Origin of the sequence: Arthrobacter sp. 49Tsu3.1M3 (genome assembly GCF_900168135.1) — a bacterium.
In the GTDB taxonomy this organism is placed as follows: Bacteria; Actinomycetota; Actinomycetes; order Actinomycetales; family Micrococcaceae; genus Arthrobacter.
In genome coordinates this window covers 56,049-113,719 of record NZ_FUZD01000011.1, presented here as the reverse complement: position 1 = coordinate 113,719, position 57,671 = coordinate 56,049, and the positions used below count along the sequence as shown (strand labels likewise).

Genomic DNA, 57,671 nt, shown 5'->3' with positions numbered 1-57,671 from the left:
TCCGGGTTCATCAACAACGGGATTCCGGCGGGTGGCCTGTTCACCGGCGCGGAAGACCTTAAGACGGTGGCGGAAGCGGCGGTGTTCGGCGGGACACCGAACGTGGCGCATGACGCCTGCTACCACCAGGCCTGCGACACTATCGGCAACGTCAACACCACTGTGCTGGAGCAAATGGCCGACGCAATCGCCCACTCGACACTGACCTTCGCCATGACAACCTCGGCGATCAATGGCACGTCCAAGGGCAACGGGTCCGGCAACGTCGACCTCCAATTCAAGGCCAGCAAGCTGCTGAGATAGCGGCGTCGATGGCTAACCTGGCGCGAAACCGGCCGCTCCGCCGCTCCTGTGGCGGGGCGGTCCGGCGTCGGGGCCTGATGGCATGACTGGCAGGGGCCAGCCTTAGCCGAGCAGGCCGGGGACCAGCAGCAGGGCCGTCGGCACGGCCAGCAGCAGCACGCAGCAGGCCAGGACAGCGGCGCGCAGCGGTTCCGACAGCGGCGGCTGCGGCGAGAGCAGGCGGCTGACGCGCGACGCCGTCGTACCCGCCGAGCCACTGCCTCCGGTGGCGCCGGGCTGGCTGGGGTCGCCGTCGGCCCCGCCGGGCTCGCCGAATGCCAGGCGCACCGCAGGGGTGGCCGGGGACCCGCTGGCCACAATGGCAATCGCCCTGATCAGGGTCGCCTTGCTCTCCGTCTTGAGCGCGACGTCGTCGGCCAGCATCTCGATCAGGGAGTTGACCGACTCCTGCGCCAGCCTGGTGGTGGGCAGCCACGGCAGCGCCTGGCGCCACGCGGCGAAGGCCCACAGCAGGAGGTGGTGGCGCTGGCTCAGGTGGGCGTTCTCGTGAATCAGCACGGCACGCAATTCATCGGGCTCGAGGGCGGCCATGAGGCCGTCGGAGAGAACCGTCACGGACCGTGCGCCGCCGGGCAGGCAGTACGCCACGGGCGAGTCCACGTTCAGGACCATCGTCCCCGGGCCGTCGGAGGACGGTGAAGCCAGGAGGTCCAGCAGTTCGCGGTGGCGGCGGCGCTGGCGCTGGATCTTGTAGTAGGTCAGCAGCAGGGTAAATACCAGGTGCGCCGTCAACAGGGCCGCGGCCGAGAGCGCAAAGATGTGCCAGAAGCCCAGTTCCGTGGTGGGGGCGTTGTGGAAGACCATGCCAGCCAGCGCCCGCAGGCCCGAGAGCAGGTTGTCCCCGACCGGCTCGAGCCCGTAAACCAGCATGGCGCCGATCATGGACAGGCCACCGGCCAGGGCGATCGCCTGCCACAGCAGCATCGCCGTGAAGGGGGAGCGGGCCGGCCACTGGGCACGGGAAAGGAGGATAGGCACCGGCCACGCCAATGCTATCGCCAGGACCGCCAGAAAATATGAGGTCCAGAACATCGGGCGCTAGCTGCGGCCCAAAAGCTTGCGCAGGGTTTCTGCCTCGTTATCCGTGACGGAACCAATGAACCGGGCCAGGACGGCTTCGCGGTCAGGAGCGGAGCCGAGGACCTCGTGCATGAGTTCCGCGGTGTGGTCCGCCCGGCTCGAGACGGCCTGGTAGCGGTGCGGGCGGGTGCCGCGTTCGCGTTCCACCAGGCCCTTCCGCTCAAGGCGCGAGAGTACGGTCAGCACCGTGGTGACCGCGAGATCCTTGCCCACGTGTCCGGCGCTGCCGTCCTGGGGCTGGGTGCTTTGTGCGAGGAGGTCCCGCAAAGTGTTGGCCGTCGCAGCTTCTTGGCCTGCCCAGAGCAGGTCCATCACTGCCCGTTCCAGTTCACCGAGACTTGCCATTGCGTACATCCTTCTATGCCAAGCCGCGCCGGCGTCATGCTGGGAAACTGCTGGTGCCTGCCGGGGCGGTGTATGTGAATACTTCGTTTACAAATTTACCGCGTTTTGCGCATTCTTTCTACATGAAGTAGAACACGGCGGCCCGGCGTGTCGCGCCGGCGGCCGGGGTGGCGGGACAGGGACTTTCTTCCATTGCAGGCCGTGACGTGCCGTGGGAGTCTGAGTTACGGGGAAGCGCCGATGTGTTCTACACTCTGTAGAAGACTTATTTCTACGCCACGTAGAAGTTGCTCGGACCTAGCCAAAAGTAGGGACTGCCTTGGACGCCTTGGAAATCGCACGCTGGCAATTCGGAATCACCACGGTCTACCACTTCATGATGGTGCCGCTCACGATCGGCCTCGGCCTGGTGGTGGCTGTGATCCAGACGCTCTGGTACCGCACCGGCAAGCCGGAATATCTGCGCATGACCAAGTTCTGGGGCAAGCTCTTCCTGATCAACTTCATCATGGGCGTGGCCACCGGCATCGTGCAGGAGTTCCAGTTCGGCATGGCCTGGAGTGAGTACAGCCGCTTCGTCGGTGACGTCTTTGGCGCCCCGCTGGCCCTGGAAGCGCTGTTGGCGTTCTTCGTCGAGTCAACCTTCCTGGGCCTGTGGATCTTCGGCTGGAAACAGCTCAAGCCCGCCGTCCACCTGGCCTGCCTCTGGATCGCCGTCATTGGCTCCGTCTTCTCGGCCTACTTCATCATCGTGGCCAACAGTTGGATGCAGCACCCCGTCGGCGTCGAAATGGTCAACGGCCGGCCCGTCATGACCGACGCGTGGGCCGTCTTCACCAACAACACGGCCCTGGTAGCCGTGCCCCACACTCTCTTCGGCGCCCTCGCCGTCGCCGGTGGATTCCTGCTCGGCATCGCCTGGTACCACCTGTGGCGCCGCCGCCACGACGGCATCGACACCATCGGGGCCGATGGCAAGGTGAGTCCCGGCGAGGCCGCCGGCATCCTCGGCCGGGACCGCAGTGACCACACCGTGTGGATCCGCTCGCTGAGGATCGGCGCCGTCGTTGCCATGATTTCCTTCGCGGGCACCGCCGTCACCGGAGATCTGCAGGGCAAGCTCATGTTCGAGCAGCAGCCCATGAAGATGGCCGCCGCCGAGGCAGCCTGCCACGACGGCACCGGCTTCTCGGTCCTCAGCGTCGGCAACCTCGGCGCCAAGAACTGCGACGACATCGTGGCCGTGATCGAGGTTCCCGGCATCCTGTCCTTCCTGGCCAAGGGCGACTTCACCACGGAGGTCAAGGGCGTCAACAGCCTGCTGGGCGAGTACCAGGCCAAGTACGGCACCACCCTGCCGGACAACCCCATCTACGGGGACCGCGCCGGACAGCAAATCCAGTACGTGCCCGTCATGGAAGTCACCTACTGGGGCTTCCGGATGATGATCGGCTTCGGCGGCGTGGCCGCCCTCGCCGCCCTTCTGGCACTGTGGGCCACCCGCAAGGGCACCGTACCGGCCTCACGCGGCCTCATGCGCCTGGCCGTGTTCGGGATCCTGGCACCGTTTGGTGCCAACGCGGCGGGCTGGATCTTCACCGAGATGGGCCGCCAGCCGTTCGTCGTCGCCCCCAACCCGGACCCCAGCGGCATCGACCAGGTCTTCATGTTCACCGCCGCGGCCGTCTCACCGGGAGTCTCGGCCGGAGAGATCCTGACCTCCCTCGTGGTCCTGACCTCCATCTATGCTGTGCTGCTGGTGGTGGAGGTCAAGCTCCTGGTCAAGTACATCCGAGGCGGCGTGGCCTCGGCCATGCCGGAACTCGCCCACGCCCCCGTGGACGAAAACGAGGACAACACCCCCCGGGGCGGTCCCGGCAAACCCGACGACGACGTCCTGGCGTTCGCCTACTAGGCGCCCGCCCGGCAACCCGCCACCCAGCAACCCCACACGAAATATACGCAGAGGATTCTCAGCATGGAACTGCTACCCACCATCTGGTTCGTTGCCATCGCGGTGCTGTGGACGGGCTATCTCTTCCTCGAGGGCTTCGACCTCGGCGTCGGCATGCTGATGAAGGGATTCGCCCGGAACAACACGGAACGCCGCGTGCTGATCAACACGATCGGCCCGGTCTGGGACGGCAACGAAGTCTGGCTGCTGACCGCCGGCGGCGCCACCTTCGCGGCGTTCCCGCTCTGGTACGCCTCGCTGTTCTCCGCCCTGTACCTGCCACTCCTGCTGGTCCTCGTGGCGCTCATTTTCCGGGCGGTCGCCTTCGAATACCGCGGCAAGGTGGACAACCCCCGGTGGCGCGCCCGCTGGGACTGGGCCATCTCGGCAGGGTCGTTCGTCGCGGCCTTCGGCGTCGGCGCCGCACTGGCCCTGACCACCACGGGCCTGCCGCTGAACGCCAACGGCGACCGCGAGGGCGGCCCGTTTGCCTGGTTCAGCGGCTACGCCGTGCTCGGCGGGCTCGCCGTCGTCGGATTCTCCCTCCTGCACGGGCTCGGGTTCCTGGCGCTGAAGACCGACGGCGAGGTACGCCACCGGGCGCGGGCCTGGTTCGTCCGGCTGCTGCCCGTGCTGCTGCTGCCCATGGCCGGCTGGGCGGTGAGCCTCCAGCTCCTCAGCGGCGAGGCGTGGACCATCGCGGCCGTGGCCGCCGCCGTCGTCGCCGCGGTCCTGGCGTGGAATTTCGCCCGCAAGGGTGCTGAAGGCCGTGCCTTCATGTCGCTGGGTGCATTCCTCCTGCTCGGCAGCGCTTCCATCTTCGGTGCCGCCTTCCCCGTGGTCCTTCCGTCCACGCTGGATCCCGCGTTCAATCTCACCGTCTCCAACGCCTCGTCCTCGGACTACACCCTGGGCCTGATGAGCATTGTGGCCTGCATCGGGCTGCCGCTGGTCCTGGCGTACCAGGCCTGGACGTACTGGGTGTTCCGGCGCCGGGTGAGCGCGGCACACATCCCGGAGGCGCACAGCTTCCTTCCCGCGATCGCCGCCAAAGCGCTGGCACCGAAGGACTAACTTCCCTGATGAGACCGTTCCCCGCCGGCCCCTCGACCCGTTCCGCCCTCTACCTGCTGGGACTGCTTGCCGCCCTGAAAGCGCTCTCGCTCGTGCTTATGGCGCAGGCTGTGGCATCGATGCTCGCCGGGCTCGCCGCTCATGACCCCGCCTGGGCGGACCAGCTGGTCCTGGGCGCCGCGGGGGCCGTGCTGCGCTCACTGACAGTATGGGGCCAGTCCGTGGCCTCACGCCGGGCGGCGCTCGGAGTCAAGGAGGAGCTGCGCTCGCAACTGCTGGAGCAGGCGCTCAGGAACGGCACGCGGTCTGCCGGGCCCGCCGACGGCGGTCTCGCCGTGCTGGCCACCCGGGGGCTGGATGCCCTGGATAACTACTACACCCAGTTCCTGCCCGCGCTGGTGAACTGCGCGGCCATTCCGCTGCTGCTGGGGGCCCGCATCCTGTTCGCCGACTGGGTCAGTGCGGTGGTGATCGTGCTGACGGTGCCGCTGGTGCCGCTGTTCATGATCCTGATCGGGCGGTACACCGAGGAACGTGTCCGGGACGCCCAGTCCGCACTGGCCCGGCTCTCCGGGCACATGCTCGAGCTCGCCAAAGGCCTGCCGGTCCTCGTCGGCCTGGGCCGGGCCTCCTCCCAGCGCCGGGCGCTGGAGGACATGTCCGAGGAGTATCGTTCCCGGACCATGGGGACTTTGCGCACTGCTTTCCTCTCCGCCCTGGCCCTGGAGCTCATCTCGACGATTTCCGTGGCGGTCGTCGCCGTGTTCATCGGCGTACGCCTGGTCCACGGCGACATGGCGCTTGAGGCAGGGCTGCTTGCGCTCATCCTCGCTCCCGACTGCTACCTGCCGCTCCGGGAGCTCGGCACGGCACACCACGCCAGCGACGACGGCCGGGCAGCGCTCGCCGAAACCACCGCGGTCCTCGCGGATCCCGGCGCCGCGCCCCTTGATCCGGCGCCGGCCTCCGGTCCTGCTGCCGGTCTGCCCGCCGTCACCGTGGACGGACTGACCGTCCGCTTCGGCGGTCGCACGGACGCCGCCGTCGGACCGTTGAGCTTCGCCGCCGCAGCCGGCCAGATCACGGCACTCGACGGGGCCAGCGGCGCCGGCAAGAGCACCGTGCTCGGAGTCCTCGCCGGGACCATCGGAACCGGCGCGGGGACCGCCGTCTCCGGACGCCTCGGAGGATTCACGACGGCGGAGGTCGCCTGGGTGCCACAGCATCCCGTCATGTTGGCTTCCACGGTGCTGGCCGAGATCCGACTGTATCTCGGCGTTCCCGCCGATGAAGCCGCCGCGGCGGCCGGCACTGAGGCGGGCGCGGAAGCCGATGCGGCAGCGCAGCGGTGCCTGGCAGCCGTGGGCGCGGGGCACCTGGCCGCCAAGCACCCGGCCGAGCTGAGTCCGGGGGAGCTGAGGCGGGTTGCTCTGGCCCGCGGGCTGGCGAGGATCGAGGCCGGCGCCAGCGTACTCCTCCTGGATGAACCCACCGCCCATCTGGACCGGGGATCGGCCACACTGGTCAATCGGGCCCTCGCCGGGCTCCGGGGACAGGTCACCGTGCTGCTCGTTGCGCACGACCGGCACACCCGGGACCTTGCCGACACTCTCGTCGCGGTTACGCCGGGCGCCGGCGGCCACCACGCCGGCGAACCTCCGGCCCTCGTCCCGCCACTGCCGGCATCCGCCGGGGGAGACCCGGGCGTGCAGGCGGCGCCCACCCGGGCGCCGCTCCGTGCGGCTGCCGCGGCTGCCGCGGCGCCGGGCCACAGTCAGAGGCTGGGCCACGACCCGGCTCCGGCCCCGGGCCGCCCCGAAACCGGCGCCGCACCTGCCGCGGCCGCCGGTTCAGTCAGCTCAAAAGACGCCGACGCCGGCTCCGGCGCAGCCGGCCCGTCCGGTTCGGTCCCGGCCCAGCTGCGTCGCCTGCTGGACCCGGTCAAGGGCCGGTTCTCCGCCGCCGGAGCCGTGGGCACGCTGGCGGCGCTGTTCGCCGTCGCCCTCGCGGGGCTTTCCGGCTGGCTAATCATCCGGGCCAGTGAACAGCCGCCCATCCTGTACCTGCTCACCGCGATCGTCGGCGTAAGGTTTTTCGGCGTCGGCCGGGCGTGCCTGCGGTACTCCGAGCGGTTGCTGCTGCACGATGCCGTGTTCGCCGCCTTGACCCGGCTGCGGGGCCGGCTCTGGGAGTCGCTGAGCCGCCGCGCGCTGTCGCTGCGCCGGCTCCTGCAAGGCGGCAACGTACTCGGCACTGTGGTGGACGACGTCGACACGGTCCGCGAGCTCCTGCCCCGCGTCGTGCTGCCGCCCGTGACCGCCGTCGCTGTCGCCGCGGCCGCAGTGGCCGGGATCGGGCTGCTGCTTCCCGCGGCGCTGCCTGCCGTGGGCGCGGCAGCGCTGCTGAGCATTGTCGGCGCCCCCGCCCTGGCGTTGGCCGCCGACCGTATGTCTGCCGGCACCGAACAAAACCTCCGTTCCGGTGTGCTCCGCCACGTTGCCGCTGCCCTGGACGCCCGCGCAGAACTGCACGCGAACGGCGTCAGCGCCCCCGTGCTCGATGCGATTGGCCGGGCGGACCGGGCCGCGACGGCAGCCTCACAGCGCTCGGCCTGGGCGGAGGGTCTCGGCCAGGCCCTGACCGTCCTGGCCTGCGCCGGGGCTGCCCTGGCCAGCGCCGTGCTGGCCGCACCGCTCGCCCTGAGCGGCGCGGTCGAACCGGAGACTGTTGCCGTCGTCGTCCTCGTGCAGCTGGCACTGGTGGACCCTTACGCAGCCATCACCACGGCCGTACGGCAGTATCCCGCGCTGCGCGCCGTGATGCGGCGGATCAGCGCGGCAGGAGTCCTGGAGGCGGGGGCGAACAATGACCCGGACGGCGAGGCCGCTGCGGGCGGACTGGTGTCCGTGGCTTCGCGGTCCGGCGGCCGGCCAGGGATTGAACTCGTGGACCTCGCTGCCGCGTGGCCTGGTGGCGGGAATGTCTTCAGCGGACTCACGGCCGAGGCCGGACCCGGGCGCTGGCTGGCCGTCACCGGCGCCTCCGGCTCCGGCAAGTCGACCCTGCTGGCCACGATCCTGGGGTTCCTGCCGGCAGCCGGCGGCCACCTGTACCTGAGCGGACGCGCCGCCTGGTGCCCGCAGGAGGCGCACCTGTTCGACTCGACCGTCCGCGGCAACCTTCTTCTGGCGCGGCCGGAGCCAGCTCCTGCCAGTACGGACAGTGCGCAGCGTGGACCCGGCGGCGGCGCGATGGCCAACGGGGACGAGCAGATGCGGGCTTCCCTCGACGCCGTCGGACTCGGCCCGATGCTGGCCCGGCTTGAGGAAGGCCTGGACACCCGGATCGGACCGGGCGGGGCCTTCCTCAGCGGTGGAGAGCGTACGCGCCTGGCCGTTGCGCGCACGCTCATGACAGGGGCCGACGTCATCCTGCTCGATGAACCGACGGCGCACCTCGATGCGGAGTCAGGCAGGCTCATGCTCGCCGAATTGCGCGACGGGCTGCGCGACCGGACCGTTGTCCTGGTCACCCACAACCCGGACGATATCGACGCCGCGGACACCAGACTGGACCTGGACGCCGCAGCCGTGGCTGCCGCCGCGGGCGAGGGTCCGGCGACGGCGGCCGTGCTGGCGCGGGGGTAGCCGGCCTATTAGCCTGTTGCCATGAACCGCAACGGCGAGCTCCACCCCCGGCCCGCACTCGACTCCCGGCTGTCCTGGCGGCCGGCGGAGCGCCGCGACCTCGACGCGTGGGCCGGGCTGATTGCCCGCACGGCCGCCGTCGAGCAACCCGTCTGGTTTGAGCGCCAGGCGGACCTGGAACAGATCCTGGAGTCGAAAAATAACCCGGCAACGGCAAACACCATCATCGGCTTCGATCCGGAGGGCGTTGCCCGGGCCTACGGCCGGATCACCAAGAACCGCGACGGCGACAAGGCGAACGGCTCCGGCTGCGTAGACCCTGAGTGGCAGGGGAACGGGATCGGCACCGCGCTGCTGGGCTGGATGGAACAGCGGACCAGGGACCGCTTTGCCGAGGACGCACGGCCGGCCGCGGGCGCCGATGCGGGCGGCGCCGGGGCCGTGGTCCCGCGCCCGAGACTGCGGCTGTATACCGAGCAGCAGCACCAGCACCAGGCCGCCTTGTTCGCCAGTTCCGGCTACGGCATTGTCCGCTACTACAACGAGATGCACCGGCCACTGAACCAGGCTGTGCCTGAATCCTCCTTGGACCCAGGACTGGAGCTCCTCACATTTGCGCCGGAGTGGCACGAACCGGTGCGGCTGGCGCATAACGCGGCATTCCAGGACCACTGGGGCAGCGAGCCCCGCGACCAGGAGGGTTGGGGCTTTGTGGTGAATGATCCGCAGGCCCGGCCGGACCTCAGCGGCGTCGTGCTGGACCGTTCTACCGGCACCGTGGCCGGGTACCAGCTGGCCACCCACGACGCCGAGGCCGCCCTGACCCGCGGCTTCCGCGAGGGCTACACGGAGCTCCTCGGCGTCCGGCGCGAGTATCGTGGCCGGGGCATCGCGCAGGTGCTCTTGGCCGATGCCATGCGCCGCTTCGCGGCCGCGGGCATGGACGTGGCGTCGCTGGATGTCGACTCGGAGAACCCGACCGGGGCCCTCGCGCTCTACATCAAGATGGGCTACGTGGCCGTCAACCGGAGCATGGCGTGGGACAAGGAGCTTCAGCCGGCAGCGCCGTAGGGGTCGTCATAGGAAACCGCAGACCCTGCGCCTGCCCGCCGGCCGTCCGCGCGACTGCCGCCCCCGCGCCGGTTCTTCGCGTTAGCCGTCCACGTCATGGAGGTGGTGGACGACGTCGTGCAGAAAATACTGCGCGAAGGTCAGGACAGTGAACACTGAGCCGTTGCTCCGGGTCCCCTTGCGGTCCCAATCCTCCTCACGGACTCGCGCGAAGGACGCGGCAATCTGCTCGCCCTCGGTAGTCAGCTCGACGCCGACCTGGGCTGGGTCGGCGTTGGCGTAGTCCTGCTCGATTGCCGTCTTGTCCTGGTCCCAGTCGTCGAACCGGGCATCGTCCTCGGACAGCATGAGGGACAGACGGTGATCGAAAAGTGTGAAGACGTCCCGGACGTGGCAGCCATACTCGAGGACGGACCACGTGGCCTCGTTGGGGCGTTCCGTCGCGTCCGGCCGTCGGAGAGCTGCACGCCACCGCGGGAGCATGCTGATGACGTTCCCCGGCACCGTAGCCGGGGTCGCGGCGGAGGCATCGAAACCGCACTCGGGGCAGGGCCGCGACAGGACCCAAGTCCAGTCCTTGGAATCCGGAATGATAGGCATGCCAGCAGTGTAAGGGCATTTGTTCCGGCAGGCATCCCGACCCGTCGCTGCGGCCGGCGCGGCGCCCAGGTGCGGGGCCAAAGCAGCACCGCCGTCCGCCGATGCTCTGACGACGTCGGCCCGGGGCCGCCCAGTTGACGGCCCCGGTCCGAGGACGGACCGGGGCCGGGACGCTGCTAGAGGCTGGCCAGCAGGTCCTTCATCTCCTGGATTTCAGCTTCCTGGGCGGTCACGATCGACTTACTCAGCTGGATGGCGTCGGGGTTCTTGCCTTGGCTGCTTTCAGCCTTGGCCATCATCACCGCGCCCTCGTGGTGGGCAATCATCTGGGCCAGGAACAACTTGGCCGCGTCGGTGCCCTGGGCGGCGTCGAGCTTCTTCAGGTCGTCATCGCCCATCATGCCGTCGCCCATGCCATGGCCGGATGCCATCTGGGTGGGTTCGTTCCAGGTCTTGAGCCAGCCTGTCATCATCTCGATTTCCGGTGCCTGTGCGGCCTTGATCTTTGTGGCGAGTGCGGTGATCCGCGCGTCCATGCCCTGTTCCCTGAGCATCATGTCGCTCATTTCCACGGCCTGGGCGTGGTGCGGGATCATCCCCTGGGTGAACATGGTGTCTGCCGCGTTGTGGTCCGCGGTTGCGGGGGCTGAGCTGGACGCCATGCCCACGCCGCCGCTGCCCATTCCAGGCATGGCGCTGGTGGGTGTGCTTCCGGAGGTGCCAGCGCAGCCGGCCACGGCGATGGCGGCGGAAATGCCGAAGGCAGAAATTGTGGCAGAAATGGTCAGGGTTTTCTCCATGGGGTTAAGACCTTCGATCATCAAATTGGTGTGGTGGCACGCCTGCGGATGACACGCCCGCGCCGCCGGAGGACGGGATGGAGCGTGTCGGGTAAGGAGGGACGCCGGGCACGACACGGCGCGACCCGTCTTACGTCCGGCTGATGGACAGATCGCCCGGCGAAGGACTTGCGGGGAGATAGAAGTAGGCCCTGACGGCGGCGTCGCCGTGCGACTCCGGGTTGTGCATTGAGGCCGGTGCCATGCCAGGCGGGGGCGCGGCCAGGGAGGTCACGGCAGCCGACGGCACACAGGCCGAGTGCATCGATGCGGGATCGGTGCAGCTCGATTGACACATGCACGACGCCGACGGCTCAGCAGCTTTGGTGTTGCCCGCCTGCTCAGGACCCGATGTGGCCGTAGCAGCCGTAGCCATGGAGTCATGGCCCATAGTGCCGACGTGCGGGGCATAGGCAGCCGGATGAGATGCGAGGCCGGTCTCCGGCCGGGAGGACGACCCCGCGGCTTCCGCGGAGGATGTCACCGCCGTCATGGCATGGGCGCCATGCATTCCGGTCATGATGTGCATCCCGAGGAATCCGGCCACGATGGCCAGCACGCCCACCAGCAGGAATCCGCGGCGAAGGGCGGGTGCGGCATAGTTCATGAAAGCTGCGGCCACGGCATTCTCCCTCCGGATAACGGTGGCGGACGTTAGACAGGATAAGGCTACAGGCTGGGCGTTGGCCGGGCCGTCGTCGGGCTTGCCGCCAGCGGCTAGCGGACGTCGATGACGCCCATCATTCCTTGGTCCTCGTGGTCCAGGATGTGGCAGTGGTACACGGAGCGGCCGGTGAAATCCTTGAAGTGGATCCGGACCAGCACCTGTCCGTTGGCGGGTATGTTGACGACGTCCCGCCAGACGGGCGGTCCCGGGGTCTGCCCCTGGTCCTCGATGATCTGCATCGGCCAGACGTGTAGATGGAAGGGATGGTCCATCGGGCTGGGATTGATCAGTGTCCACTCCTCCACCGTCTGCGCGGCCACGGTGGTGTCCGTCCGGCGTGGGTTGAATTCACGGCCGTTGATGGTGAAACTCATCATCCCCATCCCCATGCCGCCGACGGCGAGGGTCAGCTGCCGGTGAGCGGCAACGGCCGCGGTCCTCAGGTCCGCCGCTGCGGGCCAGGACGGCACCGCCGGAGGAAGAGCGGTCGGGGCGCCGGACACCGAGAGGGTCGCCAGCACGAGATCCCCTGTGCCCTGGGCGCCGTTGGGGACCGGCCCAGCCGGTCCCATCATGGCGGCCATGCGGCCGCGATTGTAGTAGGCGGCGCTGAGGGTGGCGTCGCCCGCGACAGCTGTGACCAGGACATCTGCTCGGTTGCCCGGCGCCAGCAGTACGTCGTCCGCGTTCCGGGGTGTGGGGAAGCGGCCGGAATCCATGCCGAGGAGCTGCATCTGCTGCCCGTCCAGGCGCAGCTGCAGGTAGCGGGCCACGCAGGTATTCACGATGCGCCATCGCTCACGGTCTCCCGGCCTGGCGGAAAGTTTCGGGTTGCTTTGTCCGTTGACCAGGACAAGTTCACCTTCCCGGCCGAGCATCCGCTCCATGGGTGAGGCGTCGGTGACGGTTCCTGATCCGTCCAGGGTGATGTCAGAGACGACGATCACCCGCTCGCGGCTGACATTCACGGGCTGTGCGTCCTCGACGATGATGGCACCGAACAGGCCGGCGAAAATCTGATCGGCGACCATGCCGTGATGGTGGGGGTGGTACCAGTACACGCCGGGCGGGTGGTCCGCCGGGAGCCGGTACTCGTAGCTGTACGAGTGCCCGGGCTCGACAACGTTGAACACGTTGTCTCCGTTGCCCTGGGGTGAGACGTGGAGTCCGTGGACATGCAGGTTTGTCGGGACGGCCATGCTGTTGACCAGCTCGACGGCGAGCACGTCCCCACCCCTCAAGCGCAGGGTTGGGCCGGGGACTCCGCCGTTGAAGCCAAGCGCCGATGCCTGCTGGCCGCCGAGCTGCACCGGGCCCGCGGACGCTTCGAGCCTTACCTGCAACCGTCCGTTGCTACTGCGCAGCTGCTTCGGCTCGGTGAAGTCTCCGCCGGCGACGGTCGCGAACCGGGAACTGACCGTCCACCAGAGCCCGGCTCCGCCGGCGGCAATGACTGCCGTGCCGAGCCCGCCCAGCAGGAGCGCGTTCCGGCGGCTCATTGGGAGCACTATTGGTCCTCGCCGAGAACCTTTAGCTGCTCGCGGTATTGCTCCGCCGTCAGTTCACCCCGGGCAAAGCGTTCATCGAGGATCTGCCGGGCCCGGCTCCTGCCGGGGTTGGGCCCCTGCGGTCCCTGCATCCCGCTGTGACTGCCGCCTCCGGCAAACATGCGTACGGCGACCAGTACGAGCAGCGCTATGCCGATGAGCAGGAGGATGCCCCACATCCACATCCAGCCCATATTCATGCCGTAGCCCCACATCAAGACCGGCGTCCTTTCGCCTCGGACCATTGCTATTCCGATTCTTTGGCCGGCCTCGGCTGACCGGTAGAGTCCGAAGGCCTCCCCGCCCGGGCGCCCTCGACGCCGTCCGGCGGCAGCCTCCGCTGTCTTGGTGTGACTCTGCCCTGCGTGGCGACGGACGTCCCTTCCCAGGATTAGCGGGACGAGGCCACGGAGGGCCGGTGGGCGGCCCAGGCGGCGTAGCTGCCGTCGAGTTCAACGATGTCGTACCCGGCGCGGCGAAGGGCGCTCGCCGCGACGGAGTTGCGGACGCCGCTCTGGCAGGAGGTCACGATAGTGCCTCCGGCCGGGAGTTCGTCGAGGTGCCACATGACGCGGCCGCCGCTGAGCTGGTGGGATCCGGGGATATATCCGGCCATGTGCTCGGTCCGGTTGCGGACGTCCAGCACCATGGCGGCGTCAAAGTCGGCCAGATCGGCAGGCTGGATCAGGCGCGGGGTAGACGTGGGCAGGCCTTCGAAGCTGGTGAGGTAGCCGGCGATGTTGTCGATGCCGACGCGGACCAGGTGATCCCACATCTCTTGGGCCTGCTCCTGCCCGGCGGCCAGCAGAACCAACGGGTTCTTATCGGTTTCCGGGTTCACGACCCAGGCACCGTAGCTGGCCACGGACTTGCCGGCGGGAATGTTCAGGGAGCCGGTGACGGTGCCCTCGTGGACCTCGGTGTTGGAGCGGGTGTCTATGAAGGTTGCCTTGTCCGCAGCCAGATCCTTGGCAACGGCGGCGATGTCCAGTTCCTGCAGCGGGGCACGTTTCGTCAGGATTGCCGGGCCGATACGGTTTTCGCGCTTCATCCGCCCGAAGTAGGCGTGGGCGTCCGGCTGGCCGTTGAGAAGTTCATTGACGAACCCCTGCTCGTCGTTCGCGGCGAGGTAGGGGCCCCACCAGGCGTAGAGCCGTTCATAACCGACGGTGGTGGAGGGGATGGCGCCCAGGGCCTTGCCGCAGGCGCTGCCGGCGCCGTGGGCCGGGTGGACCTGGACGTAGTCGGGCAGGGTCAGGAATTTGTCCCGCAGGCTGGCGAAGAGCTGCCTGGCACCCTCAAACCGGGTGTCCACGCCGCCGGCCGCTTCGTCCAGCAGGTCCGGGCGCCCCAGGTCACCGGAGAAGACGAAGTCGCCGGAGAGCAGGTAGCCGGGCTGGTCGCTGAAGGCGCCGTCTGTCACCAGGAAGGACAGGTGCTCCGGGGTGTGGCCCGGGGTATGCAGGGCCTGGATGGTGATGTTGCCCAGGGCGATTTTGTCGCCGTCGTGGAGCCGTTCGCCGTCGAATTCGTACTGCCAGTCCTGGCCGCCTTCGCCGGAGACATAGATCGTGGCGCCGGTCGCCGCGGCAAGCTCGCGGGTGCCGGAGAGGTAGTCCGCGTGAATGTGGGTTTCGGTGACGGCGACAATTTTCATGCCGTTCTTCCGGGCCAGATCCTGGTAGACCGCGATGTCCCGGCGGCCGTCCACAACAACAGCCTCGCCCTTGGCCTGGCAGCCAATCAGGTAGCTGGCCTGGGCGAGGTCTTCATCGTAAATGCGCTCGATAAGCATTGGTGCTCTCCTTCGTGGGGGAAGTTGGTATCTGATCCGGCGTGCCGGCTGTGCCAGGTTTTCGGTACGGAGTGAGGGGCGCCGCTGGAGCCTCTCCAGCGCGAGGATTGGAGTGTTGGCGGGTTGGCGGGTTGGCGGGTTGGCGGGTTGGCGGGTTGGCGGGTTGGAGGGTTGGCGGGTTGGCGGGTTGGAGGGTTGGAGGGTTGGCGGGTTGGAGGGTTGGCGGGTCAGGCGGTGACGGTGCTTGCTGTGACCCATGCCGCTACGGCAAAGATGAGCATCGCGAACGAGATCCGGATGTGCTTGTCCTGCAGCCGGCGGGCAAACCGGGCAGCAAGGAGGGATCCCAGGATGGCCGGGACGGCGAAGCCCAGGACCGTGGGCCACTCGATCGTGAAACCTGCGGCGTGGGCCCCGAAGCCCGCCGTCGAATTGATCACAATGATGGCCAGGGAGGAACCGACTGCCTGTTTCATGCGCAGCCCCAGGAACAGTGTGAGAGCCGGGGTGATCAGGAACCCTCCGCCCACACCCAGCAGCCCTGTGAGGAACCCGACCAGGAGGCCAACCCCCACAGCCTTTGGGGCGCATGTGCGGAAAGCCCGGGTGGGCCCGATGCTGCAGGAACCGTCGGTTTGCTTGGTCCGCGCGAGCATCCGGATCCCCGCGATCACCATGATGACAGCGAAGGCGAGCATGAGAATGTTCGGATCAAGCAGGCGGCCCAGGGCGGTTCCGGCCCAAGCGGCAGGGATGCCCGCGGCACCGACAATCAGGACCACTGGCCAGTTGATGCCCTCACGGAGCCTGGGCAGCAGTGCCGCCAGGGACGAGATGCCCACCACGAGCAGGGAGGTGGGAATGGCCTCCGCGGGGCTCATGCCCACGCCGTAGACCAGGGCGGGAACGGCGATGATCGACCCGCCGCCACCCACCACACCGAGAACGATGCCGACGACGAGCCCCAGAGACAGGGCCGCGATCATGCTGCCGGAGTCTGCTCAGCCGGGATGACCGGCAGGTTCATGATGGCGGTTTCGCGCGTGGGCTCCGTGGCGGACTTGTTCCACGGCATGGCTGAGAGGGCCCGGCCCATGGCGCAGGTGTTGGTCGCCGCGGAGAAAGTCAGGCCGGCGCCGATGACGCCGGCAAGCGTCCGGATCCTGGGTGAGATGAACTTGCCGCCAGCCAGGCCGAGGACCACGAGCGACCCGGCGGCGAGGCGGACCTGCCGCTCCAGGTCCCAGCGGTCCTTGCCCTTGACCACGTCACCCCCGGCCGCCGCGAAGCCGGGGACGCCGCCGGTCAGGACGTAGGCCGTAGTGATGCCGGAAGCTCCGAGGCGCTGCCGCGCCTGTTCAGCGCGGGCCCCTGACTGGCAAACGAGGACGACGCGGCTACCCAGACGGGCGGCGAGCTCATCGGTGTGTTCGGACAGCAGCGGCAACGGCACGTCGTACGACCCGCGGATGTGCACGGACTCGAACTCAGCGGCCGAGCGGACGTCAATGATCATGAGGTCCTGATGCTCGGTGACCCAGCTGCGCAAGGTCTCCGGAGTGAGAGCGGAAATAGCGGTGGAAGGGGAAATCATGGCGGGCCTCTCGAAAGGGGTCGTGGGTGAATACCCCACCGAGTATTGCAGATACCCATGGGGGTATGCAAAGTACCCGGAGGGGTATATTGTTTTGGCAAGCCCCTATGCCGTTGGAGACCCCATGCAGCTCGATCCGCAATGCATCGTCCGCGAAGACACCACCATGGACCGGAAGGAGCTCGAAAAGCTCTTCCTCTCCCTGGCCTAACCAGCGGGGGACATAAGCGGGGGACATCAGGGCACCGTGTCGGGGCAGTTCCCCACCAACGCCCCGCCGCGCATGGCCTGAAAGTGCGGACCAAAGAGTGGACGAAAGCGCGGATTCGGGCGCCGGCCGTGCCCCCCGCCGGCCCCGGAAATCAGCGCCGCGGTTTCTCAGGTACGTGAGGGATGTGGAGGAGTATCATTCCTTCCGGGGGGCGGGCCTGGAAAGAGAATAGCCATGCTCAAGGACAAGCAAGTCGGCGCAGTGCTACCGGCAGCGGACATCGCCCGTGCGCGGGATTTCTACCGCGACAAGCTCGGGCTCGAACCCGAGAACGCGGATGCCGAGGACAACCTGCAGTACAAGTGCGGTGGAGGTACCGGGTTCCTGCTGTACCAGACGCCCAATGCCGGCACGGCCAAGAACACGCAGATCGGCTGGGTGGTCGATGACCTTCCGGGCGCCGTTGCGGAACTGCGGGCCAAGGGAGTCGTCTTCGAAGAATACGACTTCCCGGGCCTAAAAACGGAGGACGGCATCGCCACCACTCCGGACGGAAGCTCGGCCGCGTGGTTCCTGGACACGGAGGGCAACATCCTGAGCCTCAACCACATGGCCTAGCGCCAGCCACAGGATGCGGGCAAAGCTCCCGGGACTGAGGTCGCCGGAGCATGGCCCGGTCACGAGCCCGGCCGGAGCGCGACAGCGCAGCCGGCCGGGTTTCGTGCGTCCCCGGTCCTACATGTCGTTGCCGGCTTCCGGGTCCTCTGACCACGCCATGCTGGGTCCAATGGCGTCGATCGCCTGGGACAGCGGAATGCCGGAGCCGTCGCGGCGGCCGTGCTCGCCGGGGAGTGAGCGCGCCACACCTGCCAGGGAGGACGCCTTGGCCGGACCGTGCCCCGCCCAGCCGAGCAGCAGCGTGTCTTCGCCCTTGAGGAAACGGTGTGCCCGCACCCCGGCAGTCGCCCGGCCCTTGACCGGGTACTCGGCCAGGGCGGTGACCTTCGCGGCCCCGGGGGCCGTGCCCGGCAGCGCGCCTTCAGTTCCCGCGATGGTCACGACGACGGCGGCGGCATCGGCGGGGCTGGCGGTCCCGAAGAACATCACCCGGTCCCCGGCGGCCAGCTTGATCCCGGCCATGCCGCCGGCGGTCCGGCCCTGCGGGCGCACGGCGGAGGCGTTGAAGCGCAGCAGCTGGGCCTGGCGCGTGATGAAGACGAGGTCGTCGTCGTCGGACCCGGCGGGGGCAACGCCCACCACGGTGTCCTTATCCTTGAGCGCGATCGCTTCCCAGTCTTCGCGGTTCAGCGGATAGTCCGGCTGCACACGTTTGACCACGCCCTGGGCGGTGCCGATTGCCAGAACCTGGTCCAGCGGCGCGAAGGCCACCAGCGATTCCCCCTTGAGCAGCGTGATGAAATCCTTGGCCGCCACCCCGCCGGCCATGTTCGGGGTCCCCGAGGTTGGCGGCAGCACCGGCATGTCCATGACCTGCAGGCGCAGCATGCGGCCCTGCGAGGTCACGGCGGCGATCTCGCCGCGGGCGGTGGTTTTGACCACGGAGGAGAAAACGTCATGCCGGGTCCGCGGTCCGGCCTCGGCCAGGCTGTCCTGGTTGGCGGTGCGGGCAATCTGCCCGGACACGGTGAGGATGGCCCAGCAGGGATCGTCCGCGATCTCAAGGGCCAGCGGTGCGGCCTTGCCCTTGGCCCCGGCGGCTGCGCCCAGTGCCGCGGCGACGGTGGGGGAGACGGCCTCGGATTCCAGCAGGACGGTCCGGCGCGGTGTGCCGTATTTCTCCGCGATCTCGCCGAGTTCGTCGGACACCAGGGCACGGAGCAGCACGGGGGAGCCCAGGATCGCCTCAAGCTCCGCGATCTCCCGGCGGAGCTCCTCCTGCTCCTTCTCCAGCTCGACCCGCGAATATTTGGTCAGCTGCCGCAGCCGCAGTTCCAGGATGTAGTTGGCCTGGATCTCGGAGAGATCGTAAATGGACATCAGCCGGGTGCGGGCCTCGGCCACCTCGTCGGAGGACCGGATGATCTGGATGACCTCGTCAATGTCCACGATCGCGACCAGAAGGCCCTCGACCAGGTGCAGGCGGTCCTTTTTCTTGCCCAGCCGGAAGGCGGTGCGGCGCCGGACCACATTGATCCGGTGGTCCACGTAGACCGAGAGCAGCTGGAGCAGCCCGAGGGTCTGCGGCTGGCCGTCGACGAGGGTCACGTTGTTGATGCCGAAGGAGTCTTCCATCGGGGTGTAGCGGTAGAGCTGCTGGAGCACGGCAGTGGGATTGAAGCCGTTCTTGAGCTCAATGACCAGGCGCAGGCCGTGCTTGCGGTCGGTGAGGTCCACGACGTCGCTGATGCCTGTGAGCTTCTTGCCGTTGACGGCATCCTTGATCTTCTCGATCACCTTCTCCGGGCCCACCATGTAGGGCAGTTCGGTGACCACCAGGCCGGTGCGGCGAGCCGAGAGCTGCTCGATGTCCACTTTTGCCCGGGTCTTGAAGGAGCCGCGGCCGGTGGCATAGGCGTCGCGGATGCCGTCCAGGCCCACGATCCGGCCGCCGGTGGGCAGGTCCGGGCCGGGGACGAACCGCATGATGTCATCGAGCGTGGCGTCCGGGTTGTCGATCAGGTGCCGGGCCGCGGCGATGACCTCCACCAGGTTGTGCGGGGCCATATTGGTGGCCATGCCGACGGCGATGCCCGTCGCGCCGTTGACCAGCAGGTTGGGAAACGCGGCCGGCAGCACGTCCGGCTGGGTCAGCTGGTTGTCGTAGTTGGGAACGAAGTCGACAACGTCCTCGTCGAGGTGGTCGGTGAGGGTCAGGGCCGCGGCCGCCAGCCGGGCTTCCGTGTAGCGGGGGGCCGCCGGGCCGTCGTCGAGCGAGCCAAAGTTGCCGTGTCCGTCGATCAGCGGCAGCCGCAGGGAAAAGTCCTGGGCCATGCGCACCATGGCGTCGTAGATCGCGGCGTCACCGTGCGGGTGCAGCTTGCCCATGACCTCGCCCACCACGCGGGCGCTCTTGACGTGGCCGCGGTCCGGGCGCAGCCCCATGTCGGACATCATGTAGAGGATCCGCCGCTGGACGGGCTTCAGGCCGTCGCGGGCGTCGGGAAGGGCCCGCGAATAGATCACCGAATAGGCATATTCGAGGAATGAGCCTTCCATCTCGGACGTGACATCGATATCGACGATGTTCTCTACGAAATCCTGGCTGGGTTCCCCTGCCGGGGGCGTGATTTGGCGGCGTGCCATAAGGCTGGTGGATCCTTCTGAGGGGTGCTGAACGGGGACTGCGTAAGTTTATGACTAGGCTAAGCCTATGGTGGATCAGCCGGCGGACGGCGTATATCCGGAATATTGGGAAGCCGATGTTGTCCTGCGCGACGGCGGCACGGCGCATGTGCGCCCCATCCACCCCTCCGATGCAGATGCGGTCCAGGCCTTCCACGTGGGCCAGTCCCAGAAGTCCATCTACATGCGCTTCTTCGCCTTCAAGTCCAAGCTTTCCAGCAAGGAACTCAAGCGTTTCACCGAGGTGGACTACAAGGACCGGGTGGCCCTGGTGATCACCATCGGCGGCGAAATCCTGGGCATCGGCCGGTACGACCGGCTCGATGACCCGGCCGAGGCCGAGGTGGCCTTCAACATCGCCGACGCCCACCAGGGCCGCGGCATCGGCTCGATCCTGCTCGAACACCTCGCCGCCGCCGCCCGCGAGAACGGGATCCGCAAGTTCAGCGCCGAGGTGCTCCCGGAGAACCGCAAGATGCTCATGGTCTTCTCCGACGCCGGCTACGACGTCAAACGCCACTTCGACGACGGCGTGGTCAGCCTCGAGTTCAACATCGACCCCACCGACAAATCCCGCGCCGTGATGGAATCCCGCGAGCACCGCGCCGAGGCCCGCAGCATCCAGGAACTGCTCGCCCCGGCGTCGGTGGCCGTGATCGGGGCCAGCCGCAAATGGGGCACCGTGGGCTACCAGCTGCTCGAGCACGTGATCGAAGGCGGCTTCAGCGGCCCGGTCTATGCGATCAACCCGGAGGCCCTGGAACTGGCCGGCATGCTCTCCTTCGCCCGGCTCTCCGAGGTTCCCGGCCCGGTCACGCTCGCCGTCATCGCGGTCCCGTACGACGAGGTCCCCAAGGTGGTCCAGGAATGCGCGGCCGCCGGGGTCAAGGGAATCGTGGTGGCCACCGCGGGGTACGCGGACGACGGCGAACGCGGCCTGGCGCGCCAGCGCGAACTGGTCCGGCAGGCCCGCGCCAACGGCATGCGCGTGATCGGCCCGGCGTCCCTGGGCATCGTCAACACCAACCCGGCCGTGTCCCTCAACGCCTCGATGGCACCGGCCCTGGCCCGCCGCGGCGGCCTGGGGCTGTTCAGCCAGTCGGCCGCGATCGGCGTCTCCCTCTACGCGGCCTCCAGCCGGCGCCGGGTTGGCATCTCGACCTTCCTCTCGGCGGGCAACCGCGCCGACGTCTCCGGCAACGACATGATGCAGTACTGGGAAGACGACGCCGACACCACGGCGGTGGGCCTGTACCTGGAATCGATCGGCAACCCGCGCAAGTTCTCCCGTCTGGCCCGCCGCCTCGCCCGCACCAAACCGGTGATTGTGGCCAAGTCCGACGCCATGGGCCTGAACCTGCCGCCCGGGCATGCCGTCCGGACCACCCAGGCTCCCTCGGAAGCGCTGGACGCCATGATGCGGCAGGCCGGGGTGATCCGGGTCGAGACCATCGAAGAGCTCATGGACGTCGCCCAGATCGTCTCGAGCCAGCCGCTGCCCGGGGGGCCCGGCATCGCCGTCTTCAGCAACTCGCGCGCCCTTGGCAAGGTGGTCGCGGACAGTGCCGCCCGCCAGGGGCTCGGTGTGGAACGGATCGTGACCGACGTCGACCTCGACGCGGGCATGTCACGGGCGCTGCCGGCCCTGCGCCGGAGCCTGCAGGACACCCTGACCGCGGACACGGTGTACGCCGCGGTGTTCGCGCTGCTGCCGGCGCACGGTCTCACCGTCGAAAAGATCGCCGGGGTGCTGGCCGAATGCTCCGCGGCGGCCGGCAAGCCGGTGGTTGCCGCCTTTAGCGGAATCCTCGATCCCTCCATCTATGTGGAGGGCATGGTCGGCGCCGAGCCTGAACAGCCACACCAACCCGCTCCCGCCCCGCCGGTCCCGTGCTACTCCAACCCGGGTGCGGCGGTGGCGGCCCTTGCCGCCGTCGTGCGCTACGCCCAATGGCTGGACCGGGACCAGGGCCTGTTCGTGGAACCCGAAGGGTGCCACCCGGAGGCCGCCCGGGCGGACCTGGAGCTGCTGTTGCGCGATGTGGGCGGCGAGCAACTCGTCAGGCTGGACCAAGGCACGGCCGCCCGGCTGCTGGGCCACTACGGCATCCGGCTGGTCCCGTCCGTCGGGTTCGAGACGGCGGAGGAGGCCGTGGCCGCGGCCGGGCAGCTCGGCTGGCCCGTGGCCTTGAAGACCACGGACCCGGCGCTGCGGCACCGGCTGGACCTCGGCGGCGTGCGGCTGGACATCCAGGACGCCGATTCGCTGCGGCGCAACGTGCTGGAGATGCGCAAGTCGCTCGAGCGGTACGGCTCGCCGTCCCTGGAGGTGCAAACCATGGTGCCCGTGGGGCAGGCCTGCACTTTCCGCGCCATCGAAGACCCGCTGCTGGGGCCCGTGATCTCCTTCGGCCTTGCCGGAGACGCCGTAAACCTGCTCGATGACTGGGCCCACCGCGTGCCGCCGCTCTCCGGCTCCGACGTCCACGACTTCATCCGGTCGCCCCGGGCGTCGCGGAAGCTTTTCGGTTACCAGGGCCTGCCCGCCGTCGACGTCGCGGCGCTCGAGGACCTCGCCGCCCGCCTCACCAGGCTGAAGGACAACCACCCGGAGATCGCGCTGGTGCATTTCAATCCTGTCCTCGCCGGGCCCGATGGTGCCTCGATCCTGGCCGCCGATGTCAGGATCGCGAACGCCGCCCAGCGGACCGACAGTGCGCGCCGGGCGATGCGCAGTTAGGGTCCAACCTCCCGGGCTGCGGCCCGCGTCCAGAGCCCGGCAGTTAGCAAGTCCCCAGCTGATCTGTGAAAATGGAGACTATGAGCACCCAGCCTCCAGCACCCAAGCCCCTGGCGACCGCCCCCGCACGCCAGACCGCGCACCACCACGGCCTCCATGACCACAGTGCGCAGGGCCAGAGCCTGGAGGGGGCTCTCCAGCAGGCCGGATTTTACCCCCGGCTCGTGGCCGGCGTCGTCGCCGACGCCCTGGATGGCCGCGATTGCGTGGCCCACCTCGTACATCTTGAGACCCACTTCGACCGGGCCGAGGTCCGCCGCCACATCACCGTCCTGGTGCTGACCGACGACATGTTGGTCATCACCCATGTCGACGACCAGCAGCTCGACGAGGCCGGCGAGCAGACCGTCGCCCAGGTGTCCACCGAGTCCGTTCCCGTCACCCAGATCCGCTCCGTGGTCCTGAGCTATGTTTACGCCCAGCCGCAGGACTACAAGCCTTCCGACCCTGTCCGCGAGCTGACGCTGTCCATTGCATGGTCCGGCGGCCAGCGCCTCGACATGGGTCCGGCCAGCTGCGGGGACCCGCAGTGCGAGGCCGATCACGGCTACAGCGGCACCATCGCCCAGGAAGACATCGTCCTGCGCATCAGCGCCGAAGCGGACGGCCTGCAGGCCGTACAGGACGCCAAGCTCTTCGCCCGCGCGCTCCGTGCCGTAAACACCGGCTCCGCGGCGCCGGTCCCGCACAACGGGCCCGGGCTGCCGCCCCGACCGCGGATGGGCGTGTTCGGAAACCGCCTCAGCCGCGGCCACCAGCGCTGACATGGCCCATTTCCGTCAGCCTGAGCCCGCCGAAGATCAGCTGCCAGTCCCTGTATTGGCTCCTTCCCTGGCCGCCGCCGGCGCCGCCGCAGCCTCCCTGGCCGCCGCTACTGGTCCGTCCCCGCTCCCGCCCGCCCCGGCATTCGGACACCGTTCCATCGCCGAGGTGCTCACCAGTGCCGCCGCCAGCCTGGGTGTCCCGGGGTTTGAGAACAAACTGAACCTTCCGGCCGCCAAACGCGTGTGTGTGGTGCTGGCCGACGGGCTGGGCCGGAACCTGTTGAAGCAGAAGAGCGCCCACACCCCGTTCCTGCGTGCAGTCCAGCAGGCCGGCCAGGGCCAGGTGCCCGTGTCGCTGGACTCGGCGTTCCCGTCCACCACCGCGGCATCCCTCGCCAGCTTTGGCACCGGGCTGTCGGCGGGCCAGCACGGCATGGTGGGCTATGACGTTCTGGATCCGGATCAGGACCGGGTAGTGAACATGCTGGGAAACTGGGACGCCGGTGTGGATCCGCGGACGTGGCAGCCGTTCCCCACCGTTTTCGAACGGGCCGCGGAACACGTCGATGTCACGACGGTCAGCCTGCCGCAGTTCAGCACCTCGGCCATGACCGAGGCCGCGCTCCGCGGGGGCCGCTTCCTCACCGGAACCACATCGCACGCCCGGACTGAAGCGGCCGCCGATGCCATGGCCGGCGCCGGTCCCTCGCTGATGTACTTCTATGTCAATGAGCTCGACAAGGCCGGGCACCGCCACGGCTGCCAGTCAGCCCAGTGGGAGCACCAGCTGGAAGAACTCGATGCCACGGTGCGGCGGCTCAACGCCACCCTGCCGGCCGGCACCACAGTGCTGCTGACGGCGGACCACGGAATGGTGGATGTGGCCGAATCGCAGCGGATCGACTACTCCGCGGAGCCGGCGCTGCTCGCCGGGGTGCGGCACACCGCGGGGGAGCCGCGCATGGTCCACCTCTACCTCGAAAATGGAACGGACGACGCCGCCCGCGGCCGCCTGCTGGCCAACTGGCGGTCCCGTTTCGGCGACAGAATATGGGCCTTCACCCGAGAGGAAGCGATCGCGGGCGGCCTGTTCGGCGACGTGCGGGCCGAGGCCGCCCTGCGGATCGGCGACGTCATGATCGCGGCCCGGGACGCGCTGGCGCTTTACGATACGCGCAGGGTCAGGCCCACTGCCCTGGAGGTCGTGGGCCAGCACGGGTCCCTGACGAAAGCCGAGCGGGAAGTCCCGCTGCTCTACTTCCAGGCCGACGGTAAAAAAGCGCCCCGCGGCTGACGGCTCCGCCGGAAACCGCTGCCTGAAATTGCGGGCCCGGCTCTTATTGGTCGTTGCGGGTTCCGAAGACGATTTCGTCCCAGCTCGGAACACTGGAGCGCTTCGGCTTGGCCGGCTGGCGCTCGGGCTGGTCCGTTCCGGCCTCGTTCCGAGCAGCGGCGTGGGACTCGCGGTGCTGCCGCCGGGACGTTGTTCCGCCGCCGATCAATTCATCCAGGCCAGGGCTCGCCGTCGGTCCGCTCTTAGGGGCCGGGCGCAGTTGTGAGGCCGCGATGGTGACTTCCCGGGTCTCGGTGCTGACGCCGTCGTGCAGTTTCAGGGCATCGTCCTCCTCCGGGAGGCGCGGTGCGAGGCTCAGCCGGGAGAGCATCGACGGCCTGCCGTCGCGCCGTCGCGTGAAGGGGTCGGTTTCCGACTGGGCGGCCGCCTCCACGGCCGGAACGTCCGGCAGGCCGGGGTTGATGACGGCAGGATCGGTCTCGGCCGAGGCGGGATCGCCATCAGATTCGAGGACGGTGTCCGGCTCCGCCGCTGCCGGAAGCCCGGTGGCCTCCGGGACCTCTGATGGACGGGGGTGGGCCGCGGGGACGCCTGTGGTCAGGAGCGTGGCAAGGGCGTCGTCCGCGTCCTCGTCCACGCCGATCCGCTGGCCGCGGCGGGAACGCAGCATGTCCAGCAGCCCGTCGGCGTCTTGTTCCTGGTGGATCCTGTCCTGCTGGAGCAGCATCTGGTGAATGATGCTGTGCTGGCCGGTCGCCGTGCGGGCCGCGGCCTCGGCATCGGTTTCAAAGTCGAAGGGTCGGTCGGAGACGGCCGTAAGGCGCCGGGTGGGCAAGGGGCCTTCGAGCGGCTCAAGTTCGCTCAGTTGCTGGGCCCAGCGGTTGGCGTTTTGCAGGGTCTTCCGGGCGGGATGGAAGGTCCACAGGGCCGGCGGTTCCTCGCCGATTCCGGCCGGGCCGCCGGGTTTGGGCTCGAAGCGGGCCACCACGTTCCAGCTGCCGTCGGGACGTCGCCAGGAGTCCCACTCAAGTGTGGAGGGCTCGACGCCGTAGGCCCTGAGCCGGTGCTCGACCATGTCGCTGAGGGACGCCGGGTTTTCACCAAACACCGACCGGTAGGCGTCGTGGCCCGGGGCTGGGGAGGCGACCTCCACCTTGCGGGCCTGCTGCGCGATGTACTCGCGTTCGGCCAGGACCGGGCCCTCATAGCGCTGGACTTTCTCCAGCGGAATTCCGGACAGCTCCGCCACTTCGGCGGCGGTGGCCCCGTTGCGAATCCTGGTCTGGATGTCGCGCGGTGACATGGCAATAGGGGGTGCGGCCGCGCTGGACGCGGTCTTCGCCGACGTCCGGCTGGCTGCCACCCGAAGTGCTTCATCGATCGGCAGCTGGAACATCTCGCCGCCGGTGCCACTCAACAGGAGATGCTCTCCGTCGTCGTGGACGCCTACAAGCCGTAGATCCTGCATACAAATCCTCCACCCTGGCATTACTAACAATCGAAACTCTGCCACCAGCAGGACGCATTTCGGGTTAGGACGGCAGGCGCGCCGTGATTTTCCGCTACTTTCCGCGACTTTCCGCCGGTTTTTGCCGGTCTGCGGGAGAGATCGGGGACAGGAGACCAGTGGGCTCTGGCATTCGGGAGGCGCTTAAGCAAAAATGACCCGACACCGGGCACAAAAACCGCATGTCCGGCGTTACAACGGTGAACCGTTCCCGGAGCCCAGGGTTACCATCCCGGCGGGCCACCCGGTACGGCGAATCAATCGAACGAATGCGGAGTGTGAGCAACAAATAATGGCGACTGATTACGATGCGCCGCGTAAGACCGAAGAAGACCTCAGCGAAGATTCGATTGAGGCTCTGAAGGCGCGGCGTACGGAAAAGCCTTCCGCCGTGGTGGATGAAGATGAGTCCGACCTCGCCGAAGGCTACGAACTTCCCGGCGCAGACCTGTCCGGGGAGGAACTGCTGGTCCGGGTCCTGCCCGCCCAGGCAGACGAATTCACGTGTGCCTCCTGCTTCCTCGTCCGCCACCGTTCGCAGATTGCCCGCGAAAAGGACGGCCTCAAGTACTGCAAGGATTGCGAGGGCTAGGCACGCGGCACCCCGACCAGGAACCCTTACCCCCGCACGCATTCCATGACCGGGCAGCGGGCGCCGTGAGGTGCCCGCTGGAAGTTGGGAAGAGTAGTGCAGCAGGCGGTGGGAACTAGGCGTTGAGCGCGGCGATCAGTTGCTCCGGGTGGCGGGTTGACGCCAGCCAGTACGGGGTGCGGTCCGAGGGGTCTTCGATCTCGATCCGGACCACCGGATCCACCCAGCCGCGGATACAGAGGAACGCCAGCCCATTGAGCCGGGTGCCCCGTTCCGCCGTCGCCTCCTTGCCCCGGAACGCAGTGGCCTTGCCCAGGAACCCGCGTTCAATCGTTGCCCTGCCCACCCTCAGGGTGGTCCTCGTGACAGTGATCGACGGCGTGGACAGGACCAGCAGCACGGAGATGATGATGAAGAGGACAATCGCTGCGGTAATCCCGGCCCAGATGCTGATGGGCGCCAGCATGAGGATCCCGGCGCTGGAGAACCCCGCCGCGACCAGCCAGATCCAGAAGTTCGGCCAAAGCTTCTCGGAGTAAAGGGCGGTGGAGTCGCTCGGGGCGCTCTTCGGGGCAGGCGCGGCTGCGCTGGATTCGGGCATAAGCACAGCTTTTCATCTTTCCCGGGCTATTTCACCTCGGCCCCGCCCGGCTCCAGCCCGGATCCACCCCGCATCCACCCGCGGGGCGCCGTGCGCGGGCAGGCCAGCGGCGGCTAGGACGATGTTCCTCGCGGGCGTTAGAGTGAGGGACTGTGACTGAAGAAAACACCGCCGTCGCCAGTGCCGCACCGACGGCCAGCGACGCAGCCTATGGAACGCCCACCTTGACGGTACAGCTGAAGATGCTCGACGACGGGCTCGAGCCGCCGTCGTACGCGCACCCGGGCGACGCGGGCGCTGACCTCCGCGCCCGCGAGGACGTCGTCCTCGCCCCGGGGGAGCGCCGCCTCGTCCCGACAGGCGTCTCGATTGCGCTCCCGGATGGATTCGTTGCGCTGATCCACCCCCGGTCCGGCCTCGCCACCAAGCACGGTCTCACGGTAGTGAACGCCCCGGGGACCGTGGACGCCGGCTACCGCGGCGAAATCGCGGTGACTCTGCTCAATACGGACCGGGACAAGGCGATCGAGCTCCGCCGCGGCGATAGAATTGCACAAATGGTCATTCAGCGCGTGGAGTACGCCAGGTTCCTCCCGGTCGAGGAGCTCGACGGCTCCGTCCGCGGCGGGGGAGGCTTCGGCTCCACCGGCGGTTTCGGCGGACCGGCCTGAGCGCAGGTCCCGGCAACACCACGGGAGCCAACTGCGTTTAAGCAGTGCCGCAGGCACTGCAGCACATGCAGGCAATGATGCACGGAATAAGGAGCCGGCCGCGGGGTAGCGGGCGGCCACGCGGACAGGCGCCAGGACGGCGCCGGGCGGCGGTACAGGATCACAACTGAAGGAGACACCCCATGGTTTTTGGGCGCGGCAGGAAAGCCAAACAGGAGCAGCCGACCGGGGCCGATACGGACCAGAACGCTGTGGCCACGGAAGCTGCTGGTGACGCCGCCGCAGCACCGGCCGGGAACGTTGCCGAAACCGCCGGCCGGGCCGCGACGGGCCCCTTCGACGTCTCGGAAATCGACGACCAGGACGGGTACGTGGACCTCGGTGCGCTGCTGATCGCACCCCGCGAGGGACTCCAGCTCCGCTTGGAGGTCGAAGAGGCGAGCCAGCGCGTCGTCGCCGTCACCATGGACCTGGAGGGCTCGAGCCTTCAGCTGCAGGCCTTCGCCGCCCCACGCTCCGAGGGCCTGTGGGATGAAATCCGTGAGCAGATCGGGCAGTCGGTCGGCAGCCAGGGCGGCCAAGTCGAGGAGGTCGAGGGCAGCTTCGGCACCGAACTCGTGGCGAAACTTCCCGCCGGCGGCGCGGACGGCAGCCAGGGGTACCGAGTGGCCCGCTTCATCGGCGTCGATGGCCCGCGCTGGTTCCTCCGCGGAGTCTTCGGCGGCGAGGCAGCCCTTGACCGCGACGCGGCGGCCGGACTGGAGGGGCTCTTCCGGAAGATCGTCGTGGTCCGCGGCGAGAACCCCATGCCGCCGCGTGACCTGCTGCAGCTGCGCCTGCCCAAGGACACCGCCGCTGCACCGTCGCCGCAGGCGGCCCCCGAATTCGAACAGCCCGAACGCGGACCGGAGATAACCCAGATTGGCTGATGCCGCCGGCAAAAAATCCACCGCCGCCATGTCCGTCCGGGACTTGCCGGACCGCGGGCGGGTGCTGTGCCACGGCTTCATCGAGTCCGTCACGTACGTCCCCGCCAACCAGGTGGCTTCCTTCATTGCGATCCTGATCGATCACGACGTACCCGCGCCCGTCAGCCGTTTCCCCGGTTTTGGCGCCAAAGCCGGCTCCGGTGCCGGGGCAGCCAGCAGCCTGCCGGCCAACGGGGTGTCGACACACCGGGTGCGCCCCGGCGCTCAGCGCCAGCGGCCGGCCGGTCCCAAGGAGCGGCTGCGTGTTGTATGGCTGGGCCGGCGCCGGATCCCGGGCGTCGACGCCGGAACGGAGCTCCGGCTCGAGGGCATGGTCACCATCCGCGACGGTCTGCCCACGATCTTCAACCCCCGCTACGAAATACTTTCCCGCCAGGAGGAGCAATGACCTTGCCCGAAAACCCCGAGCGGGCCCGCCCGGAACGGCCTCAACAAAACACCGACCAGCAGGTGCCGGCGGAATCCGCGGACGGCGGCCGGGACATTTCCGCACCCGTGACCTCCGAGCCGACAACCGCCCAGCCCACAGCCGCCCAGCCCGCAACCGCGGCGCCAACTGTCGCCCAGCTTGCCGGGGACTACGCGGCCAAGGCCGGCCTGCACCGGTCGAGCAACGGCAACATCGACGTGCTGAAAAGCGCCGGCGGTATCCAGGGCATCGCCGAGAGCATCCTGCCGGGCCTGGTCTTCCTGATTGCCTTCACCATCGACCGGGAAAACCTGGCGATGGCCGTCACCGCCTCCCTGGCGGTGGCCGCCGTCTTCACCGTGGCACGGCTGGTCCAGCGCAAACCACTGACGCAGGCGCTGGCCGGCTTCATCGGCGTCGGCCTCTCCGCCTGGCTGGCCACCTCGACCGGCAAAGCAGAGAACTTCTACGTCCTGGGGTTCTTCACGAACGTCGGCTACATCCTGGCCATGTCAATCTCCGTGGCCGTGCGCTGGCCGATCGCAGGCCTGCTCTTCGGCTTGATCCGCAATGAGGGCGTGGAATGGCGCAAGGACCCGAAACGGATCAGGGCGTACAGCATCGGCACGTGGGTGATCGTTGCCGTGCTGGTCCTGCGGCTCGTGGTGCAGGTTCCGCTCTACTTCATGGGCGAGCAGGGCCTCGCCGCCCTCGCCACCACCAGGCTGATCATGGGCGCCCCGCTGTACATCCTCGGCATCTGGATTGCCTGGCTGATCACCCGGCCGGCCCCGGTGCAAGCCGCGGCCCCAGAGGCCAACTGACCCGATGCGCAATCAGCAGTGGCCGTTCCCAAGCTTCGGGAACGGCCACTGCTGGTAATGCATCTTTAGGACGACAACCGATCAGCCGTCGAAGCCGTCGTCCCCGGACGGCTGGGTGCCATGGCCGTGCTGGTCCGAGGTCACCGGGTGCTGGTCCTCCAGCGGGGATTCGGGTGCCAGCAGGGCGCGGAGGTCGTCCTCGGCCGCGATCGTGGTGACAAAGAACAGTTCGTCGCCGCCGTCGATCACGTCGTCACGGCTCGGCGTGATGGGCGCCTGGTCCCGCAGGATCGCGACGAGGGTGGCGTCCTCGGGCCACTGGACATCGCCCACGGTCAGCCCGATCACATGCGAGTCGTGCGGGACCGTGAACTCCACCAGCGAGGACACCCCGGTCTGCAGAGTCAGCAGCCGCACCAGGTCACCGATCTCCACCGCCTCCTCCACCAGGGCGGTCATCAGCTGCGGGGTGTTGACCGCGACGTCGACGCCCCAGGAGTCGTCGAACATCCAGTCGTTCTTGGGGTTGTTGACCCGGCCGACGGTACGCCCGACGCCGAATTCCGTCTTGGCCAGCAGCGAGACCACCAGGTTGACCTTGTCGTCACCGGTGGCGGAGACCACGACGTCGGCGTCCTCGAGTTTGGCGTCCTGCAGCGTGCTCAGCTCGCAGGCATCACCGACCAGCCAGTGGGCTCCGCGCAGCCCGCTCCGGCCAATGACTTCCGGCTTCTCGTCGATCAGCAGGATTTCGTGCTTGTGGGCCAGCAACTCGCGGGCGATCGAGGACCCGACGCTTCCGGCACCGACGATGACGACTTTCACTCAGGACTCCTTGGCGGGGGATTTGGCGAGAATGTGGCCGATCTCGGAGCTCCGGTCCACGTTCAGCATGGCGTGGACAGTGTCGCCGTCTTGATAGGACGTGGCGGCAGCGGGCAGCATGCCCTCGCCGAACCGGGTCAGATACGCGATCCGGATGCCGGCCGCCTTCTCGATCGAGGAGATCGGGTGCCCGATCCAGTCGGGGTTGAGGTCAACCTCCGCGAGCACCAGCCGGCCCGAGGGCTCCCGGAAGTCACCGGCGATGTGCTGTTCGGGCAGGATGCGGCGCAGCACCTGGTCGGCGCTCCAGCGGACCGCGGCGACCGTGGGAATGCCGAGGCGCTGGTAGATTTCGGCGCGGCCCGGGTCATAGATCCTGGCCACCACATGGGGAACGTGGAAGGTCTCCCGCGCCACCCGGGTGGCGAGGATGTTGGAGTTGTCGCCGCTGGAAACAGCCGCGAAGGCATAGGCTTCCTCGACGCCGGCGCGCTTCATCGTCTCGCGGTCAAACCCGACCCCCGTGACCTTCCGTCCGGAAAATCCTGTGCGGAGCCGCCGGAAAGCGCGGTCATCCTGGTCGATGATGGCCACCGAATGCCCGGCGTCCTCGAGCGTGTGTGCCAGGGTTGCCCCGACACGGCCACAACCCATGATCACGAAGTGCGCCACATGGGCCTCCTCTTGGTTCTGCGTCTGATACTGCGTAAAACTCTACCGGCCAGCCGGTCCCGGAAGGCCACGGGCACGGGGTGCCGGCCGGCGCCCTTGCGCACACCGGCTTCGCCGTCATGACATCGCGTCCGAATCAGACTAGCTTTGTGTGGTGCTGACAATTTTCAATGCCGTGAAGCGGGTGCTGGTAGGCAAGCCCTTCCGGAACGACCGTCTGGCCCACACGCTCTTGCCGAAGCGGATCGCGCTGCCCATTTTCGCCTCGGATGCACTGTCCTCAGTGGCCTATGCCCCTGACGAAATCCTCCTGACCCTGGCCATCGCCGGCGTGAGCGCCGTCGCCATTGCCCCGTGGGTGGGCCTCGCCGTCATGGTGGTGCTCCTGACCGTGGTGGCCTCCTACCGCCAGAACGTCCACGCCTACCCCTCCGGCGGCGGCGACTACGAGATCGCCAACGTCAACCTCGGCAAATTTGCCGGCCTCACCGTCGCCTCGGCGCTGCTGGTGGACTACGTGCTGACCGTGGCCGTGTCCATGTCCTCGGCCGCGACCTACCTGACCACCGCCGTGCCCTCGCTGCACGGGCAGCAGGCGGCGATTGCCACGATCGGCGTCGTCATCCTGGCCCTCGTGAACTTGCGCGGCATCAGGGAGGCCGGCAGTGTCTTCGCCGTCCCGACCTACATCTTCATGGCCTCCATCCTGGGCATGACCGCCGTCGGGATCTACCAGGCCGTGACAGGCCAGCTGGGGCAGGCACCCTCGGCGGCGTTCGAGATTGTGCCGGAGCCGGGCTTCGACGAAGGACTTGTCGGCCTGGCCGGCGCGTTCCTGCTGCTGCGTGCCTTCTCCTCCGGCGCCGCGGCCCTGACCGGCGTCGAGGCCATCAGCAATGGTGTGCCCAACTTCCAGAAGCCCAAGAGCAAGAACGCGGCCACCACGCTGCTGCTGCTCGGCGTGATTGCCTCCGCGATGCTCGCGGGCATCATCTACCTGGCCAACGCCACCAAGGTGCACATCGTGCTGGATCCGGCGACGGAATTCCTCCTGAACGGCAAACCGCTGGAAGAGGGCTACATCCAGAACCCGGCCATCAGCCAGATCGCGCAGACAGTTTTCGGCGAGGGCTCAATCCCGTTCTACATCGTCGTGGCCGCCACCGGCGTCATCCTCGTGTTCGCCTCCAACACGGCATTCAACGGTTTTCCGGTGCTCGGCTCGATCCTGGCGCAGGACGGCTACCTGCCGCGCCAGCTGCGGACCCGTGGTGACCGGCTGGCCTTCAGCAACGGCGTCCTGGCCCTGGCCGCCGGCGCCCTGGTGCTGATCATCGCCTTCAACGCCGACGTCACAAAGCTCATCCAGCTCTACATCGTGGGTGTCTTCATCTCCTTCACGATGAGCCAGCTGGGCATGATCCGGCACTGGGGCCGGGAGCTGAAGCTGTCCAAGGACCCCTCCGTGCGGTTGCGCCTGATTAAGTCCCGGACCATCAACACGGTGGGCTTTTGCATGACCGCCCTGGTGCTGATCATCGTCCTCATTACCAAGTTCTCGCAGGGCGCCTGGATCGCGCTGCTGGCCATGTTCGTGCTGTTCCTGATCATGTGGAGCATCCGGGCGCACTATGACAACGTCGCCAAGGAACTCGCCGTCGACGAGGACTCCTCGCCGCGTGCCCTGCCCACCCGCGTGCACGCCGTGCTGCTCGTCTCGCACGTGCGCAAACCGGTTCTGCGCGCCCTCGCCTACGCCCGGGCCTCACGCCCGTCGCGGCTGGATGCCATCACGGTGGACATCAGCCCGGAGGAGACCGAGGCGACTGTCGCGGACTGGGAGAAGCTCGAAATCCCGGTGCCGCTGACCGTGCTCGCCAGCCCGTTCCGCGAAACGGTGACCCCCATCATGGAGTACATCAAGAGCATGCGCCGGGATTCACCACGCGACCTGATCGTGGTGTACATCCCGGAGTATGTCGTGGGCAAATGGTGGGAGCAGCTGGTCCACAACCAGACCGCGCTGCGCATCAAGACCCGGCTGCACTTCGAGCCCGGCGTCATGGTGGCCAGTGTGCCGTGGCAGTTGAAATCGTCCGAAGAAGCCAAGAACCTGCAGGATATCCAATGACCCCCGACACCCGGACGCACACCCACACCGATCTCGTCGTCGACGTCGGCCCCGTCGCCCACGGCGGGCACTGCGTGGCCCGGTACGAGGGACGCGTCATCTTCGTCCGGCACGGGATTCCCGGCGAAAAGGTCCGCATCCGGCTGACCGACGACGGCCCGGCCGCGAAATTCTGGCGCGCCGATGTGGTGGAGGTCCTGGAGGCCTCCCCGGACCGGGTGCCGCACTTCTGGGACCTCGCCGATTCCGCGCGCTCCTGGTCGCACCGGCACCCGCCCGTCGGCGGCGCCGAACTCGGCCACATCTCCCTGGCGCGCCAGCGCAGCCTCAAGGCTGACGTCCTGGCCGAGCAGCTCAAGCGGCTGGCCGGCGTCGACCTTCCGCCCGCGGGGCAGATCTCCGTCGAAGCCGTCGGTGCGGCGGCGGGGGCCGGCGCAGGCGCGCCGGAGGGCGACAGTGCGGGGGAGTCCGCCGCGTCCGGCCTGGGCTGGCGGACGCGCGCCGGCTTTGCCGTGACGGCGGCCGGCAAGCTCGGCATGCACGCCCACCGCTCCGATGCCATCCTGCCCGTGCGCGAGATGCCGCTGGCCGTGGACGGGATCAACGCGCTCCGGCTCTGGGACATCGACCTGCAGGGCATCGACCGGGTCGAGGTTGCCGCCCCGGCGAACGGCTCCCGGCCGCTGGTGCTGCTGGTGCCAGCCCCGGGCACCCGGTCCAAGCGGCTCAGCGGCATCCTGGCCCAGCTGCCCGACGACGTCTCGGTCGCCAGCCTGGACCCGGCCACCGGCGAGGTGCTGCAGTTGCGCGGCCGCACCTACGTCCAGGAATCTGCCGCGGGCCACGAGTACCGGGTTACCGGCGACGGCTTCTGGCAGATCCACCGGGATGCCCCGGAGACGCTCGTCGGCGCAGTCACCGGCTTCCTGCACGACGGCGGCTACCTCGCGCCGGGCTCGGTGGTGGCGGACCTGTACGCCGGGGCCGGGCTGTTCACAGCACCGCTGGCCGATGCCGTGGGCGTGACCGGATCCGTGCTCTCGGTCGAGGGAGCGCCTGGAACCAGCCGCGATGCACGCAAGAACCTGCACGACGCCGCCCAGGTCGAGATCGTCCAGGGCCGTGTGGAGCGGGTGCTGCGGCAGAAACCCCGCAACTTCGACGCCCTGATCCTGGATCCGCCGCGCGCAGGTGCCGGCAAAGCGGTCGTCAAGCAGCTGATCGACGCCGGTCCCCGGGCCGTCGCGTACGTCTCCTGCGATCCGGCCTCGTTCGCCCGCGACCTCGGCTACTTCCGGCAGGGCGGCTGGGGGTTGTCCGGGCTGCGTGCCTTCGACCTGTACCCGCACACGCACCACATGGAGACTGTGGCGTTGCTGACTCCCCAACCGTGATGCCACTAGGATGGGCGTAGTAGTCCGTCGTCGCGCTCCATCACTGGCGTTGAATTAACCACTGGCGTTGATTTAGCGGCCGTTCCCTGCGTTCTTACCTGCATTGCGTACCTTGATGTACTGATGCCTGTATTAGTTAGGGCGACCTAACTAGCAAGGGTCCAGTGGCGCGACAAAGATGAAACTGTTGCGAGAGGAGTCCTGCGATGAGCATTGTGGACAGCTTCGGTTCAAAAGGCAAACTTAATGTAGCCGGAACCGAATATGAAATTTTCCGGTTGAACTCCGTCGAAGGTGCAGAAAACCTTCCGTTCAGCCTCAAGGTATTGCTTGAAAACCTGTTGAGGACCGAGGACGGTGCCAACATCACGGCCGACCACGTCCGTGCGCTGGCAGGCTGGGATCCCAGCGCCGAGCCCGACACCGAGATCCAGTTCACGCCGGCGCGCGTGATCATGCAGGACTTCACCGGCGTGCCGTGCGTCGTTGACCTCGCCACCATGCGTGAGGCCGTCAAGGAGCTCGGCGGGGACCCGAAGCGCGTGAACCCGCTGGCACCCGCCGAAATGGTCATTGACCACTCGGTCCAGATTGACGCCTTCGGCAACTCCGGCGCACTGGAGCGCAATATGGAGATCGAATACCAGCGCAACGGTGAGCGTTACCAGTTCCTGCGCTGGGGCCAGACTGCCTTTGACGACTTCAAGGTCGTCCCCCCGGGCACCGGCATTGTGCACCAGGTCAACATCGAGTACCTGGCCCGCACCGTCATGACCCGTGAAGTCGACGGCGTTGTCCGCGCTTACCCGGACACCTGCGTCGGCACCGACTCGCACACCACCATGGTCAACGGCCTGGGTGTGCTGGGCTGGGGCGTTGGCGGCATCGAGGCCGAGGCTGCCATGCTCGGCCAGCCCGTGTCCATGCTCATCCCGCGCGTCGTGGGCTTCAAGCTCACCGGCTCCATCCCGGCCGGCGCCACCGCCACCGACGTCGTCCTGACCATCACCGAGCAGCTGCGCAAGCACGGTGTGGTCGGCAAGTTCGTCGAGTTCTACGGTGAAGGCGTCGCGGCTGTGCCGCTGGCCAACCGTGCAACGATCGGCAACATGAGCCCGGAGTTCGGTTCCACCGCCGCGATGTTCCCGATCGACGACGTCACCCTCGACTACCTGCGCCTCACCGGCCGGTCCGACGAGAACGTCGCCCTCGTGGAGTCGTACGCGAAGGAACAGGGCCTCTGGCACGACCCCTCCCGCGAGATCAAGTTCTCCGAGTACCTCGAGCTGGACCTGTCCACGGTTGTTCCGTCGATCTCCGGCCCGAAGCGCCCGCAGGACCGCATCATCCTCACGGAGTCCAAGGCCCAGTTCCGCGAGGACCTGCGCAACTACGTGAAGGAAGACCTGGCCGACGGAAGCCTGGACGAAGCGATCGACGAAAGCTTCCCGGCTTCGGACTCGCCCTCGTTCACCGCCTCTTCGTCGCACCTGAGCGACGTGGCCCCGCACGCGCACGGCCCGAAGTCCAACGGCCGCCCGTCCAACAAGGTCAGCGTCAAGACCGCGGACGGACGCGAGTTCGAGCTCGACCACGGCGCGGTCTCGATCGCCTCGATCACCTCCTGCACCAACACGTCCAACCCGTCCGTGATGCTGGCCGCCGCATTGTTGGCCCGCAACGCCGTCGACAAGGGCCTGACGTCCAAGCCGTGGGTCAAGACCTCCGTGGCCCCCGGTTCCAAGGTGGTCACCGACTATTACAACAAGTCGGGCCTGACCCCGTACCTGGAGAAGCTCGGCTTCTACATCGTGGGCTACGGCTGCGCCACCTGCATCGGCAACTCCGGTCCGCTCGACGCCGAGATCTCCGAGGCCATCCAGGCCAACGACCTCTCCGTCACCGCGGTGCTCTCCGGCAACCGTAACTTCGAAGGCCGGATCAACCCGGACGTGAAGATGAACTACCTGGCCTCCCCGCCGCTGGTCATCGCCTACGCCCTGGCCGGTTCCATGGACTTCGACTTCGACAACGACGCCCTGGGCCAGGACGAGGCCGGCAACGACGTCTTCCTGAAGGACATTTGGCCGAACCCGGTCGAGGTCCAGGAAGTCATCGATTCCTCGATCGACAAGGAAATGTTCGCCCGCGGCTACGAAGGCGTCTTTGAAGGCGACGATCGCTGGAAGGCGCTCGACACCCCCGCCGGCGACACCTTCGCCTGGGACGAGAAGTCCACGTACGTCCGTAAGCCCCCGTACTTCGAGGGCATGAAGGCCCAGCCGGAGCCGGTCCAGGACATCACCGGTGCGCGCGTGCTGCTCAAGCTGGGCGACTCCGTCACCACGGACCACATCTCCCCGGCCGGTTCTTTCAAGTCGGACACCCCGGCCGGCCAGTACCTGCTGGCCAACGGTGTGGAACGCAAGGACTTCAACTCCTACGGCTCGCGCCGTGGCAACCACGAGGTCATGATCCGCGGCACGTTCGCGAACATCCGCATCAAGAACCAACTCCTGGACGGCGTGGAGGGCGGCTTCACCCGCGACTTCACCCAGGCCGACGGCCCGCAGGCCTACGTCTACGACGCCGCGCAGAACTACCAGGCAGCCGGCACCGCGCTGGTGGTCCTGGCAGGCAAGGAGTACGGCTCCGGTTCGTCCCGTGACTGGGCTGCCAAGGGCACCGCGCTGCTGGGCGTCAAGGCTGTCGTGGCCGAGAGCTACGAGCGCATCCACCGCTCGAACCTGATCGGCATGGGTGTCCTCCCGCTGCAGTACCCGGCCGGCCAGAACGCCGCCAGCCTGGGCCTGACCGGTACAGAAACCTACGCAGTTGAGGGCGTCACCGCCCTGAACGACGGCACCACGCCGAAGACACTCAAGGTCACGGCCACCGCTGAAGATGGTTCCGTTACGTCCTTCGACGCCGTGCTGCGCATCGATACCCCGGGCGAGGCGGACTACTACCGCAACGGCGGTATCCTGCAGTACGTCCTGCGCCAGATCTCCGCGCACTAGCGGAGCTGCCGGGCACGTTCCGGTAACGCATGCAAAGGCCCCGGCCGGTCAGTGACCGGCCGGGGCTTTTGCGTTCCCGGCTTCGGCCGTGATGCTGGATCTGGATCTGGATCTGGATCTGGAGCGGGGAGCGGGGAACGGGGGTGCGGAGAGCGTGCAGGGCGCCGGTGCCGGCCTCCGGCGCGGCGGCCCGCCCGGAGGCGTTAGAGTTAAAAGGCATGTCTACCACCCGAAGGAGGGGCCGTTGGGAATCTTGGACACCATCCGGAATCCGCAGGACCTGAGTAAGTTGTCCGGGGCGCAGCTGGATCAGCTGGCAGCCGAGGTCAGGGATTTCCTGATCGGCAACGTCTCCCGGACGGGAGGTCACCTGGGCCCGAACCTCGGCGTCGTCGAGCTCACCATCGCGGTGCACCGGATCTTCGATTCCCCCCGCGACAGCATTGTCTTCGACACCGGGCACCAGTCCTACGTGCACAAGCTCCTCACCGGACGGCAGGATTTCAGCACGCTTCGCCAGCAGGGCGGCATGTCCGGCTACCCGGACCGCGGCGAATCCGAACACGACATCGTCGAAAGCTCGCACGCGTCCTCCTCGCTGTCCTGGGCCGACGGCATCTCGCGCGCCCGGCAGCTGACCGGCGACGGCGACCGCTTCGTCGTCGCGGTGGTGGGCGACGGCGCCCTGACCGGCGGCATGGCCTGGGAGGCCATCAACAACATCGCGGCGGACAAGAAGCGCCGTGTCGTGATTGTGGTCAACGACAACGGCCGCTCCTACGCCCCGACGGTCGGCGGCTTCGCCGACTACCTCGCGTCCCTGCGCCCCACCATCGATTCCCTCCGGGCCGCCCCCTCCTATGAAGGCACGCTCGAGTGGTGGAAGCGCAAACTGCAGAAGGGCGGCCCCGCGGGGCAGTTCACCTACAAGAGCCTGCATGCGATGAAGAAGGGCATCAAGGACTGGTGGGCCCCGCAGGGCATGTTCGAGGATCTCGGCATGAAGTACATCGGTCCCGTCGACGGCCACGACCTCCAGGCCATGGAAAACGCCCTCTCCACCGCCAAGAACTATGCCGGCCCCGTGATCGTGCACGCCATGACGGAAAAGGGCCACGGCTACGCCCCGGCCCGCGCCCATGAAGCGGACCAGTTCCATGCCGTGGGGATCATCGATCCGGAGACAGGAGCACCCACCGAGGCCGGCGGCGCGAAGTCCTGGACCGCGGTGTTCGCCGACGAGATCGCCGACATCGCCGACGAGCGCCAGGACATCGTCGGGATTACCGGTGCCATGCTGATTCCGGTCGGGCTGCACAAGTTCGCCGCCCGGCACCCGGAGCGCGTGTTCGACGTCGGCATCGCCGAGCAGCACGCCCTCACCTCGGCTGCCGGCATGGCGTTCGGGGGACTGCACCCGGTGGTCGCTGTCTACGCGACGTTCCTGAACCGTGCCTTCGACCAGCTGCTGATGGATGTCGCCCTGCACAAAGCCGGCGTCACGATCGTGCTGGACCGGGCCGGCGTCACCGGGCCCGACGGCGCCAGCCATCACGGCATGTGGGACATGGCCATGGTCCAGATCGTCCCCGGACTGCACCTCGCCGCGCCGCGCGACGCCACCCGGCTGCGGGAGGAACTGCGCGAGGCTGTGGCCATCGAAGACGCCCCGAGCGTGCTCCGCTACTCCAAGGGCAACGTCGGCCCCGCAGTCGATGCGGTCGAACGCCTGGAGGACGGCGTGGACGTGCTGGCCCGCCGGCCCGCTGGCGCGAGCGAGAACGACGTCCTGATCGTCAGCGTGGGCGCCATGTCAGAACTCGCGCTGGACGTCTCCAGCCGGCTCGGTGCCCAGGGCATCAGCTCCACGGTGGTGGATCCGCGCTGGGTCCTCCCGGTCAGGCAGTCCATCATCGATCTCGCCGCGCGCCACCGCCTGGTCATTTGCATCGAGGACGGGGTGCGGGCCGGCGGCGTCGGCTCCCGGATCCGCCAGGAGATGCGTGCCGCGGGCGTGGACACCGCCCTCAACGAGGTCGGCCTGCCGGTCGAGTTCCTCGATCACGGCACGCGCAGCCAGGTGCTCGAACGCGTGGGAATGACCGCCCAGCAGATCACGCACGACGTCGTCGCCCAGGTCCTGGGCACCAAGGTGCCGTTTGCGCGCCCCCTGCCCGGCCAGGAACACCCCAGCACCGGCAGCATCCCGCTGCTGTAGCCAGCACATCCGTTGAGCACTACCCGTGGCGCCACTGAATCCGGCGCCGGACGGTCCAGGAAGGAACTGGCATATGAGTGGAATTATCAGAGTTTACAAACGTGACGAAGAGGGCACCCTGCACTTTAGGGAGGCCTGGTTTGATGAGGACTACAGCCAGTTCGTAATGAACCACGGCGTCGTCGGACACCAGAGCAAGACGGACGAGACCGACGTCGCGGATGCCGAAGCCGCGGAGCGCCTCATGGACGCCTTCGCGGCACAGTGCGCCGAGGACGGCTACGCCGAAATTCCGGCGGAAGAACAGTCCTGGGTAGTGGCCCAGTACGCGCTGAAGACCAAAGAGGGGACCAGCCGCGACCGGTATCTCGAGGAAAAAGCCAAAGACGCCCTGATCAGCCATCTGGCCTGGCGGGGCCTGGGGATCGTGGACCGCAGCGAATTTTCCGACGCCCGGCTCAACATCTTCTGCCTCACCCCGGACGTGAATAAGACGGTCAACGCCATTAAAGTCTGCATCCGCGGCGAAGACCTCGACTTCACCAAACTGAGCATTGGCGCCGCGCCGTTTGGCGAGGATACTTTCAAGCTCAAGCACTCGCCGAAGCCGGCAAACAGCTTCACGCTTTAGGCAGCACGGGCAAGGAGCCGGGCACGGCTCACACCAGTTTGGGGGCACGGACTGAAAGGCAACGCAATGACGCGCAAACCCTCGAAACCAGGCTGCACCCCGCTGCCCGCGGGACTCGCGGCGCCGGCGCGAAAGTCGCTCGCGCACGCGGGGGTCGAGACCCTCGAACACCTCGTGCAGCTTGGCCGGCGGCGGCTTGCCGGGATGCCGGGCGTCTGCCCCCGCACCCTCGCGCAGCTCCAGGACGCCATGGACGAGCACGGGCTGAAGCTGCCGGCAGGGTAGCGGGTCCCGCTCCTCCGCCGCCCGCGGCTGCCTGGCCGGGACACCCGCCGGGGCGATATAGGCTAAAACCATGACTGAATACCGCCGTGTTGGAAATTCCGGACTGTCCGTCTCCGTCGTGGGACTTGGCTGCAACAACCTGGGCCGGTCCGGGACCGTGACTGAATCGCAGGAAGGCACCGACGCCGTCGTGCACGCGGCGCTCGACGCCGGGATCACCTTCTTTGACGTCGCGGACACCTACGGCCGCGAGCCCGGCCTCAGCGAGTCCATGCTCGGCAAGGCCCTCGGTTCCCGCCGCGACGACGCGGTCATCGGCACGAAGTTCGGCATGGACATGCGCGGCGCCAACGGCGAGGACTTCGGCGCGCGCGGATCCCGCCGCTACATCATCAAGGCGGCGGAGGCCTCGCTGCGCCGGCTCGGCACGGACTGGATCGACCTCTACCAGTTCCACACCCCGGACCCGCTTACGCCCATCGACGAGACGCTCTCGGCCCTCGACGACCTCGTCACCAGCGGCAAGGTCCGCTACATCGGCCACTCCAACCGGGCCGGCTGGCAGATCGCCGAGGCGGAGTACGTGGCGCGCGCCCGCGGGGGAACCCGCTTCATATCGAGCCAGAACCACTACAACCTGCTGGACCGGCGCGCCGAACTCGAGGTAACCCCGGCGGCCGAGGCCTACGGCCTGGGCGTCCTGCCGTACTTCCCGCTCGCCAACGGCCTGCTGACCGGCAAATACTCAGCCGGCCGGGCCCCCGAGGGAAGCCGGCTCAGCCACACCCGCACCAACCTGGTCCACGACGCCGACTGGGAACAGCTGGGTGCCTTCGGCAAGTTCGCCGCCGACCGCGGGCTCAACGAAGTCCAGGTGGCCTTCTCCTGGCTGGCCGCCCAGCCGTCCGTCAGCAGCGTCATCGCCGGCGCCACCACGCCGGAGCAGGTGCGCCAGAACGCCGCCGCCGTGGCCTGGAAACCCAGCCATGCCGACCTCGCCGAGCTGGACGACCTCTTCCCGCGCACGCCCAAGGTGGCGCTGTTCTGAACGATGCTGCAAGCGCCGGTGCGGCCGAACCTGCCGTGACGCATTCGATCCTCATGGACGTCGACACCGGCATCGACGACGCCCTGGCCCTGGTCTACCTGCTGTCCCGGCCCGAAGTCCACGTGCAGGCGATCACGTGCACGGCCGGGAACGTCGGGGCCCGGCAGGTGGCGCTGAACAATCTGGCCCTGCTGGAGCTGTGCGGCCGCGAGGGCATCGAGGTGGCCATCGGCGCCGAGGTCCCGCTGGAAATCCCGCTGGTCACCACCGAGGAGACCCACGGGCCGCAGGGCATCGGCTACGCCGAGCTGCCGCCGCCCCGCCAGCAGATCTCGGCGCGGCACGCCGTCGACGTCTGGGTGGAGGAGGTGCGGGCGCACCCGGGGGAGCTCACCGGCCTGATCACCGGTCCGCTGACCAACTTCGCCCTCGCCCTGCGCCGGGAACCGGACCTTCCCCGGTTACTCAAGGGACTTGTGATCATGGGCGGCAGCTTCTACTACCAGGGCAACACGACCCCGACGGCCGAATGGAACACCTCGGTGGATCCGCATGCCGCCAAGGAGGTGTTTGCCGCCTATCGGGGCCTGCCCGAGGACAAACTGCCCGTCCTGTGTGCCCTGGAAATGACCGAGCGGATCGAGATGCACCCCGAGCACCTGCGCCGCCTCGGCGAGGCCGCCGGTGCGCCGGAGCCCGAACTCGTCCTCCCGGAGCAGCCCGAAGGCCAACGCAGCCAGTCCCGGAACCCCCTCGTCGCGTGCCTGTCCGACGCACTGCGGTTCTACATGGAATTTCACCGGCTCTATGACCAAGGTTATGTAGCACACGTGCACGACGCCTTCGCGGCCTGCGCCGCCGCGGGACGCACACCGTTTGCCACCCGGCTGGCCACGGTCGACGTCGAAACGGATTCGCCACTGCTGATCGGCACCACGGTGGCCGATTTCCGCAGGGTGTGGGGGTTGGCGCCGAACGCCAGGATCGTCTCCGACAACAACCCCGGACACTGCTTCGACGAACTGATTTCCTCGGTCGGCGCCCTTGCCCGGGCCGTGGGACGCCGACCGCCGACGGGCTGAAACCGGACATCGTTGCTGGATCAATGGGGGAGTGCCCGGACGGGTCTGCAGATCGCTAGAATGGCCCCCGCTCGCTAGGATGGTAGCTGCGCCGAGGTGACATGAGGCGGAACTTGTTGCACCCAGCCAAAGGAACACCCCTCATGTCACAGCCAGCCCTCACCATCATTGCCCCTGGACAGGCGGCCGTCCGCAGGCGCCGCCTGCTCGAAATCTCCGGCGCCGCCGCGATCGCCGCCACCTACGTCTTCCTGGTGCTGACCCAGCCCGCTGACATTGCCAACGGCCCGGCCAGCGTCTCGGCCCTCGTTGCCCTCGGCGGCTTCCTGCTCGGCGCCGTGCTGCTGATTGTGGCCGTCCTGCCGGCGCTGCCCACCTCCACCGTGGTCCTCATCCCGGTGGCGCTGGTCCTGAACGTGGTCCTCGGACAGCTGATGGGCAGCACGGGCCTGCCGTTCTACATCGACGCGATCGGCACCGTCCTGATCGCCGTCCTCGCCGGACCCGCAGCGGGTGCCGCGACGGGCGCGCTGAGCAGCATTGTCTGGTCCTTCTTCAACCCCACCGTCCTGCCGTTCGCCGCCGGTGCCGCCCTCATCGGATTCCTCGCCGGCATGGCCGCCCGCGGCGGCCTGTTCCGCCGCTTCTACCTCGCCCCCGTTGCCGGCTTCGTCACCGGCATGCTGGCCGGCGTCGTTTCCGCCCCGATCGCCGCGTTCGTCTTTGGCGGCACGTCAGGGCTGGGTACCGGGGCGATCGTCAGCGCCTTCCGCGCCATGGGGGACACCCTCCTGGCCGCCATCACCAAGCAGGCCCTGATTTCCGACCCCATGGACAAGGCGATCGTCTTCACCATCGCGGCGCTGCTCGCCTATGCCCTGCCCCGCCGGACCACCTTCCAGTTCCCCTTCGTGCGGCGCTACCGGGTGCTCGCCGGCAAGGCCCCGGCAGCCCCGGACGCCTGAGCCTGCGGCGGCCGGGACACCCAGACACTGCGACACTGACACCGCGATCATGACACCGCGTCTGCACCCCTTCACCGGGCTGACCCTCGCCGTATGCGCCGCCGTGGTCACGACGGCGGCCGCGTCTTGGCCGCTGTCTGTCGCCGTGGCCGTCGCCGCGGTGGTCCTTGCCGCGCGCCATGGCATTGCGGGGCGTGTCCTGACCGCTGGAGCGGTGATCCTGACGCCCCTGTGCCTGTCCCTGCTGGTGCTGCACGGCCTCTTCTTCCCTGAGGGCCAGACCGTGCTGGCCCAGTGGGGCCCGGCGAGGGTCACGGCCGAGGGTCTGGGCTTCGCGCTGGAGCTGGGAACCCGGACCACGGCCTGCGTGCTGGTACTCCTGCTCTTTTCCTTCACCGTGAGCGTCCCCGACCTCGTCTCCGCCCTCGCCGGGCGCAGGATCCCACCGCAGTTCGGCTTCGTCCTGGCCTCCACGCTCACCCTCCTGCCCGCCGTCGCGGGCCGCCTGGACCGGATCCGGCAGGCCCAGGAATCCCGCGGGATGGTGGTCGGACGTGGCCTGCTGTCCCGCCTCGGCACCCTCCGTCTGCAGATGGTGCCGCTGGTCCTGGCCCTGATCGACGACGCCGGAAGCCGCGCCCAGGCGCTCGACGCCCGCGGTTTCGGCGGCCCGGGACCCCGGACCAGCTACCGCCAAGTCGCCGACCCGGCCGCCCAGCGGCTCACCCGGGCAGCCGCACTGGTATTCGCGGCGGCCGCTGTCGCCGGGCGGATTGTGGCCTCCTGGCCTGCCGGGGTGGCGTCATGACGGCCACCACACGCACGGCGCTGCAGATCCGGATCGAGGCGTTCACGTTCCACGGCGATGACACCCCGGTCCTGAGGGACGCCGCGCTCTCGGTCACGCCGGGTTCCCTGACCGCCGTCCTGGGCGGGTCCGGGAGCGGAAAATCCACGCTGGGCAAACTGTTGGCCGGCTGGCTCCGGGCCGGTCACGCCGGACAACTCCGCGGCAGCCTGGAGCTCGACGGCACCGTGCTGGAATTCTGCGGCGTGGCCGACGACCCGCGGATCAACCCCGCGGAGTGGTCCCGCCGCGTGGCCTTCGTTCCGCAAGACGCCGCGGCGATGCTCTCCTCGGTGCGCGCCACGGTCGCGGAGGAGCTGGCCTTCGGCCTGGAAAACCGCGCGACGGCCCGGGAAGACATGCTCCGCGCGGTGGAGCGCACCGCCGCCCGCACTGGACTCTCTCACCTGCTGGACCGGGACCCGGCCACGCTCTCCGGAGGGGAGCTGCGCCGGCTCGCCGTGGGCTGCGCCGTCATCACGGAACCGGACGTGCTCATCCTGGACGAGCCGCTGGCATCGCTGGACGCTGCCGGAGCCGCACAAGTCGAGGACCTGGTCCGCAGCCTCCGCGCCGCCGGGACCGGCGTCGTCCTCCTGAGCCAGGCGGCGGACCGGCTCGCCGGGGAAGCCACGCACTGGACCATTCTTGACGCTCGGACGGCGCACGACGGCAGGAGGGGCACCGCTGCCGGGACGGTCACCGCTGCCGGGACGCCGGCGCAGCTGACCGGTTCGGCCGAACTGGAGCGCGCCGGAGTGATTGGCGGATGCGGGCCCGGCGTTGCCGCCGGCGCCCGCCGTTCCGGGCCGGTGCCTGCCGCGGCGCCCGGTCCCGGGCCGGCATCGCTGGAACTGCGCGGGGTTGGGTTCGGCTACGCCCGGGACCCGCGGCGGCACGGCGCCGGCGCGCAGGACCGGGTCCTGCGGGACGTGGACTTCGCCGTGCGCCCGGGCGAGATCATCGCCGTGACCGGGCCCAACGGCGCCGGCAAGTCGACACTGCTGCGCCACTTCAATGGACTGCTCCGGCCCTCGGCCGGGGACGTGCTGGTCTGCGGGCGCAGCATTGCCGGAGTACCGGTGGGAAAGGTCGCGGCCTCCATAGGCCTGTTGTTCCAGCACCCCCGGGACCAGCTCTTCGAACGGACCGTCCTGCGGGAGGCCGCGTTCGGACTCCGGCAACTGTCCGGGAAGGCCGGCGCCGAGGGCAAGGCCCGGGCCGCACTGGCCGCGGTGGGCCTGTCCGGTACGGAGGAGGCACACCCGGCCGAGCTGTCAGCCTCCCGGCAGCGGCTCCTCGCCCTGGCCACGGTCCTGGCCCGCGAACCGGCGGTGTTGGCCCTGGACGAACCGACCGTCGGGCTGGACAGACACGGCCTCGAGTCCCTGCAGCGCGCCGTCGAACGCGCCGCCGCGCGGGGCGCCGCCGTCGTCATGGTCACCCACGACCTGGACTATGCACGGAGCACCGCGCACCGCGTCCTGGAACTCAGCGGCGGGAGCCTGCGGCAAATCTGACAGTGGCCGCGGGGCAGGCACGGATTCCAACGCGCAATGTGTGACGCGCAATGCACATTGCCTGGAGTTTCCGCATCAGAGCAGGCTAGTCATTAGCAGCACCATGGCGCCGCCGGGATGCCCGGCCCCTCTCACGAAAGCAGCGCCGCCGCCCGGACCACAGTCCGGGCGGCGGCGCCAACAAAAGCGGGAGCGGTGATCCCGGGCGTTAGGCCGGTTCTGACGCCACGCCCGGGGCCAGGAACTTCTTGCCGTTGACCCGCTCCGAGGCGCCCACCCGGTCCAGATACGGGGTGATGCCGCCCAGGAACATCGGCCAGCCCGCGCCCAGGATCATGCAGAGGTCAATGTCCTCGGGACCGGACACAACGCCTTCCTCGAGCATCAGTCCGATTTCCTCCGCCAGGGCGTCCTGCGTCCGGCGCAGCACCTCCTCGCCGGTGGACGGGGTGCTGCCAAAGGACATCAGCGCCAGCGTTTCGGCCGGAATGAACGGCTTGCCGTCCGGACCCGGCACCGGTGTCCCGTTCTGCGCGGCCCAAATGGACGTCACACCGTTGTCGATCAGCGCCTGCAGGTTCGCCGAGACCCCGAAGCGGTCCCCGAACGCCGTGTGCAGCGATTCCTGGACGTGCTGCGCCACGGGCAGGCCCACCATGGCGCCGAGCACAAACGGCGTCATGGGCAGGCCCATCGGCCGCAGCGCGTTATCGGCCACGTCGGCGGGCGTGCCCTCGTCGAAGGCCGCGGTGACTTCACCCATGAGGCGCAGCAGGACGCGGTTGACCACAAACGCGGCGGCATCCTTGACCAGCACCGCCGACTTCTTGAGCCCTTTGGCGAGCTCGAACGCGGTGGCCAGCACGGCGTCGTCGGTCTTCGGTGCCCGCACGATCTCCAGCAGCGGCATCACGGCCACCGGGTTGAAGAAGTGGAAGCCGACCAAACGCTCCGGGTGCTCGAGGTCCGCCGCCATCGCCGTGACGGACAGCGAGGACGTGTTGGTCGCGAGGATGCACTCTTCCGAGACGATCGCCTCGACCTCCTTGAAGACCTGCTTCTTCACGTTGAGTTCCTCGAAGACGGCCTCAATGACGAAGTCGGCGTCGGCGAAGGCCTCCTTCGAAACTGATCCCGTGACGAGCGCACGGGTGCGGTTGGCGGCGTCGGGGCTGAGCCGGCCCTTCGCCAGCAGCTTGTCCACCTCGGCGTGGACGTAGCCCACGCCCTTGTCCACCCGGGCCTGGTCGATGTCCGTGAGCACCACGGGCACCTTGAGCTGGCGGGCGAAGAGCAGGGCGAGCTGGCTCGCCATCAGCCCGGCACCGACGACGCCGATCTTCGTCACCGGGCGCGCGAGTTTGCGGTCCGGGGCGCCGGCGGGACGCTTGGAGCGGCGCTGCACGAGGTCCAGGAAGGCGTACACGGTGGAGCGGAACTCGTCGGTCTGCATGAGGTCAGCGAGCGTCTCGCATTCGAGCTCAGCGGACTGCGCCTGGGTCAGGGTGCGGTTGGCCTCCATGACGTCCAGGACCTTGGCGGGCGCGGGGGATGCGTTGGAAGTCTTGGCCTCCACGAAGGCCCGGCCCTTGGCGACGGCGGCCGCCCAGCGGGCGGCGACCTCCGGTGCGGACGGGTCCACGGCGTTCACCCGCTCCGGCGCCGCGGCGCCGGCAATGACTTTCGCGGCCCACGCCAGGGACTGTTCCACAAAGTCGGCCGGCTCGAACATCGCGTCCGCCATGCCCAGCTGGTAGGCCTGCGGCCCGGTGAGCGTGCGGTTGTTGCTCAGCGGATTTTCGATCATGACCTTGAGGGCATTCTCGGGTCCGATCAGCCGCGGCAGGATGTAGACCCCGCCCCAGCCAGGAATGAGTCCGATAAACGCCTCGGGAAGGGCCAGGGCGCCGGCGCCGGTGGACACCGTGCGGTAGGTGGACTGCAGCGCGATCTCCAGGCCGCCGCCCAGAGCCATGCCGTTGATGAATGCGAAGCTGGGGACGCCAAGGTTCGCCAGGGTCGCGTAGACGTCGTGGCCGAGCTGTGCCATCCACAGGCCCTCTTCGCGTCCGCTGACGGACTTGACCGTGGAGAGGTCGGCGCCGGCCACGAGGAAGTACGGCTTGCCGGAGACGCCGACGCCGGCAATCTCGCCCCGGGCGGCGCGTTCCTTCAGCCCTTCCAGGACCGTGCCGAGCTCGATCAGCGTGTTGGGTCCGAGGGTGGTGGGTTTGGAGTGGTCCAGGCCGTTGTCCAGCGTGACCAGCGCGAGGGTGCCGGGGCTCTTGCCGTTGACGGCGGGGAGCTGGATGTCCTGGACGTAGGAGTGGGTGACCGTCTCGTTCGGGAAGAGTTCGGCAAGCTTGCGGAAATCAGCGGCGCTCATGCTGTGGCTCCAGTCTCGGTGGTCGTGGTCTCTGCGTGCTGTGCTTCGGTGCCGTAATCCGGGTGATGCGGGTTCTCCCAGATTACGGTGGCGCCCATGCCCAGGCCGATGCACATCGTGGTCATGCCGAAGCGGACCGAGGGGTCCTCCTCGAACTGCCGGGCCAGCTGGTTCATCAGCCGGACCCCGGAGGACGCCAGCGGGTGCCCGACGGCGATGGCGCCGCCATAGCGGTTGACGCGGGGGTCGTCGTCGGCGATCCCGAAATGGTCCAGGAAGCTCAGGACCTGGACGGCGAAGGCCTCATTGATTTCGAAGAGGCCGATGTCCCCGATGCCGAGTCCGGCGTTCTTGAGCGCCTTCTCGGTGGCCGGGACCGGGCCGATCCCCATGACCTCGGGATCCACGCCGGCGAAGGCATAGCTCATCAGGCGCATCCTGACCGGCAGCCCGAGTTCCTCGGCGGCTTCGGCGGAGGCCAGCAGGGCTGCGGTGGCGCCGTCGTTCAGGCCCGCGGCGTTGCCGGCGGTGACCCGGCCGTGGGCGCGGAACGGCGTCTTGAGCGTGGCCAGGTCCCCGAGCGAGGTTCCGGGGCGCGGGGGTTCGTCCACGGTGTTGACCGTCCAGCCCTGGCCCGGCTTCATCGTGGCGACGGGTACGAGGTCGGGCTGGATCTGGCCGCCGGCGTAGGCTGCGGCGAGCTTTTCCTGCGAGGCGACGGCGTAGGCGTCGGTGCGGTCCTTGGTGATGGCCGGGAAACGGTCGTGCAGGTTCTCGGCCGTGTTGCCCATGTTCAGCGCGGCGGGGTCCACGATCCGTTCGGACATGAAGCGCGGGTTGGGGTCGGCGCCGGCGCCCATCGGGTGGTTGCCCATGTGTTCCACGCCGCCGGCGATCACGACGTCGTACGCGCCGAAGCCGATGCCGCTCGCCGTCGTGGTGACGGCGGTCATGGCGCCGGCGCACATGCGGTCGATCGCGAAGCCGGGCACGGTGCGGGGGAGTCCGGCCAGCAGGGCGGCGGTGCGGCCGATGGTCAGGCCCTGGTCGCCCGTCTGGGTGGTGGCGGCGATCGCGACCTCGTCGATCCGGTCCGCCGGAAGCGAGGGGTTGCGGCGCATCAGTTCGCGGATGCACTTGACCACGAGGTCGTCGGCGCGGGTGCCGGCGTAGATGCCCTTGTCGCCGGCGCGGCCGAACGGGGTGCGGACGCCGTCGACAAAGACGACGTCGCGCACGGTCCTGTTTCTTCCGGTGCTCGGGTTTGCGCTGCTGGGTTTTCCGCTGGTGCGGGCTTGGCTCACGGCGTACTCCTCATTGAGACATGGTGCCGGAACCGTGCCGGTGGCAGGGGTTGCCACAGGCAGGAAGGTTCCGAACGACATCATGCATCATGTTACTCGCCAGTAACATAGCTGGCAAGGAGGAGATCAGCGGCCCCGCAAGGACCTGCTAGACCGTGGAACCCGACGGCGCCTCTGCGGCGGCCTTGGGCTCCTTCGCGGGCAGCGGCTCGGGGTGCAGGAAGGCCTCGGCAATGAGCGGAGCCGTGATTTCGATCTGCCACTGGCGCGCCCCGAGGTTCGCCAGTTCCTCGGCCACGCCTTCCTCGCTGCATTCTGCCGGTGGACGCCAGGCGACCCGCCGAAGATAGTCCGGGGTCAGCAGGTTTTCCACCGGCAGGTTCAGTTCCTCGGCCCTGGCATGGAGTTTCGGGCGGGCGGTGGCGAGCCTGGCGGCAGCCTCCGGGTCCCGGTCCGCCCAGACGCGCGGGGGCGGGGGAGCGTTGGTGGGCAGGTGCAGCGGCGGCAGGTCCTCCAGGGCCCGGGCCACGCCAATGCAGCGCAGCCAGCGGGGGGCTTCGCGCTGCGCGGCGCGGCCGTGGAAGCCCTTGGTGCCCAGGAGCTGGGGAACCGTGGACGGCATCGCCTTGGCCGCGGCGACGAGCGCGGAGTCGGGGATCAGCCGGCCGGGGGCGACGTCACGTTTCTGGGCCAGGGAATCGCGTTCCAGCCACAGCTCCCGGACTGCGGCCAGTTGGCGGCGGTCCCGGATCTGGTGCAGTCCGGACGTCTTGCGCCACGGATCAACGCGCGGCGGGGCCTGTCCGGCTTCGAGGATGGCGGCGAATTCCTGCTCGGCGTATTCCAGCTTTTCGTCCGCCACGAGCAGCTCAATCAGCTCCTCGCGCAGCTCGGTCAGGACTTCGACGTCGAGCGCGGCGTAGCGCAGCCACGGTTCCGGCAGGGGGCGGGTGGACCAGTCGGCGGCGGAGTGTTCCTTCGCGAGGCCAAAGCCCAGGAGCTGTTCGATGACGGCGGCGAGGCCCACCCGGGGCAGCCCGGCCAGGCGGGCGGCGAGCTCGGTGTCGAAGAGTTTGTCCGGCCACATGCCGAGTTCGGACAGGCAGGGCAGGTCCTGGCTGGCGGCGTGCAGGATCCATTCGACGCCGCGCAAAGCGTCGTTGATGATGCTGAGGTCCCCGAAAGGTTCGGGATCGATCAGCCACGTTCCGGAGCCTTCGCGCCGGATCTGGACCAGGAAGGCGCGCTGGCCGTAGCGGAATCCCGAGGCGCGCTCCGCGTCCACGCCCGCAGGGCCGTGGCCGGCGGCGAGGGCCGCGGCGCAGCGTTCGAGTCCGGACTGGGTTTCAATGACCAGCGGCACGCCGTCGCGGGGAATGTCGAGGTCGATCACTTCAGGGACCAGGCTGTCGAAGCCTTCCACGGTGATGTGGGCTGTGGTGTCAGCAGCCTCGGCCGTAGTGCGACTGGCGCCGGCCGTGCTGATTTCCGGATTCTGAGGGGTCATGGTCTCTACAGTTTACCGACAACATGGCGTATAGGGCCGTGACCGCGGCCGAACAGGCGCCTCATACGTGTCCGCGGGGGCGGCGGGGCAGGGCCGTGACGCCCTCGGGCAGGGGCGGCAGTCCGGCGAAGGTGCAGACCATGTCCGACCACGCCTCCAGGTGCGAGGTGATGTCCGGGGTGGCCGGGGTCCAGGAGGCCCGGAGCTCGATGTCGATTGAATTCGGCCGGTCCGACAACGTTCCAAAGCTCTCCGAGAGCACCCGGGTGGCGGTGCCGCCGGCGGAGCGGTACGGGGCCTGATGGTTCTCCAGCGCTTCGACCAGCCAGGTCCACGCCACGGACCCCAGGAGTTCGTCGTTGCCCATCTCGGGTTCGAGCTGGGCGCGGATGTAGGTGACGATCCGGAATTCCCCGTCCCACACGGCAGAGCCGTCGGGATCGTGGAGCAGAATGAAGCGGCCAGTGGCCAGCTCGACGTCGTCGCTGCCGGACGCCCGGGCCAGGGCCGCGGCGGCCGGGCCGTGGACCGGTCCGCCGGTCGGGGAGTCGCCCGGGCCGATCACTTCCGCGCCCAGGGCCACCGCGTACGGTGCCAGCCGGGACGGGGCCGGAATTTCGTCCAGGTGCAGCTCGCTGCGGCACCGCGCCTGCCGAAGGGTCCCCAGGGCGAAGAGGAAATCTGCCGGAACCTGATCGAGGGAGCTCACCTTGGAAGGTTATGCAACGGCCGGAGCCCTGCCCGGCAGGCTCGCCGCCGGGCAGGGGAAGCGGTGCACGGCTCAGGCAGCGGTGAGCTCGCGCTTGATGGCCGCAATGAAGGAATCAACGTCATCCTCGGTGGTGTCGAAGGAGCACATCCAGCGGACCTCGCGGGCCGCCTCGTTCCAGTCGTAGAAGCGGAAGGACTTGCGCAGCCGGTCCGCGACACCGGCAGGCAGGACGGCGAAGACGCCGTTGGACTCGGTCTTCTGGGTCAGTTCGACGCCGGGGATCGCCTCGACGCCGGCGCGCAGCCGGGCGGCCATGGCATTGGCGTGCGAGGCCGAGCGCAACCACAGCTCACCCTCGAGGAGGGCAATGAACTGGGCGGACATGAACCGCATCTTGGAGGCCAGCTGCATGTTCATCTTGCGCAGGTAGACCAGGCCGTGGGCGGCCTCCGGGTTCAGGGCGACCACTACCTCGCCGAACAGCAGGCCGTTCTTCGTGCCGCCGAAGGAGAGGATGTCCACGCCGGCGTCACGGGTAAACGCCCGCAGCGGGACGCCCAGGTGGGCGGCGGCGTTGGCCAGCCGGGCACCGTCCATGTGCAGCTTCATGCCCTTTGCGTGGACATGCTCGGCGATGGCCCGGACCTCCTCCGGGGTGTAGCAGGTGCCAAGCTCGGTGGTCTGGGTGATGGACACCGCCAGCGGCTGGGCACGGTGCTCATCGCCCCAGCCCCAGGCTTCCTGGTCGATCAGTGCGGGGGTGAGCTTGCCGTCGGTGGTGGGGACCTGCAGCAGCTTGATGCCGCCGATCCGCTCCGGTGCGCCGTTTTCATCCATGTTGATGTGGGCGGTGGAAGCGCAAATGACCGCACCCCAGCGCGGGAGCAGCGACTGCAGGGACAGGACGTTGGCTCCGGTGCCGTTGAACACCGGGAAGCACTCGATGCCTTCGCCGAAGTGCTCTTCCATCAGTTGCTGCAGGCGCGCGGTGTATTCGTCTTCACCGTAGGAGACCTGGTGGCCTTCGTTGGCGGCGGCCAGGGCTGCGAGAACCTCCGGGTGCACGCCGGAATAGTTGTCCGAGGCGAAGCCGCGGACGGAGGGATCGTGGAGCCGCACCGCAGTGCCGGCAGGGACAGTTTCAACTGTGCTGGTCATCGTTTTGCTCACGCTTTCAGTCTAAGAGGTCGGGCCGCCCGGGCTAAGCCCGGGGGCCCTGGATCCGGGTCGCGGAATCAGGAACGGCTCAGCGGCTGAGCAGCAGCCGCTGGCCGTTCAGCTCGCCGGCAGGAGAGGTGAAGAGTCCCGCTGCGGCAGCCGCCAGGTCGGCCACGTCCGTGAAGCCCGGGAACTTGCGGTCCGGGGCCTTGGCCCGCATTTGCGCGTCAACGAGGGCTTTCACCACGAAGATGACGGCGGCGCTGCGCAACGCGGCGCTCTCCTGCCCGGCGTTGTCCTGTTGCGCGCTCCCGTGCCCGGGAGTGCCGGTGCCGGTGGCAGTGCCAGCGGCGTGGACGCGGCGGAAGCCGTCAGCGACCGCCAGCGTCCAGGCCTCGGCGGCCGCCTTGGCCGCGGCGTAGCTCGCCCCCGCCGCCGTCGGGGCGCTTACGGCCGTGGAGGACACCATGGCGAAGCGTCCGGCCTCAGAGGCAGCGAGGTCGTCAAAGAAGACGCGCGTGACGTTCCGCAGGGTCGTGACGGCGTTGCGTTCCAGGAAGTCCCAGTCGTCGTCGCTCTGGTCCGTGATGCCTTTCGCGCCGCGCCAGCCGCCCACCAGGTGGATCACGCCGTCGACGCGTCCGGCCAGGCCGGCAATGCTTTCCCGCAGGGCGCGGACGCCGGCCAGGCTGGCGAGGTCGCAGGCGAGCGGCGTGACGCCGTCGCCGGCCTCGGCGGCGGCTGCCTCGATGCGCGCGGCATCGGAGCCGACCGTGAAGACCCTGTGGCCGGCGCCGCGCAGGGCGCGGGCCGTCGCGATTCCCGACGGCCCGCTGCCCCCCGTGACCAGCACGTTCAAAGTGCGTCCGGCGCTCATCCGGCGTTCAGGGCCTGGGTGCCGCCGGACTCTGATCCGGTGTCTGACGAACCTGTGATGCCGGCAGTGGATTCGATGACGGGCCGCATCTTCTTCTCCAGCGCCTCGTAGAACATGGAGAGCGGGAACTCGTCGTCGAGGACCTGGTCCGTGAGGCCGCGGGGCGGACCGTCCAGGGGGAGGGCGTTCGGACCCTTGGCCCAGACCGAGGCCGGGTTGGGCGTGACCGTGCCGGAGATGAGCTCGTAGGCGGCGAGCCAGTGGGCCATCTTGGGGCGGTCGATCGAGCGCCAGTACAGTTCCTCGATCTTCGCGCCGAGTTCAACCACGACGTCGGCGGCCTCGTCCCAGTCGATGCTGAGTTTGCTGTCGGTCCAGTGCAGGACGTGGTGCTGGTGCATCCAGGCGAAGAGCAGCTGGCCGCCAAGGCCGTCGTAGTTGCGCACGCGCGTGCCGGTGATGGCGAAGCGGAAGATGCGGTCGAAGATCACCGCGTACTGGACCAGCTTGGCATGCCGGCGGGCCTCCGGGTCAGCGTCCTCGTCCTTCTCGATCTTCACGGATTCGCGGAAGGCGGTGAGGTCGCAGCGCAGCTCTTCCAGTGAGTAGAGGAAGAACGGCATGCGCTGTTTGATCATGAACGGGTCGAAGGGCAGGTCACCGCGCATGTGGGTGCGGTCGTGGATCAGGTCCCACATGACAAAGGTTTCCTGCGTCAGCTGCTGGTCCTCCAGCAGCCCGGCGGCGTCCTCGGGCAGCTGCAGTGAGGTGATCTCCGCGGCGGCACGCAGGACGCGGCGGAAGCGTGCGGCCTCGCGGTCGGCGAAGATCGCGCCCCACGTGAACGTCGGGGTCTCGCGGACCGCGACGGTCTCGGGGAACAGGACTGCGGAGTTGGTGTTGTAGCCCGCGGTGAAGTCGAGGAACCGGATCGGGACGAAGAGCTTATTGGAGTACTCGCCCGTTTCCAGGCCGCCGATGAACTCCGGCCAGATGACCTCGATCAGCACGGCCTCGACGAGGCGGCTGCTGCTGCCGTTCTGGGTGTACATCGGGAACACGACCAGGTGCTGGAGTCCGTTGACCCGGTGCTGCTGCGGCTGGAACGCCTGCAGGGAATCCAGGAAGTCCGGAACCCCAAAGCCGCCAGCGGCCCAGCGGTCAAAGTCGGTGACCATCAGTTCCAGGTAGTTCGCGTCATGCGGGAAGGACGGGGCCAGGGCCGCGACCGCCGTGGTGATGGTTTCGACGTGGCCGGCCGCGGCTTCGTGGGCTTCGGCGTCCGGCACGGATCCGTCCTGGACCTGGAGGGCGCGCAGGGCGGTGGCGGCAGCCTTGAGCCGCAGCCATTCCTGGTTGCCGGCGGTGATCGGGGCGGGGGCGGTAAGAGCGGTCGTGGTCATCGTCGACGGTCGCCTTTCTGTTTGCTGTGGAGCGTGTGCTGGATCTAAATCGAGCGTAGCAAGCAAGCAGAGACTCTAATGCAAAATAGCCTTGAGCATAAGAAAGTCTGTGGCAAGTGATTCTGAAAAGCCGTTCCAGCGGAAGGAGAGGCAGGGCTGCGGACTACTGCCCGGCGTCGTCCGCGGGAACCAGCTTCAGCGAAACCGAGTTAATGCAGAAGCGCTGGTCCGTGGGGGTACCGTAGCCCTCGCCGTCGAACACGTGCCCCAGGTGGGAATCGCAGGTGGCGCAGCGGACTTCGACCCGGTCCATGCCCATGGTGCGGTCATGGATGTAGCGCACGGTGCCCTCGGCGAGCGGCGCCCAGAAAGACGGCCAGCCGCAGTGCGAGTCGAACTTTTCGTTGCTGGTGAACAGTTCGGTGCCGCAGGCCCGGCACTTGTAGACACCCCGGGTGTGGGTGTCCCAGTATTCGCCGGTGTACGGCCGCTCGGTGCCCGCCTGGCGGAGCACGCGGTACTCCTCAGGCGTCAATTCCTCGCGCCACTGGGCGTCTGTCTTTTCGACGGGCGCTCCGGCCGGAGCCTGGTCAAAGGCCGTGGCGGCGGGGTCGGCTGCGGGTTCGGTCGCGGGTTCGGTGGCGGGCACTGCCGAGGGCATGGATTTAGGCCTGTTAAAGATACTCATAGCCTCAATAACGCTCAGGAGTCCCCGATAAATCCCGAACCGGCGTACAGATGCAGGACGGGCAGCCCCAGCTTGTCCTGTGCCTTGGTGGCCCAGTCGGTGTGGAACGTGTCGGCCACGGCGTGCGGGCGGGTGATGACCACAGCCTGTCCGGCGCTAAGTTCCTTGACCTTGGCAACCAGGCCGTCAACGGCCCTGCCCTCGACGACTTCGCCCGAGACGCCGCCGCCCAGACCGGCCAGCGCCGCCAGCGAGGCGGCCAGGGTGTCTGCTGCTTCGGCCCGCTCCTCGGCGGGGTCCGAGTGTGCCGTCAGTTCACGGAAGGCCTTGGCGATTTCAAGCATGGAAAGGTTTTCCAGGAAATCCACCACCAGGTGCCGCTCGGTGTTGGCCGGCACCAGGATCAGCAGGGGCGCATCACCGCCGGCAATCAGGGTTTCAATATTGACGCGGTCAT

General features: G+C 68.4%; 49 protein-coding genes (2 of these 49 cut by a window edge). 25 read left to right on the top strand and 24 right to left on the bottom strand.

All coding sequences use genetic code 11. The features are described 5' to 3' along the window. Positions 1–303: the 3' end of a M20/M25/M40 family metallo-hydrolase gene (locus tag B5X90_RS13280; protein WP_079553771.1), read on the top strand. 1,224 nt of this gene lie to the left of the window's left edge; the window shows 303 of its 1,527 coding nt (coding positions 1,225–1,527); the start codon falls outside the window, past its left edge; it ends in the stop codon at positions 301–303. 102 nt (positions 304–405) lie between these two features. Here the strand turns inward: B5X90_RS13280 and B5X90_RS13275 are convergent, their stop codons facing one another. Together B5X90_RS13275 and B5X90_RS13270 are read right to left on the bottom strand one after the other, a co-directional pair. Beyond that, complete coding sequence (locus B5X90_RS13275; protein ID WP_079553769.1) at positions 406–1,395, bottom strand: M56 family metallopeptidase; 990 nt, start codon at positions 1,393–1,395, stop codon at positions 406–408. Between the two features lie 6 nt (positions 1,396–1,401). Further along, the gene (locus B5X90_RS13270; RefSeq protein WP_018772400.1) at positions 1,402–1,788 is read right to left on the bottom strand and encodes a BlaI/MecI/CopY family transcriptional regulator; all 387 of its coding nucleotides are present in this window, start codon (positions 1,786–1,788) and stop codon (positions 1,402–1,404) included. Between the two features lie 319 nt (positions 1,789–2,107). On the opposite strand from B5X90_RS13270, the gene B5X90_RS13265 reads away from it, so the two are divergent. From B5X90_RS13265 to B5X90_RS13250, 4 genes are all read left to right on the top strand, one after another. Continuing rightward, positions 2,108–3,703, top strand: a complete 1,596-nt coding sequence (locus B5X90_RS13265; protein ID WP_079553767.1) for a cytochrome ubiquinol oxidase subunit I — start codon at positions 2,108–2,110, stop codon at positions 3,701–3,703. Positions 3,704–3,766: 63 nt separating this feature from the next. After that, positions 3,767–4,816 (top strand): cytochrome d ubiquinol oxidase subunit II, encoded by a 1,050-nt coding sequence (gene cydB / locus B5X90_RS13260; RefSeq protein WP_079553765.1) that lies wholly within the window; start codon positions 3,767–3,769, stop codon positions 4,814–4,816. Positions 4,817–4,824: 8 nt separating this feature from the next. Then, positions 4,825–8,463 (top strand): thiol reductant ABC exporter subunit CydD, encoded by a 3,639-nt coding sequence (gene cydD / locus B5X90_RS13255; protein WP_079553763.1) that lies wholly within the window; start codon positions 4,825–4,827, stop codon positions 8,461–8,463. A gap of 21 nt (positions 8,464–8,484) precedes the next feature. Beyond that, positions 8,485–9,534 (top strand): GNAT family N-acetyltransferase, encoded by a 1,050-nt coding sequence (locus tag B5X90_RS13250; protein WP_079553761.1) that lies wholly within the window; start codon positions 8,485–8,487, stop codon positions 9,532–9,534. A gap of 81 nt (positions 9,535–9,615) precedes the next feature. Here the strand turns inward: B5X90_RS13250 and B5X90_RS13245 are convergent, their stop codons facing one another. The 8 genes from B5X90_RS13245 to B5X90_RS13205 form a co-directional block, all read right to left on the bottom strand. Continuing rightward, positions 9,616–10,134 (bottom strand): DinB family protein, encoded by a 519-nt coding sequence (locus B5X90_RS13245; RefSeq protein WP_079553759.1) that lies wholly within the window; start codon positions 10,132–10,134, stop codon positions 9,616–9,618. A gap of 176 nt (positions 10,135–10,310) precedes the next feature. Beyond that, the gene (locus tag B5X90_RS13240; RefSeq protein WP_079553757.1) at positions 10,311–10,934 is read right to left on the bottom strand and encodes a DUF305 domain-containing protein; all 624 of its coding nucleotides are present in this window, start codon (positions 10,932–10,934) and stop codon (positions 10,311–10,313) included. 130 nt (positions 10,935–11,064) lie between these two features. After that, entirely contained in the window at positions 11,065–11,595 is a 531-nt protein-coding gene (locus B5X90_RS13235) for a hypothetical protein (RefSeq protein ID WP_079553755.1), read from the bottom strand. Between the two features lie 95 nt (positions 11,596–11,690). After that, positions 11,691–13,139, bottom strand: coding sequence for a multicopper oxidase family protein (locus tag B5X90_RS13230; RefSeq protein WP_079553753.1), 1,449 nt, complete (start codon positions 13,137–13,139; stop codon positions 11,691–11,693). A gap of 8 nt (positions 13,140–13,147) precedes the next feature. Further along, positions 13,148–13,405: an SHOCT domain-containing protein gene (locus tag B5X90_RS13225; RefSeq protein WP_218670197.1), complete on the bottom strand. Its 258-nt coding sequence runs from the start codon at positions 13,403–13,405 to the stop codon at positions 13,148–13,150. Between the two features lie 173 nt (positions 13,406–13,578). Next, positions 13,579–14,982, bottom strand: coding sequence for a rhodanese-like domain-containing protein (locus B5X90_RS13220; RefSeq protein ID WP_079553751.1), 1,404 nt, complete (start codon positions 14,980–14,982; stop codon positions 13,579–13,581). Positions 14,983–15,209: 227 nt separating this feature from the next. Beyond that, positions 15,210–15,968, bottom strand: coding sequence for a sulfite exporter TauE/SafE family protein (locus tag B5X90_RS13210; RefSeq protein WP_079553747.1), 759 nt, complete (start codon positions 15,966–15,968; stop codon positions 15,210–15,212). Further along, positions 15,965–16,576 carry a rhodanese-like domain-containing protein gene (locus tag B5X90_RS13205; RefSeq protein ID WP_079553745.1) on the bottom strand — a complete coding sequence of 204 codons (612 nt, stop codon included), beginning with the start codon at positions 16,574–16,576 and terminating at the stop codon, positions 15,965–15,967. Before B5X90_RS13205 ends, B5X90_RS13210 begins: the two co-directional genes overlap by 4 nt. 445 nt (positions 16,577–17,021) lie before the next feature. Between B5X90_RS13205 and B5X90_RS13200 the strand changes: the two genes are divergently transcribed. Further along, positions 17,022–17,405, top strand: a complete 384-nt coding sequence (locus tag B5X90_RS13200; RefSeq protein WP_079553743.1) for a VOC family protein — start codon at positions 17,022–17,024, stop codon at positions 17,403–17,405. A gap of 117 nt (positions 17,406–17,522) precedes the next feature. Here B5X90_RS13200 and B5X90_RS13195 read toward each other — a convergent pair whose 3' ends face one another. Then, positions 17,523–20,051 (bottom strand): DNA gyrase/topoisomerase IV subunit A, encoded by a 2,529-nt coding sequence (locus B5X90_RS13195; protein WP_079553741.1) that lies wholly within the window; start codon positions 20,049–20,051, stop codon positions 17,523–17,525. 67 nt (positions 20,052–20,118) lie between these two features. Between B5X90_RS13195 and B5X90_RS13190 the strand changes: the two genes are divergently transcribed. From B5X90_RS13190 to B5X90_RS13180, 3 genes are all read left to right on the top strand, one after another. Beyond that, on the top strand, positions 20,119–22,830 hold the full coding sequence (locus B5X90_RS13190) for a bifunctional acetate--CoA ligase family protein/GNAT family N-acetyltransferase (protein WP_079553739.1): 2,712 nt from the start codon (positions 20,119–20,121) through the stop codon (positions 22,828–22,830). Between the two features lie 80 nt (positions 22,831–22,910). Then, a complete protein-coding gene (locus B5X90_RS13185) occupies positions 22,911–23,654 on the top strand; it encodes a DUF5998 family protein (RefSeq protein WP_079553736.1) in 744 nt (247 codons plus the stop codon). A gap of 1 nt (position 23,655) precedes the next feature. Further along, positions 23,656–24,948, top strand: coding sequence for an alkaline phosphatase family protein (locus B5X90_RS13180; protein ID WP_256860223.1), 1,293 nt, complete (start codon positions 23,656–23,658; stop codon positions 24,946–24,948). A gap of 43 nt (positions 24,949–24,991) precedes the next feature. Here the strand turns inward: B5X90_RS13180 and sepH are convergent, their stop codons facing one another. Next, positions 24,992–26,416, bottom strand: coding sequence for a septation protein SepH (gene sepH / locus B5X90_RS13175; RefSeq protein ID WP_079553734.1), 1,425 nt, complete (start codon positions 26,414–26,416; stop codon positions 24,992–24,994). Between the two features lie 331 nt (positions 26,417–26,747). On the opposite strand from sepH, the gene B5X90_RS13170 reads away from it, so the two are divergent. Beyond that, positions 26,748–27,047, top strand: a complete 300-nt coding sequence (locus B5X90_RS13170) for a DUF4193 domain-containing protein (protein WP_018772415.1) — start codon at positions 26,748–26,750, stop codon at positions 27,045–27,047. A 115-nt stretch (positions 27,048–27,162) separates the two neighbouring features. On the opposite strand, the gene B5X90_RS13165 is transcribed toward B5X90_RS13170, so the two are convergent. After that, positions 27,163–27,648: a DUF3093 domain-containing protein gene (locus B5X90_RS13165; protein ID WP_079553732.1), complete on the bottom strand. Its 486-nt coding sequence runs from the start codon at positions 27,646–27,648 to the stop codon at positions 27,163–27,165. A 152-nt stretch (positions 27,649–27,800) separates the two neighbouring features. Between B5X90_RS13165 and dut the strand changes: the two genes are divergently transcribed. From dut to B5X90_RS13145, 4 genes are all read left to right on the top strand, one after another. Next, positions 27,801–28,319 carry a dUTP diphosphatase gene (gene dut / locus B5X90_RS13160; protein WP_079553729.1) on the top strand — a complete coding sequence of 173 codons (519 nt, stop codon included), beginning with the start codon at positions 27,801–27,803 and terminating at the stop codon, positions 28,317–28,319. Between the two features lie 182 nt (positions 28,320–28,501). Further along, on the top strand, positions 28,502–29,248 hold the full coding sequence (locus B5X90_RS13155; RefSeq protein WP_079553727.1) for a DUF3710 domain-containing protein: 747 nt from the start codon (positions 28,502–28,504) through the stop codon (positions 29,246–29,248). After that, positions 29,241–29,696 carry a hypothetical protein gene (locus B5X90_RS13150; RefSeq protein WP_079553725.1) on the top strand — a complete coding sequence of 152 codons (456 nt, stop codon included), beginning with the start codon at positions 29,241–29,243 and terminating at the stop codon, positions 29,694–29,696. The genes B5X90_RS13155 and B5X90_RS13150 overlap by 8 nt, the downstream gene beginning before the upstream one ends. Further along, positions 29,693–30,541, top strand: a complete 849-nt coding sequence (locus B5X90_RS13145; protein WP_079553723.1) for a DUF3159 domain-containing protein — start codon at positions 29,693–29,695, stop codon at positions 30,539–30,541. The genes B5X90_RS13150 and B5X90_RS13145 overlap by 4 nt, the downstream gene beginning before the upstream one ends. A gap of 81 nt (positions 30,542–30,622) precedes the next feature. Here the strand turns inward: B5X90_RS13145 and B5X90_RS13140 are convergent, their stop codons facing one another. Beyond that, the gene (locus tag B5X90_RS13140; RefSeq protein ID WP_079553721.1) at positions 30,623–31,366 is read right to left on the bottom strand and encodes a potassium channel family protein; all 744 of its coding nucleotides are present in this window, start codon (positions 31,364–31,366) and stop codon (positions 30,623–30,625) included. Next, the gene (locus B5X90_RS13135) at positions 31,367–32,038 is read right to left on the bottom strand and encodes a potassium channel family protein (RefSeq protein ID WP_079553719.1); all 672 of its coding nucleotides are present in this window, start codon (positions 32,036–32,038) and stop codon (positions 31,367–31,369) included. Positions 32,039–32,192: 154 nt separating this feature from the next. Between B5X90_RS13135 and B5X90_RS13130 the strand changes: the two genes are divergently transcribed. The 11 genes from B5X90_RS13130 to B5X90_RS13080 all read left to right on the top strand — a co-directional run bounded on the left by B5X90_RS13130 (position 32,193) and on the right by B5X90_RS13080 (position 47,179). After that, positions 32,193–34,169, top strand: a complete 1,977-nt coding sequence (locus tag B5X90_RS13130; protein WP_179129143.1) for an APC family permease — start codon at positions 32,193–32,195, stop codon at positions 34,167–34,169. After that, positions 34,166–35,563, top strand: a complete 1,398-nt coding sequence (locus B5X90_RS13125) for a class I SAM-dependent RNA methyltransferase (RefSeq protein WP_079553715.1) — start codon at positions 34,166–34,168, stop codon at positions 35,561–35,563. Before B5X90_RS13130 ends, B5X90_RS13125 begins: the two co-directional genes overlap by 4 nt. 206 nt (positions 35,564–35,769) lie before the next feature. Continuing rightward, a complete protein-coding gene (locus B5X90_RS13120; protein WP_079553713.1) occupies positions 35,770–38,583 on the top strand; it encodes an aconitate hydratase in 2,814 nt (937 codons plus the stop codon). A gap of 244 nt (positions 38,584–38,827) precedes the next feature. Next, positions 38,828–40,801, top strand: coding sequence for a 1-deoxy-D-xylulose-5-phosphate synthase (gene dxs / locus B5X90_RS13115; RefSeq protein WP_079553711.1), 1,974 nt, complete (start codon positions 38,828–38,830; stop codon positions 40,799–40,801). Positions 40,802–40,874: 73 nt separating this feature from the next. Next, positions 40,875–41,432, top strand: coding sequence for a hypothetical protein (locus B5X90_RS13110; RefSeq protein WP_028277007.1), 558 nt, complete (start codon positions 40,875–40,877; stop codon positions 41,430–41,432). A gap of 66 nt (positions 41,433–41,498) precedes the next feature. Further along, positions 41,499–41,717 (top strand): hypothetical protein, encoded by a 219-nt coding sequence (locus tag B5X90_RS13105; protein WP_026537002.1) that lies wholly within the window; start codon positions 41,499–41,501, stop codon positions 41,715–41,717. Positions 41,718–41,787: 70 nt separating this feature from the next. Next, positions 41,788–42,765: an aldo/keto reductase gene (locus B5X90_RS13100; protein ID WP_079553709.1), complete on the top strand. Its 978-nt coding sequence runs from the start codon at positions 41,788–41,790 to the stop codon at positions 42,763–42,765. A 53-nt stretch (positions 42,766–42,818) separates the two neighbouring features. Beyond that, positions 42,819–43,847 carry a nucleoside hydrolase gene (locus B5X90_RS13095; protein WP_079553805.1) on the top strand — a complete coding sequence of 343 codons (1,029 nt, stop codon included), beginning with the start codon at positions 42,819–42,821 and terminating at the stop codon, positions 43,845–43,847. Positions 43,848–43,990: 143 nt separating this feature from the next. Further along, positions 43,991–44,812, top strand: coding sequence for a glycosyl transferase family 9 (locus tag B5X90_RS13090; protein WP_079553707.1), 822 nt, complete (start codon positions 43,991–43,993; stop codon positions 44,810–44,812). Positions 44,813–44,861: 49 nt separating this feature from the next. Then, positions 44,862–45,620 carry an energy-coupling factor transporter transmembrane component T gene (locus B5X90_RS13085; protein WP_079553705.1) on the top strand — a complete coding sequence of 253 codons (759 nt, stop codon included), beginning with the start codon at positions 44,862–44,864 and terminating at the stop codon, positions 45,618–45,620. Beyond that, on the top strand, positions 45,617–47,179 hold the full coding sequence (locus B5X90_RS13080; protein ID WP_079553703.1) for an ABC transporter ATP-binding protein: 1,563 nt from the start codon (positions 45,617–45,619) through the stop codon (positions 47,177–47,179). The genes B5X90_RS13085 and B5X90_RS13080 overlap by 4 nt, the downstream gene beginning before the upstream one ends. A gap of 208 nt (positions 47,180–47,387) precedes the next feature. Here the strand turns inward: B5X90_RS13080 and B5X90_RS13075 are convergent, their stop codons facing one another. The 9 genes from B5X90_RS13075 to B5X90_RS13035 all read right to left on the bottom strand — a co-directional run. Beyond that, positions 47,388–49,565: a 3-hydroxyacyl-CoA dehydrogenase NAD-binding domain-containing protein gene (locus tag B5X90_RS13075; RefSeq protein ID WP_079553701.1), complete on the bottom strand. Its 2,178-nt coding sequence runs from the start codon at positions 49,563–49,565 to the stop codon at positions 47,388–47,390. Further along, entirely contained in the window at positions 49,562–50,869 is a 1,308-nt protein-coding gene (locus tag B5X90_RS13070; protein WP_079553803.1) for a thiolase family protein, read from the bottom strand. Before B5X90_RS13070 ends, B5X90_RS13075 begins: the two co-directional genes overlap by 4 nt. Positions 50,870–51,017: 148 nt before the next feature. After that, on the bottom strand, positions 51,018–52,376 hold the full coding sequence (locus B5X90_RS13065; protein ID WP_079553699.1) for an HRDC domain-containing protein: 1,359 nt from the start codon (positions 52,374–52,376) through the stop codon (positions 51,018–51,020). Positions 52,377–52,437: 61 nt separating this feature from the next. Continuing rightward, on the bottom strand, positions 52,438–53,085 hold the full coding sequence (locus tag B5X90_RS13060; RefSeq protein WP_079553697.1) for a DUF3000 domain-containing protein: 648 nt from the start codon (positions 53,083–53,085) through the stop codon (positions 52,438–52,440). 72 nt (positions 53,086–53,157) lie between these two features. Continuing rightward, the gene (locus tag B5X90_RS13055; RefSeq protein ID WP_079553695.1) at positions 53,158–54,246 is read right to left on the bottom strand and encodes a threonine aldolase family protein; all 1,089 of its coding nucleotides are present in this window, start codon (positions 54,244–54,246) and stop codon (positions 53,158–53,160) included. Positions 54,247–54,334: 88 nt separating this feature from the next. Continuing rightward, positions 54,335–55,123: an SDR family oxidoreductase gene (locus B5X90_RS13050; protein WP_079553693.1), complete on the bottom strand. Its 789-nt coding sequence runs from the start codon at positions 55,121–55,123 to the stop codon at positions 54,335–54,337. Next, complete coding sequence (locus B5X90_RS13045) at positions 55,120–56,526, bottom strand: DUF6421 family protein (RefSeq protein WP_079553691.1); 1,407 nt, start codon at positions 56,524–56,526, stop codon at positions 55,120–55,122. Before B5X90_RS13045 ends, B5X90_RS13050 begins: the two co-directional genes overlap by 4 nt. Positions 56,527–56,689: 163 nt before the next feature. Then, a complete protein-coding gene (msrB, locus tag B5X90_RS13040) occupies positions 56,690–57,214 on the bottom strand; it encodes a peptide-methionine (R)-S-oxide reductase MsrB (protein ID WP_143264749.1) in 525 nt (174 codons plus the stop codon). Between the two features lie 14 nt (positions 57,215–57,228). Then, a protein-coding gene (locus B5X90_RS13035; RefSeq protein WP_079553686.1) for a hypothetical protein crosses the window boundary here: on the bottom strand, positions 57,229–57,671 show its 3' portion. 46 nt of this gene lie beyond the right edge of the window; only the last 443 of its 489 coding nucleotides appear in the window; its start codon lies beyond the right edge, outside the window; it ends in the stop codon at positions 57,229–57,231.

Coding starts and splice junctions, on each gene's coding strand:
- B5X90_RS13275 (WP_079553769.1), bottom strand. CDS start 1,395: ATGTTCTGGACCTCATATTTTCTGGCGGTCCTGGCGATAGCATTGGCG.
- B5X90_RS13270 (WP_018772400.1), bottom strand. CDS start 1,788: ATGGCAAGTCTCGGTGAACTGGAACGGGCAGTGATGGACCTGCTCTGG.
- cydB (WP_079553765.1), top strand. CDS start 3,767: ATGGAACTGCTACCCACCATCTGGTTCGTTGCCATCGCGGTGCTGTGG.
- cydD (WP_079553763.1), top strand. CDS start 4,825: ATGAGACCGTTCCCCGCCGGCCCCTCGACCCGTTCCGCCCTCTACCTG.
- B5X90_RS13250 (WP_079553761.1), top strand. CDS start 8,485: ATGAACCGCAACGGCGAGCTCCACCCCCGGCCCGCACTCGACTCCCGG.
- B5X90_RS13245 (WP_079553759.1), bottom strand. CDS start 10,134: ATGCCTATCATTCCGGATTCCAAGGACTGGACTTGGGTCCTGTCGCGG.
- B5X90_RS13240 (WP_079553757.1), bottom strand. CDS start 10,934: ATGGAGAAAACCCTGACCATTTCTGCCACAATTTCTGCCTTCGGCATT.
- B5X90_RS13230 (WP_079553753.1), bottom strand. CDS start 13,139: ATGAGCCGCCGGAACGCGCTCCTGCTGGGCGGGCTCGGCACGGCAGTC.
- B5X90_RS13220 (WP_079553751.1), bottom strand. CDS start 14,982: ATGCTTATCGAGCGCATTTACGATGAAGACCTCGCCCAGGCCAGCTAC.
- B5X90_RS13210 (WP_079553747.1), bottom strand. CDS start 15,968: ATGATCGCGGCCCTGTCTCTGGGGCTCGTCGTCGGCATCGTTCTCGGT.
- B5X90_RS13205 (WP_079553745.1), bottom strand. CDS start 16,576: ATGATTTCCCCTTCCACCGCTATTTCCGCTCTCACTCCGGAGACCTTG.
- B5X90_RS13200 (WP_079553743.1), top strand. CDS start 17,022: ATGCTCAAGGACAAGCAAGTCGGCGCAGTGCTACCGGCAGCGGACATC.
- B5X90_RS13195 (WP_079553741.1), bottom strand. CDS start 20,051: ATGGCACGCCGCCAAATCACGCCCCCGGCAGGGGAACCCAGCCAGGAT.
- B5X90_RS13190 (WP_079553739.1), top strand. CDS start 20,119: ATGGTGGATCAGCCGGCGGACGGCGTATATCCGGAATATTGGGAAGCC.
- B5X90_RS13185 (WP_079553736.1), top strand. CDS start 22,911: ATGAGCACCCAGCCTCCAGCACCCAAGCCCCTGGCGACCGCCCCCGCA.
- B5X90_RS13180 (WP_256860223.1), top strand. CDS start 23,656: ATGGCCCATTTCCGTCAGCCTGAGCCCGCCGAAGATCAGCTGCCAGTC.
- sepH (WP_079553734.1), bottom strand. CDS start 26,416: ATGCAGGATCTACGGCTTGTAGGCGTCCACGACGACGGAGAGCATCTC.
- B5X90_RS13170 (WP_018772415.1), top strand. CDS start 26,748: ATGGCGACTGATTACGATGCGCCGCGTAAGACCGAAGAAGACCTCAGC.
- B5X90_RS13165 (WP_079553732.1), bottom strand. CDS start 27,648: ATGCCCGAATCCAGCGCAGCCGCGCCTGCCCCGAAGAGCGCCCCGAGC.
- B5X90_RS13155 (WP_079553727.1), top strand. CDS start 28,502: ATGGTTTTTGGGCGCGGCAGGAAAGCCAAACAGGAGCAGCCGACCGGG.
- B5X90_RS13145 (WP_079553723.1), top strand. CDS start 29,693: ATGACCTTGCCCGAAAACCCCGAGCGGGCCCGCCCGGAACGGCCTCAA.
- B5X90_RS13125 (WP_079553715.1), top strand. CDS start 34,166: ATGACCCCCGACACCCGGACGCACACCCACACCGATCTCGTCGTCGAC.
- B5X90_RS13120 (WP_079553713.1), top strand. CDS start 35,770: ATGAGCATTGTGGACAGCTTCGGTTCAAAAGGCAAACTTAATGTAGCC.
- B5X90_RS13110 (WP_028277007.1), top strand. CDS start 40,875: ATGAGTGGAATTATCAGAGTTTACAAACGTGACGAAGAGGGCACCCTG.
- B5X90_RS13105 (WP_026537002.1), top strand. CDS start 41,499: ATGACGCGCAAACCCTCGAAACCAGGCTGCACCCCGCTGCCCGCGGGA.
- B5X90_RS13100 (WP_079553709.1), top strand. CDS start 41,788: ATGACTGAATACCGCCGTGTTGGAAATTCCGGACTGTCCGTCTCCGTC.
- B5X90_RS13095 (WP_079553805.1), top strand. CDS start 42,819: ATGGACGTCGACACCGGCATCGACGACGCCCTGGCCCTGGTCTACCTG.
- B5X90_RS13090 (WP_079553707.1), top strand. CDS start 43,991: ATGTCACAGCCAGCCCTCACCATCATTGCCCCTGGACAGGCGGCCGTC.
- B5X90_RS13085 (WP_079553705.1), top strand. CDS start 44,862: ATGACACCGCGTCTGCACCCCTTCACCGGGCTGACCCTCGCCGTATGC.
- B5X90_RS13080 (WP_079553703.1), top strand. CDS start 45,617: ATGACGGCCACCACACGCACGGCGCTGCAGATCCGGATCGAGGCGTTC.
- B5X90_RS13075 (WP_079553701.1), bottom strand. CDS start 49,565: ATGAGCGCCGCTGATTTCCGCAAGCTTGCCGAACTCTTCCCGAACGAG.
- B5X90_RS13065 (WP_079553699.1), bottom strand. CDS start 52,376: ATGACCCCTCAGAATCCGGAAATCAGCACGGCCGGCGCCAGTCGCACT.
- B5X90_RS13055 (WP_079553695.1), bottom strand. CDS start 54,246: ATGACCAGCACAGTTGAAACTGTCCCTGCCGGCACTGCGGTGCGGCTC.
- B5X90_RS13050 (WP_079553693.1), bottom strand. CDS start 55,123: ATGAGCGCCGGACGCACTTTGAACGTGCTGGTCACGGGGGGCAGCGGG.
- B5X90_RS13045 (WP_079553691.1), bottom strand. CDS start 56,526: ATGACCACGACCGCTCTTACCGCCCCCGCCCCGATCACCGCCGGCAAC.
- msrB (WP_143264749.1), bottom strand. CDS start 57,214: ATGAGTATCTTTAACAGGCCTAAATCCATGCCCTCGGCAGTGCCCGCC.